General features: G+C 68.5%; 49 protein-coding genes and 2 pseudogenes (1 of these 51 cut by a window edge). 24 read left to right on the top strand and 27 right to left on the bottom strand.

The window, feature by feature from the left end; translation table 11 throughout:
* Together DIE17_RS00260 and DIE17_RS00255 are read left to right on the top strand one after the other, a co-directional pair.
* Nucleotides 1-375 carry the final stretch of a cytochrome-c peroxidase gene (locus DIE17_RS00260; RefSeq protein WP_124665779.1) on the top strand. The gene continues 930 nt to the left of window position 1, outside the view, so 375 of the gene's 1,305 nt are visible here — the last part of the coding sequence; its start codon lies off the left edge, out of view; it ends in the stop codon at nt 373-375.
* 97 nt (nt 376-472) lie between these two features.
* A complete protein-coding gene (locus DIE17_RS00255) occupies nt 473-748 on the top strand; it encodes a hypothetical protein (RefSeq protein WP_044842898.1) in 276 nt (91 codons plus the stop codon).
* Between the two features lie 144 nt (nt 749-892).
* Here DIE17_RS00255 and DIE17_RS00250 read toward each other — a convergent pair whose 3' ends face one another.
* The gene (locus tag DIE17_RS00250; RefSeq protein WP_185735347.1) at nt 893-2,377 is read right to left on the bottom strand and encodes a PLP-dependent aminotransferase family protein; all 1,485 of its coding nucleotides are present in this window, start codon (nt 2,375-2,377) and stop codon (nt 893-895) included.
* A gap of 203 nt (nt 2,378-2,580) precedes the next feature.
* Here DIE17_RS00250 and DIE17_RS00245 point away from each other — a divergent pair, with 203 nt between their 5' ends.
* A complete protein-coding gene (locus DIE17_RS00245) occupies nt 2,581-2,931 on the top strand; it encodes a hypothetical protein (RefSeq protein WP_124485012.1) in 351 nt (116 codons plus the stop codon).
* A 303-nt stretch (nt 2,932-3,234) separates the two neighbouring features.
* Here the strand turns inward: DIE17_RS00245 and DIE17_RS00240 are convergent, their stop codons facing one another.
* From DIE17_RS00240 to gtdA, 8 genes are all read right to left on the bottom strand, one after another.
* Nucleotides 3,235-3,657, bottom strand: coding sequence for a DUF6691 family protein (locus DIE17_RS00240; RefSeq protein WP_124485013.1), 423 nt, complete (start codon nt 3,655-3,657; stop codon nt 3,235-3,237).
* A gap of 1 nt (nt 3,658) precedes the next feature.
* On the bottom strand, nt 3,659-4,093 hold the full coding sequence (locus DIE17_RS00235; protein ID WP_124920490.1) for a YeeE/YedE family protein: 435 nt from the start codon (nt 4,091-4,093) through the stop codon (nt 3,659-3,661).
* On the bottom strand, nt 4,083-4,433 hold the full coding sequence (locus tag DIE17_RS00230; RefSeq protein WP_044842893.1) for an ArsR/SmtB family transcription factor: 351 nt from the start codon (nt 4,431-4,433) through the stop codon (nt 4,083-4,085). The genes DIE17_RS00235 and DIE17_RS00230 overlap by 11 nt, the downstream gene beginning before the upstream one ends.
* 124 nt (nt 4,434-4,557) lie before the next feature.
* On the bottom strand, nt 4,558-5,919 hold the full coding sequence (locus DIE17_RS00225) for an aromatic acid/H+ symport family MFS transporter (protein WP_124920489.1): 1,362 nt from the start codon (nt 5,917-5,919) through the stop codon (nt 4,558-4,560).
* A 76-nt stretch (nt 5,920-5,995) separates the two neighbouring features.
* The gene (locus DIE17_RS00220; RefSeq protein WP_124920488.1) at nt 5,996-7,204 is read right to left on the bottom strand and encodes a 3-hydroxybenzoate 6-monooxygenase; all 1,209 of its coding nucleotides are present in this window, start codon (nt 7,202-7,204) and stop codon (nt 5,996-5,998) included.
* 19 nt (nt 7,205-7,223) lie between these two features.
* Complete coding sequence (gene maiA, locus DIE17_RS00215; RefSeq protein WP_124920487.1) at nt 7,224-7,865, bottom strand: maleylacetoacetate isomerase; 642 nt, start codon at nt 7,863-7,865, stop codon at nt 7,224-7,226.
* Nucleotides 7,866-7,899: 34 nt separating this feature from the next.
* Nucleotides 7,900-8,598, bottom strand: coding sequence for a fumarylacetoacetate hydrolase family protein (locus DIE17_RS00210; RefSeq protein ID WP_124920486.1), 699 nt, complete (start codon nt 8,596-8,598; stop codon nt 7,900-7,902).
* 79 nt (nt 8,599-8,677) lie between these two features.
* Nucleotides 8,678-9,724, bottom strand: coding sequence for a gentisate 1,2-dioxygenase (gene gtdA / locus DIE17_RS00205; protein WP_044842888.1), 1,047 nt, complete (start codon nt 9,722-9,724; stop codon nt 8,678-8,680).
* 164 nt (nt 9,725-9,888) lie between these two features.
* Between gtdA and DIE17_RS00200 the strand changes: the two genes are divergently transcribed.
* Complete coding sequence (locus DIE17_RS00200; protein WP_044842887.1) at nt 9,889-10,833, top strand: LysR family transcriptional regulator; 945 nt, start codon at nt 9,889-9,891, stop codon at nt 10,831-10,833.
* A 45-nt stretch (nt 10,834-10,878) separates the two neighbouring features.
* Here DIE17_RS00200 and DIE17_RS00195 read toward each other — a convergent pair whose 3' ends face one another.
* The 4 genes from DIE17_RS00195 to DIE17_RS00180 form a co-directional block, all read right to left on the bottom strand.
* Entirely contained in the window at nt 10,879-12,168 is a 1,290-nt protein-coding gene (locus DIE17_RS00195) for an FAD/NAD(P)-binding oxidoreductase (RefSeq protein WP_124920485.1), read from the bottom strand.
* Entirely contained in the window at nt 12,165-12,398 is a 234-nt protein-coding gene (locus DIE17_RS00190; RefSeq protein ID WP_011658575.1) for a 2Fe-2S iron-sulfur cluster-binding protein, read from the bottom strand. Before DIE17_RS00190 ends, DIE17_RS00195 begins: the two co-directional genes overlap by 4 nt.
* A 109-nt stretch (nt 12,399-12,507) precedes the next feature.
* Complete coding sequence (locus DIE17_RS00185) at nt 12,508-13,635, bottom strand: FAD-binding oxidoreductase (protein ID WP_044842885.1); 1,128 nt, start codon at nt 13,633-13,635, stop codon at nt 12,508-12,510.
* Entirely contained in the window at nt 13,632-14,564 is a 933-nt protein-coding gene (locus DIE17_RS00180) for a 4-hydroxyproline epimerase (protein WP_124920618.1), read from the bottom strand. Before DIE17_RS00180 ends, DIE17_RS00185 begins: the two co-directional genes overlap by 4 nt.
* Nucleotides 14,565-15,176: 612 nt before the next feature.
* Between DIE17_RS00180 and DIE17_RS00175 the strand changes: the two genes are divergently transcribed.
* The 4 genes from DIE17_RS00175 (at nt 15,177) to ilvD (ending at nt 21,659) form a co-directional block, all read left to right on the top strand.
* Nucleotides 15,177-16,802: an APC family permease gene (locus DIE17_RS00175; RefSeq protein ID WP_044842883.1), complete on the top strand. Its 1,626-nt coding sequence runs from the start codon at nt 15,177-15,179 to the stop codon at nt 16,800-16,802.
* Nucleotides 16,803-16,873: 71 nt separating this feature from the next.
* On the top strand, nt 16,874-18,466 hold the full coding sequence (locus DIE17_RS00170; protein ID WP_124920484.1) for an aldehyde dehydrogenase (NADP(+)): 1,593 nt from the start codon (nt 16,874-16,876) through the stop codon (nt 18,464-18,466).
* Nucleotides 18,459-19,481 (top strand): Ldh family oxidoreductase, encoded by a 1,023-nt coding sequence (locus tag DIE17_RS00165; protein ID WP_044842881.1) that lies wholly within the window; start codon nt 18,459-18,461, stop codon nt 19,479-19,481. Before DIE17_RS00170 ends, DIE17_RS00165 begins: the two co-directional genes overlap by 8 nt.
* 318 nt (nt 19,482-19,799) lie before the next feature.
* Entirely contained in the window at nt 19,800-21,659 is a 1,860-nt protein-coding gene (gene ilvD / locus DIE17_RS00160) for a dihydroxy-acid dehydratase (protein WP_124920483.1), read from the top strand.
* A gap of 211 nt (nt 21,660-21,870) precedes the next feature.
* On the opposite strand, the gene DIE17_RS00155 is transcribed toward ilvD, so the two are convergent.
* Both DIE17_RS00155 and DIE17_RS00150 read right to left on the bottom strand, forming a co-directional pair.
* Nucleotides 21,871-22,671 (bottom strand): SH3 domain-containing protein, encoded by an 801-nt coding sequence (locus DIE17_RS00155; protein ID WP_124920482.1) that lies wholly within the window; start codon nt 22,669-22,671, stop codon nt 21,871-21,873.
* Nucleotides 22,672-22,704: 33 nt separating this feature from the next.
* The gene (locus DIE17_RS00150) at nt 22,705-23,139 is read right to left on the bottom strand and encodes a hypothetical protein (RefSeq protein ID WP_124891559.1); all 435 of its coding nucleotides are present in this window, start codon (nt 23,137-23,139) and stop codon (nt 22,705-22,707) included.
* Between the two features lie 308 nt (nt 23,140-23,447).
* Between DIE17_RS00150 and DIE17_RS00140 the strand changes: the two genes are divergently transcribed.
* Entirely contained in the window at nt 23,448-25,010 is a 1,563-nt protein-coding gene (locus DIE17_RS00140) for a sigma-70 family RNA polymerase sigma factor (RefSeq protein WP_124665768.1), read from the top strand.
* A 187-nt stretch (nt 25,011-25,197) separates the two neighbouring features.
* Nucleotides 25,198-26,076 carry a helix-hairpin-helix domain-containing protein gene (locus DIE17_RS00135; protein ID WP_124920481.1) on the top strand — a complete coding sequence of 293 codons (879 nt, stop codon included), beginning with the start codon at nt 25,198-25,200 and terminating at the stop codon, nt 26,074-26,076.
* 99 nt (nt 26,077-26,175) lie between these two features.
* Here DIE17_RS00135 and DIE17_RS00130 read toward each other — a convergent pair whose 3' ends face one another.
* Nucleotides 26,176-26,601 (bottom strand): helix-turn-helix domain-containing protein, encoded by a 426-nt coding sequence (locus tag DIE17_RS00130; protein WP_124920480.1) that lies wholly within the window; start codon nt 26,599-26,601, stop codon nt 26,176-26,178.
* Between the two features lie 127 nt (nt 26,602-26,728).
* Nucleotides 26,729-27,169, bottom strand: a complete 441-nt coding sequence (locus tag DIE17_RS00125; RefSeq protein WP_124920479.1) for a MarR family winged helix-turn-helix transcriptional regulator — start codon at nt 27,167-27,169, stop codon at nt 26,729-26,731.
* 134 nt (nt 27,170-27,303) lie between these two features.
* Here DIE17_RS00125 and DIE17_RS00120 point away from each other — a divergent pair, with 134 nt between their 5' ends.
* Entirely contained in the window at nt 27,304-28,836 is a 1,533-nt protein-coding gene (locus tag DIE17_RS00120; protein WP_124485030.1) for a DHA2 family efflux MFS transporter permease subunit, read from the top strand.
* A 39-nt stretch (nt 28,837-28,875) separates the two neighbouring features.
* Here the strand turns inward: DIE17_RS00120 and DIE17_RS00115 are convergent, their stop codons facing one another.
* Nucleotides 28,876-30,390 (bottom strand): acetyl-CoA hydrolase/transferase family protein, encoded by a 1,515-nt coding sequence (locus DIE17_RS00115; protein ID WP_124920478.1) that lies wholly within the window; start codon nt 30,388-30,390, stop codon nt 28,876-28,878.
* Nucleotides 30,391-31,032: 642 nt separating this feature from the next.
* On the opposite strand from DIE17_RS00115, the gene DIE17_RS00110 reads away from it, so the two are divergent.
* The 8 genes from DIE17_RS00110 (at nt 31,033) to DIE17_RS00075 (ending at nt 41,186) form a co-directional block, all read left to right on the top strand.
* Nucleotides 31,033-31,713 carry a CDP-alcohol phosphatidyltransferase family protein gene (locus DIE17_RS00110; protein ID WP_124485032.1) on the top strand — a complete coding sequence of 227 codons (681 nt, stop codon included), beginning with the start codon at nt 31,033-31,035 and terminating at the stop codon, nt 31,711-31,713.
* Nucleotides 31,710-32,519, top strand: coding sequence for a 2OG-Fe(II) oxygenase (locus DIE17_RS00105; RefSeq protein ID WP_044843987.1), 810 nt, complete (start codon nt 31,710-31,712; stop codon nt 32,517-32,519). The genes DIE17_RS00110 and DIE17_RS00105 overlap by 4 nt, the downstream gene beginning before the upstream one ends.
* Entirely contained in the window at nt 32,516-33,517 is a 1,002-nt protein-coding gene (locus DIE17_RS00100; RefSeq protein ID WP_044843986.1) for an HpnL family protein, read from the top strand. Before DIE17_RS00105 ends, DIE17_RS00100 begins: the two co-directional genes overlap by 4 nt.
* A gap of 36 nt (nt 33,518-33,553) precedes the next feature.
* Entirely contained in the window at nt 33,554-34,321 is a 768-nt protein-coding gene (locus DIE17_RS00095; protein ID WP_124920477.1) for an NTP transferase domain-containing protein, read from the top strand.
* Nucleotides 34,318-36,003 carry a phosphoenolpyruvate mutase gene (gene aepX, locus DIE17_RS00090; RefSeq protein WP_124920476.1) on the top strand — a complete coding sequence of 562 codons (1,686 nt, stop codon included), beginning with the start codon at nt 34,318-34,320 and terminating at the stop codon, nt 36,001-36,003. Before DIE17_RS00095 ends, aepX begins: the two co-directional genes overlap by 4 nt.
* Entirely contained in the window at nt 36,000-37,181 is a 1,182-nt protein-coding gene (aepY, locus tag DIE17_RS00085; protein ID WP_124485036.1) for a phosphonopyruvate decarboxylase, read from the top strand. Before aepX ends, aepY begins: the two co-directional genes overlap by 4 nt.
* Nucleotides 37,181-38,245, top strand: coding sequence for a 2-aminoethylphosphonate aminotransferase (locus DIE17_RS00080; protein WP_124920475.1), 1,065 nt, complete (start codon nt 37,181-37,183; stop codon nt 38,243-38,245). Before aepY ends, DIE17_RS00080 begins: the two co-directional genes overlap by 1 nt.
* Before the next feature lie 427 nt (nt 38,246-38,672).
* Nucleotides 38,673-41,186 carry an EAL domain-containing protein gene (locus DIE17_RS00075; protein ID WP_124920474.1) on the top strand — a complete coding sequence of 838 codons (2,514 nt, stop codon included), beginning with the start codon at nt 38,673-38,675 and terminating at the stop codon, nt 41,184-41,186.
* A gap of 39 nt (nt 41,187-41,225) precedes the next feature.
* Here DIE17_RS00075 and DIE17_RS00070 read toward each other — a convergent pair.
* Both DIE17_RS00070 and DIE17_RS00065 read right to left on the bottom strand, forming a co-directional pair.
* Nucleotides 41,226-41,423, bottom strand: a pseudogene (locus DIE17_RS00070) (ATP-dependent protease); the annotation flags it as partial.
* A 73-nt stretch (nt 41,424-41,496) separates the two neighbouring features.
* Nucleotides 41,497-42,639: an Acg family FMN-binding oxidoreductase gene (locus DIE17_RS00065; protein WP_260426172.1), complete on the bottom strand. Its 1,143-nt coding sequence runs from the start codon at nt 42,637-42,639 to the stop codon at nt 41,497-41,499.
* Between the two features lie 467 nt (nt 42,640-43,106).
* On the opposite strand from DIE17_RS00065, the gene DIE17_RS00060 reads away from it, so the two are divergent.
* The 4 genes and pseudogenes from DIE17_RS00060 to DIE17_RS37765 all read left to right on the top strand — a co-directional run.
* Nucleotides 43,107-43,559, top strand: coding sequence for a pyridoxamine 5'-phosphate oxidase family protein (locus DIE17_RS00060; RefSeq protein ID WP_124519684.1), 453 nt, complete (start codon nt 43,107-43,109; stop codon nt 43,557-43,559).
* A 96-nt stretch (nt 43,560-43,655) separates the two neighbouring features.
* Nucleotides 43,656-44,033, top strand: a complete 378-nt coding sequence (locus DIE17_RS00055; protein WP_124665758.1) for a hypothetical protein — start codon at nt 43,656-43,658, stop codon at nt 44,031-44,033.
* A 374-nt stretch (nt 44,034-44,407) separates the two neighbouring features.
* Nucleotides 44,408-45,352 (top strand): GIY-YIG nuclease family protein, encoded by a 945-nt coding sequence (locus DIE17_RS00050; protein WP_124519686.1) that lies wholly within the window; start codon nt 44,408-44,410, stop codon nt 45,350-45,352.
* Nucleotides 45,353-45,539: 187 nt separating this feature from the next.
* Nucleotides 45,540-45,674: pseudogene (locus DIE17_RS37765) on the top strand (multidrug ABC transporter ATPase); the annotation flags it as partial.
* A 28-nt stretch (nt 45,675-45,702) separates the two neighbouring features.
* Here DIE17_RS37765 and DIE17_RS00040 read toward each other — a convergent pair.
* Nucleotides 45,703-46,857: an acyltransferase gene (locus DIE17_RS00040; protein WP_124920473.1), complete on the bottom strand. Its 1,155-nt coding sequence runs from the start codon at nt 46,855-46,857 to the stop codon at nt 45,703-45,705.
* A gap of 351 nt (nt 46,858-47,208) precedes the next feature.
* On the opposite strand from DIE17_RS00040, the gene pip reads away from it, so the two are divergent.
* Nucleotides 47,209-48,141 carry a prolyl aminopeptidase gene (gene pip / locus DIE17_RS00035; RefSeq protein ID WP_124485045.1) on the top strand — a complete coding sequence of 311 codons (933 nt, stop codon included), beginning with the start codon at nt 47,209-47,211 and terminating at the stop codon, nt 48,139-48,141.
* A gap of 54 nt (nt 48,142-48,195) precedes the next feature.
* Here the strand turns inward: pip and DIE17_RS00030 are convergent, their stop codons facing one another.
* The 6 genes from DIE17_RS00030 to DIE17_RS00005 all read right to left on the bottom strand — a co-directional run.
* Nucleotides 48,196-48,468, bottom strand: coding sequence for a hypothetical protein (locus tag DIE17_RS00030; RefSeq protein ID WP_124485046.1), 273 nt, complete (start codon nt 48,466-48,468; stop codon nt 48,196-48,198).
* A 172-nt stretch (nt 48,469-48,640) separates the two neighbouring features.
* A complete protein-coding gene (locus tag DIE17_RS00025) occupies nt 48,641-49,717 on the bottom strand; it encodes a transglutaminase N-terminal domain-containing protein (RefSeq protein ID WP_124519689.1) in 1,077 nt (358 codons plus the stop codon).
* Nucleotides 49,711-52,317 carry a circularly permuted type 2 ATP-grasp protein gene (locus DIE17_RS00020; RefSeq protein ID WP_124485088.1) on the bottom strand — a complete coding sequence of 869 codons (2,607 nt, stop codon included), beginning with the start codon at nt 52,315-52,317 and terminating at the stop codon, nt 49,711-49,713. Before DIE17_RS00020 ends, DIE17_RS00025 begins: the two co-directional genes overlap by 7 nt.
* A gap of 212 nt (nt 52,318-52,529) precedes the next feature.
* A complete protein-coding gene (locus DIE17_RS00015) occupies nt 52,530-55,949 on the bottom strand; it encodes a DUF2126 domain-containing protein (RefSeq protein ID WP_124485048.1) in 3,420 nt (1,139 codons plus the stop codon).
* Between the two features lie 93 nt (nt 55,950-56,042).
* Nucleotides 56,043-57,017: a transglutaminase family protein gene (locus tag DIE17_RS00010; protein WP_124485049.1), complete on the bottom strand. Its 975-nt coding sequence runs from the start codon at nt 57,015-57,017 to the stop codon at nt 56,043-56,045.
* A gap of 8 nt (nt 57,018-57,025) precedes the next feature.
* Nucleotides 57,026-57,457, bottom strand: a 432-nt coding sequence (locus DIE17_RS00005; RefSeq protein ID WP_148092714.1) for an alpha-E domain-containing protein, incomplete at its 5' end; no start/stop codon positions are given.

Below are 57,457 nucleotides of genomic sequence, written 5' to 3'. Positions count from 1 at the left end.
TGGCCCGAGCCGACGCAATGGTGCGGCTACCTGCGCACGCCGGGACTGCGCAACGTCGCGGTCAAGCAGACGTTCATGCACAACGGCGTGTTCACGACGCTGCGCGACGCGGTCGCGTTCTACAACACGCGCTCGACCGACCCTGGCCGCTGGTATCACGGCGCCCGGACGTTCGACGACGTGCCGGCCGCCTATCGCGGCAACATCAACGTCAATTCGACTCCGATGAACCGCCGGCCCGGCACGCCGCCCGCGCTGACCGACGCGGAAATCGACGACATCGTCGCGTTCCTCGGCACGCTGACCGACGCACGCTACGCGAATCCCGTCCCGGCCGCCGCCCGGATCGCCCGCGCCGCCGCGCCGGCGCGTTGACCCTGGCCGAACGGCCAGGCGCGTGCGCATCCGCTTGCGGTCGCCGCAAACACTGGTTATATTTACAGTACTGTATTTATGAACAGTGAGGTGCGCGATGGAACATCTGGTCCGTATCGTCAACGACACCGATCGCCAAGTGCTGGCATGGCTGCGTGCGCAGGTCGGCGACGCCCGCGTCGAGCGTGCGGCGCGCCAGCTCGGGCATACGCGAAAGCCCTTTCCGTCGGCGGTATGCCGGTATCTGGGCATGAGCGCGCCGGCCACGCTGCGCCCGGCGGAGCGGCCGCGTGCCGCACGCGACTTCTCGGTCGGAGATCGCTATCTGTCGCTGATCCGTCAGCACCTCGCCGCGCATGCGGTCAGCCGATGAAATCGCCGAAATCGTATCGTCGGCGCGTCGCCGCGCGGCGGCCGGCCGCGGAGAATGCGGCGAGCCGGATCGGCCGGCCCGTGCTCTCGTCACGACCGCCGAGCCCGGTGGCCAACGCGCCAGCCCGGCCGACACCCGCCCTGCTCACGCAGCGGCCGCCGCGTCGCGTATCAACTGGCCGAGCGTTTCGATTGCCGCTTCATGTGCCGTGTCGAACACCCGCGTGCAGGCAAGCCGGATATACGCGTCAAAGCGGTCGGAATTCGAGAAGATCGCGCCTGGCGCGATCCTTACCCCGCGTGCGAGCGCGGCATCGAACAAGGCTTCGGAACGCACGCCGTCGGGCAGCGCGATCCACAGCAGCATGCCGCCGGGCGGCCGGTTCATCCGCGTGCCGGCGGGAAAATGGCGCGCGATCGCATCGATCGTCACATCGCGCTGCACGCGAAGCTGTTCGCGAAACCGGTGCAGGTGGCGGTCGAACGCACCCGAGCCGACGAATTCGGCCGCGACGGCCTGCAGCAACGCGGCGTTGTGCCGGCTTTGCGCGAACTTGAGCATCTTCACGCGCGCGTGCCAGCGGCCCGCGCTCATCCAGCCGAGCCGCATTCCGGGCGCCAGCACCTTGTTGAGCGACGGGCAATAGATCACCGTGCCGTCGCGGTCCCATGCCTTCACGGGTTTCACCGCGTGCGGCGCTTCCACGAGTTCGCGATACGGCTCGTCCTCGATCACGGCCACGCCGCGACGCGAGCACAGCGCGACCAGCGCAGCCTTGCGTTCGTCGGGCATCACGCTGCCGAGCGGGTTCTGCAGATTCGGCACGACGACCACGGCCCGAATATCCGGGTACGCGGTCAGCGCCACGTCGAGCGCTTCGATCGACAACCCGGTCGTCGGGCTGGCCGGAATCTCGAGTGCACGCAGGCCGAGGCTTTCGAGCAGCTGGATCAAGCCGAAAAAGGCCGGCGATTCGATCGCGATCGTGTCGCCGGGGCGTGCCACCGCGCGCAACGCGAGATTCACGGCATCGACGCCGCCGCTCGTCGACATCACGTCGTCCGGCGACACGGTCACGCCGTACGACAGCGCGCGTTTGGCCATCGTCTGCCGGAATTCGGCCGAGCCGCCAACCAGCCCCGCGTCGGTCAGCAGCGTCGGCTTGCGCCGTAGCAGCCGGATCGCCAGCGCCTGCAGGCGCTCGGCCGGGTACAGCGTCGCCAGCGCGGATGCGCCACCGAGATTCAGCGCGTCGGGCCTCGCGTTCGCACGATCGATCACGCGCGACACGCGTTCGTGCAGCCCCGCGAACGGCGGCTCGACGCTCAGCGGCTGCCCGTCGCTTTCCGGCAGCGTGTCGAGCGCGGCCGCCGCGCGCCGGCGCACGAAGTAGCCCGAGCGCGGCCTGGCTTCGCACCAGCCCGTATCCTCGAGCCGCCGGAAGGCCTGGGTCGCGGTAGACAGGCTCACGCCGTGCTGCGCCATGAACGCACGCACGGACGGCATCCGGTCGCCGGGCGACAGCGTGCCGGCCGCGATGATGCGGCGGTAATGCTCGGCGAGCCGTTCGTAAAGCGGCTCGCCGGCCATCGGCAAAGTCATGCGGGATGGATCGGTGATGGGCGTCATGCGGGTCATCCTGCCCGCGCGCCCGGGCGCACGCCAGATACAGATTCCGGGGAAACTCACCGATACAGCAACATGAAATCGTCGTCTGCACCGTAACAGATACCCGTCCCCTGAATCTGTCCTGTCCGCACGCGTTTCCTTAACCTGATTGCACGCTGTCGCCCTGCCATCGCCGGGCCGCGCAACCGGGAAAAGGACACGCCATGCGGACGCACGACATCCGGCTCGACGCCGGGCAAAGCCACTTTGCGTGGTTCGACAAGGGCAGCCGCGTCATCGTGCTCGACGGCGCGCTCGCGGTCACGTTACGTCACGGCGGGCTCGACTGGCTGCCCGATGCGCCGCAATACGTTCGCCGCGTGCTCGACGAAGGCGAATGCCTGACGATCGAGACGGCCGGTCACGTGGCATTGTCCGCCGGCGGCGCCGGGCCGGTTGCCGCGACCGTCGCGGCGCCCGTGGCCAGGCCCGGCGTATTCGCGGTGTGGCGTGCGTGGCTGCAGCGGGCGTCCGCGCGGCTGCTCGGCGAGCGGCATGTGCGCGAGCAGTCCTGACGCGACGGCTACAACACCGTCGCCGGTGTCGCCACGCGATCACCGTGTCGCTCCACCCGGCGACGAATTCGAACCCGGCCGCGCGACGCCTACACACCGTCGCCGTTGTCGCCGCATGATCACCGTGTCGCTCCCCGGCGACGAATTCGAGCCCGGCCGCGCGACGCCTACACACCGTCGCCGTTGTCGCCGCACGATCACCGTGTCGCTCCCCCGGCGACGAATTCGAGCCCGTCCGTCGCCCTCGCCGGGCCGGGCCGCTTCGGCCACGCCGACAACCTCGGCCGCAGCAGCCGCGCGTTGCTACCGCACCTTCCGCGCGCGCTCGATCCATTCGAACAATGCCATCCCGGCCAGCATCGCGCCGACGAACGCGATGCCCTTCACCGACCCGAGCCCGATCGACACGATCGCCGGCCCCGGGCAGAACCCGGCAAGCCCCCAGCCGATGCCGAACACGGCGCTGCCGGCGACGAGGCGCACGGTAATCGTCCGCACGGCCGGCCACTGGATCGGCAGGCCGAGCAACGACCGCGACCGGTGCTTCGCCCATGCGAACGCGAACACGGCGACGCCGATCGCGCCGGCCATCACGAATGCGAGCGACGGATCCCAGCGGCCGGCCAGGTCGAGAAAACCGAGCACCTTCTGCGGGTTGGCCATCCCCGACACGATGAGGCCGACGCCGAACATCAGCCCCGCCAGAAACGCGAATCCTGCCTGCATGTCAGCCCCCGAGCACGTGCCGTCGCACGAATACGGTCGCGAAGCCCGCGACCATGAAGACCGCCGTCGCGACGATCGAGCGCGTCGCGCCGCGCGACAGCCCGCAGACGCCGTGACCGCTCGTGCATCCGCCCGCATAGCGCGTGCCGATCCCGACCAGCAGGCCGGCCGCCAGCAACTCGCCCCAGCCTTCATCGACCTGCGGCGTCACGGCGGCACCGGCGACACGCATCAGCAGCGGCGCGGCGATCAGCCCGGCGACGAACGCGGCACGCCAGCCGCGCTCCGCCGCACCGGCCGTAAACAGGCTGCCGACGATACCGCTGATTCCGGCGATCCGCCCGTTGAACGCCATGAGCCACGCGGCCGCAAGCCCGATCAGCACGCCGCCGGCAAGCGACAGCCACGGCGTGAAATGAAGCGCATCAAGCTGCATCGCGCGTCCCCTTCGCGGCCGGGCCGCAGAACTGTTCGTACAGCACGCCCATCACCGCGATCGCAGCCGGGCTGTCGAGCGAGTAGTGGATGTTCTTGCCTTCGCGCCGCGTGCGGACGAGCGCGTTGTCCCGCAACACGCCGAGCTGCTGCGACAGCGTCGGCTGGCGAATATCCAGCCGCGCCTCGAGATCGCTCACGCAGCGTTCGCCCTGCGACAGTTCGCACAGCAGCAGCAAGCGATCGGGATTGGACAGCACCTTGAGCAGCGCGCACGCCGATTCGGCGGCGGCGCGCATCTGATCGGGCTCGGGCAGCCCGGTGGAAGGGTCGGCGTTCATGAGAGCGATCGCATTCGATTAACGAATCAATATTATATATATTTATAAATCGTTGATTCGTACTTTCGGTCGGCGCCATCGGAAGAAACAGGAAAGCGCCGCCTGCGACGCCCCCCTGCCTCCGCTACGCCTGCTCGCCGGCAAGCGCATCGGCTGCCGTCGCGCGCTTCTCGCCAGCCCGTACCGCGCCCAGCACCAGCACCGCGATCCCGGCGATCACGCACGGCACCGCGACGAATGCGAAGGCGATCGGCAACGGCAGCCCCATCGCGAGCATCGCCCCGCCCGCCATCGAACCGACGACCGACCCGCCGCGGCCGATTCCGTTCGCCCAGCTCACGCCCGTGGTCCGGCACTCGGTCGGGTAGAACGCGGCCGACAGCGCGTTCGCGCCGACCTGCGAGCCCGACACGCAGAAGCCCGCGGCGAACACGACCAGCGCGGCGCCCGCCGGCGACGCGGCCAGCACGCCGATCGCCGCGACGAACACGCCGGCCGCCGCATAGCTGCATGCCAACACGCGATGCGGATCGAAGCGGTCCATCAGCCCGCCGAGCACGATCGCGCCGAGCGTGCCGCCGACCTGGAACATCGCGGTCACGCGCGCGGCCGTCTGCAACGTCGCACCGGTCGTGCGCAACAGCGTCGGCAGCCAGCTCGACAACAGGTAGATGACGAGCAGGCTCATGAAGAACGTGAGCCACAGCAGCAGCGTGCCGCGCAGCAGGTCGGCGCCGAACAGGCGGCCGAGCGGCGAAGCGGCCGGCTTGCCGCGCGGTGCGATGAACGACGCGTGCGCGAGATGCGGGTCCGGTGCGATGCGTGCGAGCATCGCCGCGATCCGTTCACGCGCCGCGCCGGTGTTGACGAGGTAACGCACCGATTCGGGCAAGCGCCATGCGAGCACCAGCAGAAGCAGCAGCGGCGCGGCACCGCCGACGACGAGCACCGCGCGCCAGCCGTCGCGTTCGATCAGCGACGCGGCCGCGAGTCCGCCGAGCGCGGAGCCGATCGTGAAGCCGCAGAACATCGTCGTCACGAGCAGCGAGCGCCGCCGCGCGGGGCAATACTCGGACGTCAGCGTGATCGCGTTCGGCATCGCGCCGCCGAGCCCGAGGCCCGTCACGAAGCGCCACGCGATCAGTTCGGTCAGACCGCCCGCGCTCGCCGACGCCGCACTCGCGATGCCGAAACACGCGACACAGGCGAGCAGCAGGCGCTTGCGGCCGAACCGGTCGCCGAACGGCCCGAACACGAGCGCACCGGCCATCAGCCCGGCGAGCCCGGCGCCGAACACCGGCGCGAGCTGCGCGGGCGACAGGCCCCATTCCGCACGAATGACGGGGGCGATGAACCCGATCGATGCCGTGTCGAAACCGTCGATCGCGACGATCAGGAAGCACAACACGACGATCGCGGCCTGAAACGGCGCAACGCGATGCCGGTCGATCCATTCGCTGACGTCGATGGACAGCGTATCGGCCATGATGATGTCTCCTCCATGAAGGCGGTCGCGCGCGATGTCGTTGAAATGCGCGCCGCCGGATGCAAACCGAAAGGCGTCAGGCAACGGATTTCAGGCAGTTCTCCGCGCGCCAGCCGTGCAGCCAGTCGAGCGAATCGTAGAACTGCGCCTGCGTGCGTCCGACCCACAGCGCGTTGCGCACCTGCCGCTCGACGCCCTTCGCGTGATAGATCCGCCCCATCTCGCGCGCCGAATACAGCACGCGCGCGGTGCGCGGAATCCGCACGCGCTCGTACAGCGCAAACGCGGCCTCGAAGTCGCCGTCGGTCTGCGCGACGGCCGCGCCGAGCGTCACCGCATCCTCGAGCGCCTGGCACGCGCCCTGCGCGAGGTATTGCGTCATCGGATGGGCAGCGTCGCCGAGCACCGTCGCGCGGCCCGCGCTCCAGCGCTCGACCGGGTCGCGGTCGGCGGTCGCCCAGCGCTTCCACGACGTCGGCCGGTCGAGCATCTGCTTCGGCAGCGGATGGATGCCGTCGAAGTACGACAGCACTTCCTCCTTGCTGCCGTCGCGCACGCCCCAGGTTTCCTGCTCGCGGCTGTGGAACGTGACGACGAGGTTGTACTGCCGGCCGCCGCGCAGCGGATAGTGGACGAGATGGCAATGCGGGCCGGCCCAGACGACCGGCGCATTGATCTGCAGATCCTTCGGCATGTTGTCGACGTCGACGACCGCGCGATACACGACGTGCCCCGTCACGCGATGCGCGTCGCCGATCAACGCGTGACGGATCGCGGACTTCACGCCGTCGCAGCCGATCACCGCATCGGCGCGATAACGCTCGCCGTGCTGATCGATCACGGTCACGCCGTGGCCGTCCTGCTCGAACCCGCACACCTGCGTGCTGGTCCGGAACTCGATCAGCGGATGATCCTTGACCGCCTCGTAGATCGACAGGTGAATGTCCGCGCGATGGATCACCGCATACGGGTTACCGAAGCGCTCGCGATACGCGGCGCCCGTATCGATGCACGCGACTTCCCGCGCATCGACCGCATCCATCAGTTGCAGCCGGTCGGTAAACACCGCCCGGCCGCGCGCGGCCTCGCCGACGCCCAGCGCGTCGAGCGCGTTGAACGCGTTCGCGGCGAGCTGGATGCCCGCGCCGATCTCGCCGATTTGCGCGGCCTGCTCGAGCAGCTTCACGCGAATGCCCTGGCGCGCGAGCGCCAGCGCCGTCGCGAGCCCGCCGATGCCGCCGCCGATCACGAGTACGCGTCGGCCTGTGTTGTGTGTCTCGCCCATGTCTGTCTCCTGCTTCGTGTTACGCGATGTAGTCCGGTTGCCGCTGCGGCTGTGCTGCGTCGAATGCCGGCTCGCGCCGCGCGTGTTCATGAATCGCCAGGCTGCGTGGATACGCGCTCAGGTCGCAATCCATCCGCAGCGCGTTCGCGACCTGCGGCACGAGGCATACGTCGGCGAGCGTCGGCGCCTCGCCGAAACACCACGGGCCCGTGTCCGCGCGCACGAGCAGGCGCTCGACGCCGGCCATCCCTTCCGCGACCCAGTGCCGGTACCACGCGCTCTTCTGCTGCGGCGTGACCTGCAGTTCGCTGTCGAGGTAGCGCAGCACCCGCAGGTTGTTGACCGGGTGGATGTCGCATGCGATCAGCGTCGCGAGTTCCAGCACGCGTGCGCGCTGCCGCGGTTCGAGCGGAATCAGCCGCGGCGCCGGATGAATCCGGTCGAGGTAGTCGATGATCGCGAGCGACTGGCCGAGACGGAAATCGCCGTCGACGAGCGCCGGCACCGACGCCGACGGATTCACCTGCGCGACGTAGCCGGCCTCGCGGTGCTCGCCCGTGCGGATGTTCACGGGCAGCGTGTCGTACGACAGTCCTTTCAGCGCGAGCGCGATGCGCACCCGATAGGACGTCGAACTGTTGAAGAAGCTATGCAGTTGCACGATGTGACCTTTCGAGGAAAGCGAGGCGCGCGCGTCAGACCACGTGCACGGCCAGTTCGCCGAGCCGCTCGACGCCGACCTGCACCACGTCGCCCTTGACCACCGCGCCGACGCCTTCCGGCGTGCCGGTGAAGATCACGTCGCCCGGTTCGAGGCGGAAGAACTTCGACAGGTCGGCGACCGTTTCCGCGACCGACCAGATCAGGTGCGACACGTCGCTCTTCTGCTTCGTCGCGCCGTTGACCGTCAGCCACAGGCCGGCCTGCTCGAAATGACCGACTTCGCTCGCCGGATGCACGGGGCCGATCGGCGCGGAACGGTCGAACGCCTTGCCGATTTCCCACGGCCGGCCCATCTCGCGCATCTTCATCTGCAGGTCGCGGCGCGTCATGTCGAGACCGACCGCATAACCCCACACGTGCTCGAGCGCACGCTCGAGCGGAATGTCGGCGCCACCCTTGCCGATCACCGCAACGAGTTCGGCTTCGTAGTGATAGTTCTGCGTCTGCGACGGATACGCGAGATCGAGCGTTTCGCCGTAGGCGACCGGCACGACCGAATCGGCCGGCTTGCAGAAGAAGAACGGCGGTTCGCGATCAGGATCGAAGCCCATTTCGCGCGCATGCGCCGCGTAGTTGCGGCCGACGCAGTACACGCGGCGCACCGCGAAACGGGCGTCGCTGCCGGCGACGGGAAGCGCGACCGGCGCTTCGGGCGGGAAAACATAAGTCATGAACGGCTCCAGCGTAGGCATGAAGGAAGGAACGCGCGCCGCGTCGGCGACGCACGCAACGAAGCGGGGAAAACGGGCGTCAGTCGCGCGCTTCGCGCAGCAGGTTCAGCGCGGACAGCACCGGCCGGTCGGAATAGCTGAACAGCACGCTGTCGGACGACGCAGACAGCCGCACCGGCGCCCACGACGGCGCGACGAAGATGTCGTGCGGCTCGAACGCGAACGCGTCGCCGCCGATGTGCGCGGTGCCGCTGCCTTCGACGACGCAGTAGATCGTCGCGTCGGTGCTGCGATACGTGCGGCCGTCGAAGCCGGCCGGCAGGAACTGCATGAAGGTCGCGATCGTCGGCATCGGCCAGCCGCCCGTCGCGGGGTTCACGTAGCGCAGCTTCACGCCGTCCCACGCGTCGAGTTCGCCGTTGCGGTACAGCGCGTCGAGCGCGTCGCGGGTGCGCGCATACGGATAGCTGAACACCGGCGACGTCGGATCGCTCGCGCGATGCCGCACCGGCGCCATGTTGTGGCCGAAGCGCGCGAAGCTGTCGCCTTCCGCGCGGCTCACCGGCTGCTCGGCCGTCGGATGGTTTTCGGCGAAACCCGCGTCGAGGTTCGCGACGAGCGGAATGTCGAGCCCGTCGAGCCACACGACCGGCTCGCCGCCGTCTTCCACCGCCGGATTGCCGTGGTCGTGCCACGCCCAAGACGGCGTGATGATGAAGTCGCCCGGATGCATCGTCGTGCGCTCGCCGTTCACCGCGGTCCATGCGCCCTTGCCTTCGACGATGAAGCGCAGCGCCGACTGCGTATGGCGGTGGCTCGGCGCGATCTCGCCGGGCAGGATCAGCTGCAGGCCTGCGTACAGGGTCGGCGTCATGCTCGACTTGCCGGGCAGGCCCGGGTTCTCCAGCACCAGCACGCGGCGCACGGCTTCTTCCGCGCTGATCACGCTGCCGGCCTGCATCACCAGGTCCCGCACCCGCGCGTACTTCCAGATCGCGGCCTGCGCGGCCGGCTGCGGCGTCTTCGGCACGAGATTGTGCAGCGATTCCCACAACGGGGCGAGGCGCTGCTCGGCGATCCGGGCGTAGTAATCGGCGCGCGACGTATCCGGGTGTCGGCTGGTCATGATGTCTCCTTGGGGCGGCCGATCGCGGTCGGCGCTGTGTCGGGTCGGGGACCGCGTGCCGCAGTCCGTTAGCGCATTTATATTCGACGCAGACATACCCGGTAAAATGGTGAAATCATCTAATCCATATTGATTCGGATATATCTTCCGATACGGAGCGTGCGATGGACTGGACCCACCGGCTGCGCTTGCGGCACCTGCAGGTCCTGCTGAGCCTGGCCAGCACGGGCAACCTGAGCCAGTCGGCGGCTGCGCTCGCGACCACCCAGCCGGCGCTGTCGAAATGGCTGAAGGAACTCGAGGAGGATGTCGGCCTGCCGCTGTTCGAGCGGCATGCGCGCGGCTTGCGGCCGACGGCCTACGGCGACGCGCTGATCGAGCATGCGCGCCGCGTGGAGGCGCAGCTCGACGTCGCGCGCGACGACATGGCCGCGCTGCGCGAAGGCGGCAGCGGCCTGGTCACGATCGGCACGTCGGGCGTCGCGGCCGCCGATACGGTGCCGCTCGCGGTATCGCAGTTGCTGAAGCGGATGCCGCGCGCGCAGGTGCGGCTCGCGGAGAGCACGATGAACCAGCTGATGCCGCAGCTCGCGCGCGGCGAGCTGGACATCGTCGTCGGCCGTTCCGGGTCCGCGTCCGTCGATCCGCACCTGCACGCAGAAGCGCTGTACGTCGATCCGGTGGTGTTCGTCGCGCGGCCCGATCACCCGCTCGTCGGCGCGGCATCCGTCGGCTGGGACGAGGTGCTGGCCTGCTCGTGGATCGTCTGGCCGCCCGGCACCCCCGTGCACAACGCGCTACAGGTCGCGCTGACGGCCGCCGGGCGCGTGCAGCCGCCGCATTGCGTCGAATCGAATTCGTCGATCCTGAACCTCACGCTGCTGAACAATACCGACCTGCTCGGCGTCGCATCGCATCGTGCCGCGCGGCGCTTCGAGCAATTGAACGCGATCCGCATCCTGCCGATGCGGCTCGAGGGCCAGGGCGCGGTGTCGATCTACTGGCATCCGGACAGCGCGAAGCGCGCGGCCGTGGCCGCCGCGATCGAGTGCCTGCGTGCCTGTGCGGCGCCGCAGGTGGGCGGATGGGAGAAAGTGAAGGCGGAGTGAGCGACGCAGCGACCCGGCGCGAACCGGGCGCTGCGCCGTGGCGCATCAGCCGCCGTCGCAGGACGCGATGTCGTCCAGCATCAGCGTGCCGACTCGCGCGGGCACGAGCGGCGTGCGCGGCACCGGCGGCGTCCAGCCGAACAGCGCCTGCGCGGCCGCGCCGCACACGCGGCCCTGGCATGCGCCCATCCCGCAGCGCGTCTGCAGCTTCGCGGCCGTCCAGCCCGGCGCAGGCGCGGCCGCGTCCGCGACCGCGTCGAAGCGCACGTCCTCGCAACGGCACAGCAGCGTGTCGGGCCGCGCGAGCTTGCGGATCGGCTCGCGTATCGCGAAGCGCTCGCGCACCGCATCCGCGAACGCCTGCCAGTGCGCGCGCAGCGCAATCCGCTCGGCCAGCGGCGCCGTCTGCCCGGTGGCCGCGTAGCCGGCGATTTCGCCTTCGACCATCGCCAGTTCGCTGCCGCCGACACCCGTGCACTCGCCCGCCGCGAAACAGCCGTCGCGGCTCGTGCGCTGATGCGCGTCGACCACCACCGCGCCGTTTTCTATCCGGCAGCCGAGGTGGCTCGGCAGCACGGTGTTCGGCACGAGGCCGAAGCCGCACGCGAGCCTGTCGCAGTCGACCTCGAACTCTCGCTCGCCCTGCCGGATCCGCACGCGTTCGAGCCGCTTGTCGCCGAACGCCTCGACGACGTGGGCATTGGGCCGGTAGGCTGCCGTGACGAGCTTCGCCGCCTGCATGAGTTTCGACGGCCAGCGCCAAAGCCCCGCGCCGAAACCGGCCACGTCGCTCCACGCCGCCTGTTCGAGCACGTGCGACACCTGCGCGCCGGCCTGACGGGCCGTCGCCGCGCTCGCGAGCAGCAGCGGGCCGCTGCCGGCGATCACCGTGCGCTGCCCGCGCACGTCGAGGCCGTACTTGATCAGGGCCTGCAGGCCGCCCGCGCCGGTCACGCCCGGCAGCGTCCAGCCCGGGAACGGCAGCAGCAGCTCGCGCGCACCGCAACACACGATCAGCGTGTGGAATTCGAGCAGGAAGCCGCGCTCGTCGTCCTCGAGCAGCAGCGTGCCCGGCTGCGTTTCGGCCACGATGCGCGTGGCCGCGAGATGCGTGACGTTCGGCTGACGCAGCACGGCCAGCCGTTCCGCCGCGGCCGGCACCGGCGTCGCGGCCGCCGCCTGGCGCCAGATCTGCCCGCCCGCGCGCGGATTGTCGTCGACGATCGCGACCGTCGCACCGCTTCGTGCGGCGGCCCGCGCCGCCGACAGCCCGGCCGGGCCCGCGCCGACGATCGCGACGTCGACGCTCAGTCGTTCCTGTTTCGCCGTGCTCATCGCGTGCGCTCCACCCGCATCCCGTCGCGGCACAGCGTCTGGCAGGCCAGGCGGCGGCGGCCGTCGATCGTCATCCTGCACTCCTGGCAGATGCCCATACCGCAAAACGGCGCGCGCGCCGCACCCGTGCACGACACGCGCGTCGTGTCGTCACCGCTCGCCGCGACGGCGGCCGCGACGGTCGCGCCGTCGGCCACCGTCAGCGCGCGGCCGTCCAGATGAATGATCATGTGAGCCTCCGGCGGGCCGCCCCCGCGGGGGGCGCCTTGCATGGGACCGGGGCAAGCGCTGAAGCGCCAACTCCGGTCGATGGCGAACGAAGTGTGCGTGGGGGTCGTTTCATGTCAGCGCTCCAGCTACGGGGGACGTCGTCAGGAAACGCCCCGGCAAATACGGTTCGATGTCGATGGGCGGCCGCTCGCCGGTCATCAATGCGGCGACGAGCCGCGCACTGCCCGGCGCGGTCGTCACGCCCAGCCCTTCGTGCCCGACCGCGAGCCATACGCCCGGCCGCGCCGGATGTTCGCCGAGCAGCGGCAGGCCGTCGGGGCTCGCGGAACGGAAACCCGTCCATGCGCGAATCCCGTTCAGGTCGGCCAGGTCGGGCAAGTAGCCGACAGCGCGGCGCAGCATGCGCGCGAGGACCGGCGGCTCGATGCGCGCGTCCTCGGTATCGAACTGGCGCGACGAGCCGATCAGCAGCTGGCCGGTCGGTCGCGGCTGCACGTTGAACGCGACCGACGTGCCGTCGCTCGCGTGCGCGCTCGCCGCATAGCCGAGTTCGACGAGCTGGTGCGACACCCGGCCCGGGTAACGATCGGTGATCAGCAGATGGCCCTTCTTCGGGCGCAGCGGCAACTCGGGCAACAGCGTGCGCGCGGCGACGCCGTTCGCGACGACCACGCGTTCCGCGCGCAGCGTGTCGCCGCTCGCGAGCGTCACGCTCGGACCATCGACCGCCACCGCGCGCTCGCGCCGCAACGTGATGCCCGGCGCGCGCTGCAGCAGCCAGCTCGCGGCGACGGGCGCATAGAGAATCGCGTCGCCGGGGATCTTCAGCGCGCCGCCGAGGCCCGCGCGCAGCATCGGCTCGAGTTGCGCGAGCGTCGCCGCATCGATCAGTTCGCCCGCGACGCCATGTGCGGCGAGCGTCGCCTGCTTGGTGCGCGCGAGGTCCATCTCGCTGGAATCGGCCGCGAGCCACAGCGTGCCGCAGTTGCGGTACGCGCAGCCTTCCGGCATCTCGCCGGCGAGCGCGCGCCACAGCTCGATCGAGTAATGGCTCAGCGCGAGCTCCGCCGCGTTGTCGTCCATCGCGACGAGGTGCCCCATGCCGGCGCCGGTTGCGCCGCCGCTCGCGTCATCGACGACGAGCACGCGCAGCCCGCGCTGCGCGAGTTCGTGCGCACACGCCGCGCCGACGATGCCGGCGCCGATCACGACGACGTCGGTCCTGATTTCGCTCACGACACGATGCCCCAGCCGAACGGATCGTCTTCCTCGATCAGCAGCGTCGCTTCCGCGCTCAGGTGCGCGCTGCCGCGGATCGTCGGCACGATGCCGCCGTCGGCCTGCGCATAGCTCGCCTGGAACACGCTGCCGATCACGCTCGCCTGGCGCCACACGACGCCCGGCTCGAGCTTGCCGTCGGCCGCGAGGCACGCGAGCTTCGCGCTCGTGCCGGTGCCGCACGGCGAACGGTCGTACGCGTGGCCCGGGCACAGCACGAAGCTGCGGCTGTCGTGCTCGGGATCGTCAGCGAACAGTTCGATATGGTCGATCTCGCCGCCGTTCGCGCCGGTGATGCCCGCGCGCTCGAGCCCCGCGCGCACCGCGGACGAATAGGCGGTAAGCGCCGCAACGTTGTCGCCGGCCACGCGCTGGCCGTGATCGCTGATCAGGAAGAACCAGTTGCCGCCCCACGCGATGTCGCCCTTCACGGGGCCGTAGCCCGGCACGTCGACATCGACGGCCTTCTCGTGGCGATACGCGAGCACGTTGCGCACGCTGACCGACAGGTCGTCGTGCAGCGTCGCCTCGACGGTGCCGACCGGCGTTTCGATCCGGTGCACGCCCGGCTCGATGCGGCCCATGTGATGCAGCGTGCGCACGACGCCGATCGTGCCGTGCCCGCACATTCCGAGATAGCCGCTGTTGTTGAAGAAGATCACGCCGGCCGCCGCCTCCGGCGACACGGGCTCGCACAGCAGCGCGCCGACCAGCACGTCGCTGCCGCGCGGCTCGAGAATGCACGCGGTGCGATAGCGATCATGCTCGCGCGCGAGCACGTCGCGGCGCTCGGCCATCGTGCCGTTGCCGAGCGAGGGGAAACCGGACACGACGAGCCGCGTGGGTTCGCCGCCCGTGTGCGAATCGATGATCTGGATGCGCTTCATCATGAGCCGTCCGATGTGGGGAAAAGAGCATAGCTTCCTCCGTCGCGCGTCCGTCCGCTTGTGGCTTTTCGATAAGGACGGCGACGAAATCGGCATAGTGCGAAGCACCCTTCGCGGCCCTTCCGGCCACTATGCCGATTTCGTCATTTTGCTCCGCGATCCGGCTCAAGCGTGATGGGTGTTTGCACGGCGATACTGGTTGCACGTCGACACGCCTGTCGTCGACCGATACGAAGCAGGAGATTGCAGTGAGCCGAAACGCCATCCAGCGGACCGGAGTTTTCCCCGCCCTCAGCAACCGGTTCGCACCGGGCGCTTCCATCGCGTTCGACGCCGCGCGCCGCGCCGAACGGAACCGGGCGAACCGCTGACCGCGCTGACCGATTTCCCCCCGGCGGTGCAACGGCATCCCCCGTCGCATCGCGGCTTCCGGTCCGGCATGGCTCGCGCGGGCCGTTCGCTGCGGCGCCAACCCGCGCCGCGCATGAACGATCCCCGGCCCGCGCCGGTCGCTCGAACCGGTCGCACGCCGGCCGGCAGGTGTTGCGCCGCTGCTCCGTCGGAGCGCAGCGCAAGCCACACCTGCACCGATATTTCCCAGGAGACAAACCCATGCCAGGCCAAGGCAACACACACCCGTCCGTCCCGCTTTCCCGTTCCGTGCCCGCCGACGGCGGTCACGGCAAATTCAAGAAGCAGTTGTCGCTGACCGACCTGACGTTCATCGGCCTCGGCGCGATTTTCGGTTCGGGGTGGCTGTTCGCCGCGAGTCACGTGTCGACGATCGCCGGCCCGGCCGGCATCTTCTCGTGGCTGCTCGGCGGCTTCGCGGTGCTGCTGCTCGGCATCGTCTACTGCGAGCTCGGCGCCGCGCTGCCGCGCGCGGGCGGCGTGGTCCGCTACCCGGTGTTCTCGCACGGCCCGCTGCTCGGCTACCTGATGGGCTTCATCACGCTGATCGCGTTCTCGAGCCTGATCGCGATCGAAGTGGTCGCCGCACGCCAATATGCGGCCGCGTGGTTTCCCGGTCTCACCAAGGCCGGCTCGAGCGACCCGACCACGCTCGGCTGGCTCGTGCAGGCCGCGCTACTGTGCTTGTTCTTTTACCTGAACTATTCGAGCGTGAAGACGTTCGCGAAGGCGAACAACATCATCAGCATCTTCAAGTTCATCGTGCCGCTGTCGGTGATCGCGGTGCTGTTCACGTTCTTCAAGCCCGCCAACCTGACCATGCACGGCTTCGCGCCGTTCGGCATGCCGGGCATCGAGATGGCCGTGTCGGCCGGCGGCATCATCTTCGCGTACCTCGGCCTCACGCCGATCGTGTCGGTCGCGAGCGAAGTGCGCAATCCGCAGCGCACGATCCCGATCGCGCTGATCCTGTCGATCCTGCTGTCCACGCTGATCTACGTGCTGCTGCAGCTCGCCTTCATCGGCAGCATCCCGACCGACATGCTCGCCGCCGGCTGGCACGACGTGAGCAAGGCCTTCTCGCTGCCGTACCGCGACATCGCGCTCGCACTCGGCGTGGGCTGGCTCGCGGTGATGGTGGTGGCCGACGCGATGATCTCGCCGAGCGGCTGCGGCAACATCTACATGAACGCGACGCCGCGCGTCGTCTACGGCTGGGCGAAGACGGGCACGTTCTTCAAGGTGTTCACGCGTGTCGACGAAGCGTCGGGCATCCCGCGCGCGGGCCTGTGGCTCACGTTCGGCCTCGCGATCTTCTGGACCATGCCGTTCCCGTCGTGGGAAGCGCTGATCAACATCGTGTCGGCCGCGCTCGTGCTGAGCTACGCGGTCGCGCCCGTGTCGGTCGCCGCGCTGCGCCGCACCGCGCCCGGCCTGCCGCGGCCGTTCCGCGCGGTGGCGTTCGGCATCACCGGCCCCGCGTCGTTCGTGATCGCCGCGCTGATCGTCTACTGGTCGGGCTGGAGCACGGTGTCCTGGCTGCTCGGCCTGCAGATCGTGATGTTCGTGATCTATCTCGCGTGCCGCCGCTGGGTGCCGACCGCGCACCTGAGCATCGCCGAACAGGTGCGCTCGTCCGCGTGGCTGATCGCGTTCTACGCGGCCATGATCGTGCTGTCGTACTTCGGCGGCTTCGGCGGCACGGGCCAGCTCGCGCATCCGTACGACACGGTCGTCGTCGCGGCCGTCGCGCTCGTGATCTTCTACTGGGGCGCCAACACCGGCATCCGTTCCGACAAGCTGCAGCTCGAAGACGACGAAGACTGACGCACCCGCTTTCCCCTTTCCACTCCGGCCGGGCGCATCACGCCCGGCCCCGCATTTTCCGAGGAAGAACCATGCAACTCACAGGTCAGCTCCTGATCGGCCAGTCGGCCGTCGCCGGACAGAACGGCACCCTTCACGCGATCGCCGCCGCGACCGGCGAACCGCTCGAACCCGCGTTCGGCGGCGCGAGCCTGCACGACCTGGAGACGGCCTGCGCGCTCGCCGACGAAGCCTTCGACACGTATCGCGAAACGGGCCCCGAGCAACGCGCCGCGTTTCTCGACGCGATCGGCCGCAACATCATGGCGCTCGGCGACGACCTGATCGAGCGCTGCGTCACCGAAACGGGGCTGCCGCGCGCACGCATCGAAGGCGAACGCGGCCGCACGGTCGGCCAGCTCGCGCTGTTCGCGTCGCTCGTGCGCGACGGCGGCTACGTCGATGCGCGCATCGACCCGGCTCGTCCGGACCGCAAGCCGCTGCCGCGCGTCGACCTGCGCCTGCGCAACGTCGCGATCGGGCCGGTCGCCGTGTTCGGCGCGTCGAACTTCCCGCTCGCGTTCTCGGTCGCGGGCGGCGATACGGCATCGGCACTCGCGGCCGGCTGCCCGGTGATCGTCAAGGCGCACTCCGCGCACCCGGGCACGTCCGAGCTCGTCGGCCGTGCGATCCAGCAGGCCGTGCGCGAATGCGGGCTGCCGGCCGGCGTGTTCTCGCTGCTGTTCGATGCGTCGCGTGAAATCGGCCAGGCGCTCGTCGCCGATCCGCGCATCAAGGCCGTCGGCTTCACCGGCTCGCGCCGCGGCGGCGTCGCGCTGATGAACATCGCGGCCGCGCGCCACGAGCCGATTCCGGTCTATGCGGAAATGAGCTCGATCAATCCGGTGCTGCTGTTCCCGACCGCGCTCGACGCGCGCCACGACACGATCGCGCCGCAGTTCGTCGCGTCGCTTGCCCTCGGCGCCGGCCAGTTCTGCACGAACCCGGGCCTCGTGCTCGCGGTCGACGGCCCCGCGCTGCGCGCGTTCGAAGCCGCGGCAGCCACCGCCGTGCAGGCGACCGCCGCGCAGACGATGCTGACGCCGCACATCCACGCGAGCTATGCGCAAGGCGTGGCCACCCTGCGCGCGCACGACGCGGTCGAGTTGCTCGCGGAAGGCGTGGAAGGCGGCCGCTACCAGGCGCGCGCGGCGCTGTTCGCGACGTCGGCGGACGCGTTCATCGCCCACCCCGAACTGCGCGACGAAGTGTTCGGCCCCGCGTCGCTGATCGTGCGCTGCCCGGATGCCGACACGCTGCATCGCGTGCTGAAGTCGCTCGAAGGCCAGCTGACCATCGCCGCGCATCTCGCCGACGGCGACGCCGCGCTGTTCGCCGCGCTGCGCCCGACGCTCGAGCGCAAGGCCGGCCGCATTCTCGTCAACGGCTTCGGCACGGGCGTCGAGGTCGGTCATGCGATGGTGCACGGCGGCCCGTTCCCGGCCACGTCCGACACGCGCACGACATCGGTCGGCGCACGCGCGATCGAGCGGTTCCTGCGCCCCGTGTCGTACCAGGACGTGCCGGACGCGCTGCTGCCGGACGCCATCCGCAACGGCAACCCGCTGAACGTGCCGCAACGCATCGACGGCGTGCCCGCGCCGCGGGAAGCGCGCGATGTCTGAGCCGCTCGCCGAAGTCGTCCTGTCGCTCGACGAGGTGCACGCACTCGCGCTGCGGGTGCTGACGCACCACGGGATGTCCGCTGCGCACGCGCAGGCGATCGCCAGCGTGATCACGCAGGGCCAGCGCGACGAGTGCCACTCGCACGGCGTGTACCGGCTGCTCGTGTGCGTGCGCTCGCTGAAGAAAGGCAAGGTCGATCCGCAGGCGGTGCCGACGCTGCGCCGGCTGTCGTCGTCGATCGTCTCGGTCGACGCGCATCGCGGCTTCTCGCTGCTGAGCTTCGAGACCGGCCTGCCGGTGCTCGTCGAGATGGCGAAGCAGCACGGAATCGCCGCGATGACGATCAACCGCTGCTACCACTTCTCGGCGCTGTGGCCCGAGGTCGAGGCGATCGCCGCCGAGGGGCTGGCCGGCATCGCGATGAACCCGAGCCACAGCTGGGTCGCGCCGGAAGGCGGCCGCGAACCGGTGTTCGGCACCAACCCGATCGCATTCGCGTGGCCGCGCCCGGACGGCGTGCCGTTCGTGTTCGATTTCGCGACCAGCGCGATCGCGCGCGGCGACATCGAGCTGCATGCGAAACAGGGCAAGGCGATCCCGCCGCACTGGGCGATCGACGCCGATGGCCAGCCGACCACCGACCCGAAGGCCGCGCTGCAGGGTGCGATGCGCACCTTCGGCGGGCACAAGGGCTCGGCGCTCGCGGCGATGGTCGAACTGCTCGGCGGCGCGCTGATCGGCGACATGACGAGCCAGGAGTCGATGGATTTCGACGAAGGCGTCGGCGCGACGCCGTGCCACGGCGAACTCGTGATCGCGTTCGACCCGAAGGTGTTCCTCGGCGACGAGCTCGACGCAGGCCTCGCGCGCGGCGAGCGGATGTTCGCTTCGATCACCGGGCAAGGCGCGCGGCTGCCGTCGCAACGGCGCTTCGATGCCCGCGCGCGCAGCATCGCGCACGGCGTGCGGATTCCGCAGGCGCTGTACGACGAAATCCTGACGCTGCTCGACTGACGCGCGATCGGCGGGTACGGCGCACGGCTTCATCGTCGGCAGAACGGGCGATGAAGCCGCTGCCGGCTCCGCCGGCGATGGCCGGCGTCCGCCTTCGTGCCTGGTGCGCCCGGTTCGCCTTCACGCTCGGCACACCGAGGCGCTGTCCGGCCCACCACTCCACCCGCGCCCTCGCCCGCGGGCGCCGCACGCCCGGCGGCTGTGGGATAATCGTCGAGTTTGCCCAGGGCGCAGCTCAAGAGGTTGTTCGCACGGGCGCGCGAGAGGCCTTTATTCCCGTGCCTCCACCCTTTTCCGCGATATTTCTTCAGCCATACCATGCCCACATACCGTTCCAAAACTTCCACCGCCGGCCGCAACATGGCAGGTGCGCGCTCGCTGTGGCGCGCCACCGGCATGAAAGACGACGATTTCTCGAAGCCGATCATCGCGGTCGTCAACTCGTTCACGCAGTTCGTGCCCGGGCACGTGCACCTGAAGGATCTCGGCCAGCTCGTCGCGCGCGAGATCGAGGCCGCCGGCGGCGTCGCGAAGGAATTCAATACGATCGCGGTCGACGACGGCATCGCGATGGGCCATGACGGCATGCTCTACTCGCTGCCGAGCCGCGACATCATCGCCGACTCGGTCGAATACATGGTGAACGCGCACTGCGCGGACGCGATGGTCTGCATCTCGAACTGCGACAAGATCACGCCAGGGATGCTGATGGCCGCGATGCGCCTGAACATCCCGGTGATCTTCGTGTCGGGCGGCCCGATGGAAGCCGGCAAGACGCGACTCGCGAACCCGGTCACCAAGGCCATCGAACTGAAGAAGCTCGACCTCGTCGACGCGATGGTGATCGCGGCCGACCAGTCGTATTCGGATGCCGACGTCGCCGAAGTCGAACGTTCGGCGTGCCCGACCTGCGGTTCGTGCTCGGGCATGTTCACCGCGAACTCGATGAACTGCCTGACCGAAGCGCTCGGCCTGTCGCTGCCCGGCAACGGCACGGTCGTCGCGACGCACGCCGATCGCGAGCAGCTGTTCAAGCGCGCCGGCCGCCGCATCGTCGAGCTGACCCGCCAGCACTACGAGCAGGACGACCTGCGCGTGCTGCCGCGCTCCGTCGGCTTCAAGGCGTTCGAGAACGCGATGACGCTCGACATCGCGATGGGTGGTTCGACCAACACGATCCTGCACCTGCTGGCGATCGCGCAGGAAGCCGGCATCGACTTCACGATGAAGGACATCGATCGCCTGTCGCGCAGCGTGCCGCAGCTGTGCAAGGTCGCACCGAACACGAACAAGTACCACATCGAGGACGTGCACCGCGCCGGCGGCATCATGGCGATCCTCGGCGAGCTCGACCGCGCCGGCAAGCTGCACACCGACGTGCCGACCGTGCACGCGCCGACGCTGAAGGACGCGCTCGACCAGTGGGACATCGTCCGCACCGAAGACGATGCGGTCCGCACGTTCTACCTGGCCGGCCCGGCCGGGATCCCGACGCAGGTCGCGTTCAGCCAGGACACGCGCTGGCCGAGCCTCGACCTCGACCGCGCCGAAGGCTGCATCCGCTCGTACGAGCATGCGTTCTCGAAGGAAGGCGGCCTCGCCGTGCTGACCGGCAACATCGCGCTCGACGGCTGCGTGGTGAAGACGGCCGGCGTCGATGAAAGCATCCTCGTGTTCGAGGGCTCGGCCCACGTGACCGAGTCGCAGGACGAAGCGGTCGAGAACATCCTGAACGACAAGGTCAAGGCCGGCGACGTCGTGATCGTCCGCTACGAAGGCCCGAAGGGCGGCCCCGGCATGCAGGAAATGCTGTACCCGACGAGCTACATCAAGTCGAAGGGCCTCGGCAAGGCATGCGCGCTGCTGACCGACGGCCGCTTCTCGGGCGGCACGTCGGGCCTGTCGATCGGTCACTGCTCGCCGGAAGCGGCGGCGGGCGGCGCGATCGGCCTCGTGCGCGACGGCGACAAGATCCGCATCGACATCCCGAACCGCACGATCGACGTGCTCGTTTCGGACGAGGAGCTCGCACGGCGCCGCGAGGAGCAGAACGCGAAGGGCTGGAAACCGGCGCAACCGCGCCCGCGCAAGGTGTCCGCCGCGCTGAAGGCCTATGCGAAGCTGGTGATGTCGGCCGACAAGGGCGCCGTGCGCGACCTGTCGCTGCTCGACGACTGACGCGCGGCGGCGGGCCGCACGACGGGCCCGCCCGCGTCGATCGGGAGCCGCTCTCCGGAGCGGCATCGGACTGCTGACGAACCCCACGTTTTTCGGAGCGTGGGGTTTCGTTTTTCCAGGAACAGGCTTGCAGGGGCGCGATGAGCGAGCCGACCGATCCGTTTTTCGTCCGGCGCAGGCCAAGGGCCGCGCCCCCGCTGCCGTCGGCCGGTCAACGGCGAAACTCGTCGCTGCTGCCTCCACCCCCGCCACCGCCGTGGTTCCCGCCGCCGTTTCCGCCGCCCTGCGGCCGTGCGCCGCCGTAACCTCCACCACCCTGATGCGTCGGCGGCACCATCATCCGGGCCGCGCCACCGCTCGGTGCGGGCGGTGACGATTGCGGCGGGGGCGCCGGCTGACGGGCAGCCGCGCCAGGCATCGGCGCGGGTGCGGGTGCGGCCTGCGGCGCCGGCGCGCGGTTCGGGCCGTTCCAGCCGCCGCGCGTGGCCGACGGCCGTGCATCATGCCGCTCGGACGGCTCGCCGCCCGGCACGCGCTGAACCGGCCCGCCCGGCTGCGGGCGCCCGTAGGCCGGCGGCATCCCGCCGGGGCCGATGCGCGGCTCGGCACGATGCTCCCAGCGGTCGCGATCGTGAAACCACGGCCGGTGGCGGTAGTAGCGATCCCAGTACGCGCCGATCGCGAACCCGGTCACCGGCACGCCGATGATCGCGCCGTATTCGAGCAACGGCACGTAATTGCCCTGATACGGATAGTCGAGCTGCTCCGCGTCGATCCAGCCGCGCACGCCCGGCAGCGCGACGTCGCACCATGAGTAATCGCTCAGGCAGCCGAACACGTCCAGCGCGGTGCCGGGCGGGACCTGCGCGACGACCGGATAATCGGGCGCCGGCCCCGCATAGATTTCGGCCCCGGAATTCGTATAGGCGCTGCTTTGCGCGTCGGCGAGGCCCGGTATCGCGGCGAGACCGAACATGACGACGCACAGACTTCGGATGATCGTGTTGCTCATGTTGCTCTCCCGCGCGGTGCCGCCGCGCGTCGGTCAGTGTCGATGGCCCCCGCCCCAATGCCCGCCTCCCCAGTGGCCGCCGCCCCAGGGACGGCGCCAGTACCCGCCGCGGTAGCCGCCGCCCCAATGCCCCCAGAAGCCGAGGCCGATCGTGACGGGCGGCCCGTACCAGCCCGGGTAATACGCGGGATAGTAGGCCGGGTAAGGCACATAGACCGGCGCGGCATATACCGGAGCCGGCGCGTCGGCGTAATCGTCCGCCGGCGGCGGCACGGCCGGCACCGCGGGTGTCGACGGGGCAACCGGCCCGGCATTTGCCGGCGCTGCCGGGAGTTCGCGCTGCGAAACCGTGGCAGGCACGGGTGCGTAATACGGCGCATAGCCGTACGGGCTCGTGTAATAACAACCGCTCAGCGCGAGCATGGCCAGCGCCATGACGGCAGGCCTCGCGGCGGAAATCGGGTTCATTTCATGCTCCGCAGGAATCCGCGCGTCGCTGCGTGGCGCGCGCCTGACTCTAGCTTACGTCCCCCGCATATTTCTGCGGGTTTGATCCGTTACTTTTTGTTTCCACGGGTCGAATCCAGGTCGCAACCGGGCGGGCATGCCGCATGCTCGCGCGTCAGCCGCGCCGACGTTGAAGTTGACGCAAATGCCCTCAACTTGAATATCGAGTCAGGCTGGCCGGCGCGGACGGGCGTTCGCGGCCTCCGGGAGCCTGAAACCCGCGGACTTCGGCCCGCCCAGAGAGGAACGCGGCTCACGCCGCCATCGACATGACTACGCCACGCCCCACGCTTCGGGCGGACACGCCCCTCGATCCGATCATCCAGCTGCTGGCGCTTGCCGGCGAACAGGGTTATCTGACGCACGCCGACCTCGTCGACGCGCTGCCGCCGGAAAGCGACAGCCCCGACGCGCTGGACGTCGTGCGCGCCGCGCTGGCAGACATCGGCATCGCCGTGCTCGACGAGCCGGCCGCGCCGGTGCCGTTCGCGGGCGCGGCGCCGGTCGACGTCGATCGCGACGCGCTCGACGAGGGCCGTGCGCTGCTCGGCGATCTGGCCCGCGGCACGAGCGCATCGACCGATCCGCTCGCGCTCTACATGCGGCGCATCCATGCGGTGCCCCTGCTCAAGCGCGAGGACGAAATCGTGCTGGCTCGCGAAATCGAAACGGGCCGCCATCAGATCCTGCACGCGCTCGCCGGCTGTCCGGCGGCCGTCGAGGCGCTGCTCGCGCGCCACGGCGCGACGAGCGCAACCGGCGCGGCCGCCAACGAAGGCGATGACATCGGCGACGGCGAAGGCAACGCACCGGTGCCTGCACGCTACGACACACTGCAGGACGCGGTGACGGCCGTGCGCCGCGCATTGCACGCGCAGGGCTGCCGCTCGGCCGAATACCGCGACGCGCGCAACCGCCTGGCCGCGCTGCTCGGTTCGCTCGCGTGGGTGGCACCGGCCGTCGACGACGCAAGCCGCGTCGTGCGCGCACTGGCCGCCGCGCCGGTCGACGCCGCGACGGACGCCGCCGCGGGCACCGACGCCGCGTGCTTCGACACGGTCGCGCGGCGTGCGCTCGGCGCCGCGCTGAGCGACGGCCAGCAGAAGGTGCGCGACGGTACGCGCGCGATGCTCGAGGCGAACCTGCGGCTCGTGCTGTCGATCGCGCGCAAGTACATGAACCGCGGCGTCGACCTGCCCGACCTCGTGCAGGACGGCTGCCTCGGCCTGATGCGCGCGATCGAGAAGTTCGAATACCGGCGCGGCTTCAAGTTCTCGACCTACGCGACCTGGTGGATCCGGCAGGCGGTCGCGCGCGCGGTGGCCGATCGCGCGCGCACGATCCGCGTACCGGTGCACGTCGGCGACCAGTACCAGCGCGTGCATCGGCACGCACTGCGCTTCCGCCAGCGCACCGGCCGGCGCGCGACGCCGGCCGAACTCGCGGCCGAAACCGGGCTCGCCGAGGACAAGCTGCGCGCGGTGCTCGCGCTCCCTGCCGAGCCGGTGTCGCTCGACACGCCGCTGCCCGACGCGGACGCCGGCCTCGTCGACCTGATAGAGGACCAGGCATCGGCGAGCCCGTTCGAGCAGCTGGCCGACACGCGGATGCGCGAATGCGTGACGTCGCTGCTGCGCTCGGTCACGCCGGCCGAGGCCGACGTGCTGCGCCGCCGGTTCGGCCTCGGCGGCGCCGAGCCCGACACCTACGACGCGATCGCGCAGGACGCGGGCATGTCGCGCGAACGCGTGCGGCAGATCGAGAAGCGCGCGCTCGCCGCGCTGCGCACGGCCGCGGAGGCGGAAGGCGCGCAGACGTTCCTCGAAGCGTGACGCATCGCACGTTCGTGCCGCGACCCGGCACGAACGTGCGCGGCCCGCTTCCGCCTGTGCAACGTTTGCTATTGATGCACATCAAGTTTTGTTCGTCGCCGGCCCTGACAATGTGTTGAAATAAAAAAATGCGACCGGCGCGTTACCCGCCGTGTCCATTCCGTTTGCACATCCCCGGGCTCCGCACATGCAAACGACCATCGGCCAGACACACGAGGAAAACCGGCAAATCGCGGCCTGCCTGCGCGAAGCCGCGCAGTTGCTTGCCGAACAGGGGGCGAATCCTTATCGGGTTGCCGCCTACCGCGCGTCGGCCGACACGATCGCCTCGCTCGAATACGGCATCCGCACCCGCTTCGACGCGGGCGGCGTCGATTCGCTCGCCGCACTGCCGGAGATCGGCACGGGCGTCGCCCAGGCGATCGCCGAACTGCTGGTGACCGGACGCTGGCGCCTGCTCGACCGGCTGCGCGGCGACGCGGAGCGCGCGTCCGCATTCGAAGCCGTGCCAGGCATCGGCCACGCGCTCGCGCTGCGGATTCACGACCAGTTGCACATCGATACGCTCGAGGATCTCGAACGCGCGGCCCGCAGCGGCCAGCTCGAAGCGATCGCGGGCGTCGGCCCGCGTCGCGCGTCCGGCATCCGCGCTGCGCTCGACGACGTGCTGACCCGGCGCCGGCGCTGGCAAGGCCACGCGCGCAACGCCGATCTCGGCACGGAGCCGCCGGTCGAGCTGCTGCTGTATATCGACCGCCTGTACCGCAACAAGGCCGCCGCCGGCATCCTGCCCACGCTCGTGTCGCGTCGGCTGAACGCGGACCTGAGCGTTCAGCCGCCCGTGATGCACATGACGAAAGGCGGCTGGCATTTCACCGCGCTGTGCCCGTATCCCGTTCGCCCGCAGGAGTCCACCCGCACCGCCGACTGGGTCGCGCTCTACTTCTACGATGCGCTGCAATGCGAGTACCAGAGGACGGTCGTCACCGAAACGCTCGGCTCGCTCGTCGGCAAGCGCATCGTGCGCGGACGCGAGATGGAGTGTCGTGTGTATTACGCGGGATGATCCGCTCGGGGGCGTTGGCCGCCGCGGTACGGACGCCCGGACGCCCGGCCGCCCGCCCGCGCGCCCCGTCCGTTCCGGCAAACCGGACCGCTTGACCGCTTACGTGCCGTCCGTCTTCGTGCGGCGCACCGGATGACGATGCGCGGCGATGCGCAGCAGCTTGCGGAACGACGGACACTCGAGATGACTCGGCGCCGAGCACACGGCCGCATGGCGCAACGCATCGCGCACCGCGCCGAGACGGCGGATCGTACGGTCGAGCTCGTCGGCCTTGTCGTCGAGTTTCGCGCGGTCGATCGCGGGACGGCCGTCCGCGCCGAACATCGCAAGAATGTCGTCGAGCGAAAAGCCGGCCTCGCGGCCGAGCGCGATCAGCGCCAGGCGCTCGAGCACCGATTCGTCGTACTGGCGCCGCAGCCCGTGACGGCCGGTCGGCACGATCAATCCCTTTTCCTCGTAGTAGCGCAGCGTCGACGCGGGCAATCCCGAGCGGCGCGCGACATCGGCGATGTCCAGACGGCTCATGCTTGATCTCAAGTGAACTTGAGGTTGCAAGATAGCGGCCCGACTCCTCCGACACAAGCCCGGACCGCCCCGCCGTTGCCGCAGCCGCCCCGCCGTTGCCGGCCGATTCAACTGCGCCGCGCCCGCGTCATTCGCCGCCGCTGTCGATCAGGTTGTGACGCACGCGCCCGAGCAGGCGCACGAGCGTGTCGCGCTCGTCGCGCGTGAAGCCGCGCAGCCCGTCGTCGGTGACGGTGTCGCCCACTTCCAGCATCTGCGGAAAGATCTCGCGCGACTTGTCGGTCAGCCGGATCACGAACGCGCGGCGATCGTCGTCGTTCGCGATGCGTTCGATCCACCCGCAGCTTTCCATCCGGTCGAGCAGCCGCGTCAGTGAGATCGGCGTGATCTCGAGCCATTCCGCGAGCCGCGCCTGATTCATCTCACCCTTCCACGTCAGGTACGCGAGCACGCGGCTTTGCGCGCGAGTCAGCCCGAGGCGCTTCGCGCGCCGGTCGAACAGGCGTCCTTGCAGGCGGGCCACGTCGGAAATCAGGTAACCGATCCGGTTCTCGTAATTCTTGTCCATGCGGCGATTATAGGGGCAGGCCGCGAATGCCCCCCGGCCCGGATCAAGCGATGAGCACAAATATAATAAGCATGCTTATAATTCGAGCCGTACCGGATCGCCGCCCACGGCGACCGCCCCACGGAGACACCCGCTTGAATCCCGCCGCCGACGCCCCCGCCTCGCCGCCCGCCCTCAATCGGCCGATGCTGACCCTGTCGATCATGCTCGCGACGCTGATCCAGACACTCGACAGCACGATCGCGAACGTCGCGCTGCCGCACATGCAGGGCACGCTGTCCGCGTCGCAGGACGAAATCACCTGGGTACTGACTTCCTACATCGTCGCCGCGGCAATCGCGACGCCGCTGACCGGCTGGCTGTCCGACCGGCTCAGCATGAAACGGCTGCTGACGATCTCGATCGCGGGCTTCACGATCGCGTCCGCGCTGTGCGGGCTGTCCGAGTCGCTCGTGCAGATCGTCGGCGCACGGCTGCTGCAGGGCGTGTTCGGCGCCGCGCTGGTGCCGCTGTCGCAGTCGATCCTGCTCGACATCAACCCGCGCGAGAAACAGGGCCAGGCAATGGCGATCTGGGGGATGGGCGTGATGGTCGGCCCGATCCTCGGCCCGACGCTCGGCGGCTGGCTCACCGACAGCTACAACTGGCGCTGGGTGTTCTTCATCAACGTGCCGATCGGTGCGTTCGCACTGGCCGGCGTGCTGACCTTCCTGCCCGCGCGCGCACCGCGCCCGCACGTGAAATTCGACGCGTTCGGCTTCGCGACGCTAGCGCTCGCGATCGGCGCGTTCCAGGCGATGCTCGACCGCGGCGAACAGCTCGACTGGTTCGGTTCGTACGAGATCCGCATCGAGGCGCTCGTCGCGGCGCTGAGCTTCGCGTTCTTCCTCGTGCATACGGCGACCGTCGGCAAGGCATCGTTCTTCAAGTCGGAATTGCTGCGCGACCCGAACTTCGCGACCGGCACGCTGTTCATCTTCGTCGTCGGCGCGGTGCTGTACGCAACGCGCGCGCTGCTGCCGCCGATGCTGCAGAACCTGATGGGCTATCCGGTCGCGACGACGGGGCTCGTCACCGCGCCGAGCGGCGCGGGCACGATGATCGCGATGCTGTTCGTCGGACGATTGCTGAAATACGTGGACGCGCGGGCGCTGCTGCTCGCCGGGCTGGCGATTTCCGCGCTCGCGCTGTGGCAGATGATGCAGTACACGATCGTGCTGTCCGAGGCGGACATCGTGTGGCCCGGGGTGGTCCAGGGCTTCGGCCTGGGGCTCGTGTTCGTGCCGCTGAGCGCGCTGTCGTTCTCGACGCTGCAGCCCGAGCTGCGCGCGGACGGCACGGCCACCTACAGCCTGATGCGCAACATCGGCAGCAGTATCGGCATCTCGATCGTCCAGACGCTGATGACGCGCAACACGCAGGTCGCGCATGCCGACCTCGCGACCCACATCACGCCGTTCGACCCGGCCGTGCAGGCGATGGCCGGCAGCCACGTCGACATCGCGCTGCTCGACCGCACGATCAACCAGCAGGCCGCGATGATCGCCTACCTGAACGACTTCAAGCTGATGTTCGTCGCGACGCTGCTGATGATCCCGCTGTTGCTGCTGATCCGCCCGCCGCAGAAAACGGCGAGCGTCGACGTCGCGCACGCGGCGATGGATTGACGCAGTGCGGCGGGCACCTGCCCGCCGCGGGCCGCGACGTCAGGCCTTCATCGTCCCGGTGCGCACGTAGCGCTCGTGCCACGACAGCGCCTCGGCGAGCAGGTGCGGCGTGTGCTTGCCGAAGCTCTCGCGCGACGCGCGCTCGAAGTAGTCCTCGAGCATCGGCCGGTAGTCGGGATGCGCGCAGGTCGCGATGATCTTGCGCGCGCGCTGCTTCGGCGACAGGCCGCGCAGGTCGGCGAGCCCCTGCTCGGTGACGACCACCGCGACGTCGTGCTCCGTATGGTCGACGTGGCTCGCCATCGGCACGATCCGCGAGATCGCGCCGCCCTTCGCGGTACTCGCCGACATGAAGCACGACAGGTAGCCGTTGCGCGCGAAGTCGCCCGAACCGCCGATGCCGTTCTGGATCTTCGTGCCCATCACGTGCGTCGAGTTCACGTTGCCGTAGATGTCGGCCTCGATCATCCCGTTCATCGCGATGCAGCCGAGGCGGCGCACGAGTTCCGGATGGTTGCTGATCTCCTGCGGGCGCAGCAGGATCTTTTCGCGGAACGTCGCGATCTCGTCCGCGAAGCGCTGCACCGCGGCCGGGCTCAGCGACAACGCCGTGGCCGACGCGAAGCTCAACGTGCCGTCGTCGAGCAGGTCGAGCATGCCGTCCTGGATCACTTCGGTGTACGCGGTCAGGTTCGAGAAGCCGGCGGAGCTGAGTTCCGCGAGCACCGCGTTCGTGATGTTGCCGACGCCCGACTGCAGCGGCAGCAGGTTTTCCGGCAGGCGGCCGCGCTTCACTTCGTGGCGCAGGAAGTCGATCAGTTGCAGCGCGATCTGCTTCGACGTGGCGTCCGGCGCGGAGAATGCGTTGCTGCGGTCCGGCGCGTCGGTCTCGACGATCGCGACGATCTTCTCGGCCGGGCAGCGCAGGTACGGCTCGCCGATCCTGTCGTCGCTTTTCGTCAGCGGAATCGGCTTGCGGTGCGGCGGCAGCGCGGTGCCGTAATAGACGTCGTGCATCCCGTCGAGGCCGAGCGGCTGGCGCGCGTTGACTTCGAGGATCACGTGCTTCGCCTGCTCGAGCCACGTCTTGTTGTTGCCGATCGACGCGGACGGAATCAGCAGCCCGTCCTCGCGGATACCCGCGACTTCGACGATCGCGACGTCGAGCTCGCCGTACAGCCCGAACCATGCGTATTGCGCGACGTGGCTCAGGTGGACGTCCTGGTAGTCGACTTCGCCGTTGTTGATCTTGTCGCGCAGCGTCGGGTCGGACTGGTACGGCAGGCGCATCGAGATGCCGTTGGTGCGGGCGAGCGCGCCGTCGAGTTCCGGCGCGGTCGATGCGCCGGTCAGCACGTTGATCCGGAAGTCCTCGCCGCGCGCGTGGGCCGCGTCGATGTGGGCGGCGAGCGCGGCGGGCACGGCCTTCGGATAGCCGGAACCGGTGAAGCCGCTCATGGCGACGGTCATGCCGGGGCGGATCAGCGCGGCGGCTTCGTCGGCGGTGCGGACGAGCGAACGCAGGGCGGGAGCGAGGATGCGTGAAGAAGACATGGCTGTATATCTGACGCTTTTGGTCTGTCGTTGACGTCGCGGGGGGTGTCTCCTGGGCGACGCGAAGCCCTTGGGGCCGCGAGGGGCGGCCCGGCACCACGGGCACGGTCGGAGTATCGCAGAGGCCATCGCCGCGAAATGTCCGTTGAATGCAAAAGATACTTGCCGAATGCGCCGGGTATCGAACGGCCGTTCTGTGACAGGGCGCGGCCGCGCATCGAATGCACTCGAAAGGTACGCGAAAGCGAACCGCCAATTTGCCGCGCACGGATTGCAAGCTGCTGAACGGCAATCGATCGATATCTTTCCGGATTGATCGCGTAAACGCGGGGAATCCGCACGCGACGGCCGATCGGCGACCGCCGCGGCCGATTGTCGCCCGACGCGGCTTTTGCGGGCCTGATGCACATCAACGCGACGACCCGCGCGGAGCGCCGCCGCGCCCGCGCGCAAGGCCCGTCCGCCCTTGACAGCCGCGCGACGCGAACCACACTGAAGCTGGTAAGGCCCGCCTGTGCGATCGCCGTTTCGCGCATCCGGTTCGCAACCGGGCGATGTCCGGAATACGCGGTAACACTCCCGTATGTCAGGACATTGATCGAATAAAAAGCAACAAATTACAATTCCGTATATATTTCGCCGATGGACCAAAGAAAAACCGCCACACGTTCCGAACCGCCCCTGCCACGCACCTGGGATGCGCGGCTCGCGCGCTCGCTCGTACGCCCGCTGATCGACACGCCCGTCACCCCGAATCACCTCACTACCCTTCGTCTGCTGATCGGCCTCGCCGGTGCCTGGTGCCTCGCGCAAGGCGGCTTCGGCTGGATCAACGCGGGGGCATTCCTGATCGTGCTGTCGAACTTCGTCGACCACACCGACGGCGAACTCGCGCGCATCAGCGGCAAGTCCAGCAAGATCGGTCACTTTTACGACCTCGCGGCCGACGCGCTCGTGACGGTCGCGCTGTTCGTCAGCATGGGCCTCGGCATCGTCGCCCAGGGCGGCCAGATGGCCGCGTCGCCGGTGCTGCTCGGCGCGGTGGCCGGCGCGGCCGTCGCGCTGATCTTCTTCCTGCGCATGCGGATCGAATCGATCGCCGGCAAGGCCGGCACCAAGCAGGCGTTCGCCGGCGGCTTCGAGACGGAAGACGTGCTCTACCTGCTGCCGATCGTGACGCTCGTCGACGGCGTCCAGCCGTTCCTGCTCGCGGCATCGATCGGCGCCCCGCTGTTCGCCGCGTGGGTCGTGATCGACTGGTGGCGCATCGTCCGCCGCGGCAATCTCCCGCAGAACCCTACCGAAATCCAGGTTTCCAAATGACTCCTAGCACGCGCGACGACTCCGTGCTGAGCCCGGCACGCCCCGCGCCTGCGCGCGCGGCAGCGGCCGATCCCGATCGCACCGTGGCCGACTGCGTCGGCCGCCTCGACCTCGACCGCCTGCGCGGCGACTACACGCGCCAGGGCTCGTTCCTGTACCTCGACGCATTCCTGCCGGCCGACGCGCACGCGAAGCTCGCGGCCGCCGCCCGCGCGATGCAGGCCGGCCTGAACCGCAATTACCTGCCCGGCCACAAGCAGGGCGGCAGCGTGAGCCGGCACACGATCGACGAGCAGGCGCCGTACATCGCGGAGCTGTACCGCTCGAAGGCGCTGATCGGCTTCCTCGAGAAGGTCACCGGCGACAAGCTGATGCTGTCGCCGGACGACGATCCGCATGCGTACGCGCTGTACTACTACACGAAGCCGGGCGACCACATCGGCTGGCACTACGACACGTCGTACTACGACGGCCGTCGTTACACGCTGCTGATCGGCGTGATCGACGAGTCGTCGTGCCGGCTCGACTACGAACTGCATACGCGCAATCCCGACGTGCCCGACGAACCGGGTTCCGTGCAGATCGCCGACGGCGGCATCGTGCTGTTCGACGGCGACAAGCTGCGCCATCGCATCACGCCGCTCGGCCAGAACGAGACGCGCGTGTCGCTCACGTTCGAATACGTGACCAACCCCGGCATGCGGCCGTGGAAGCGCTTCATCTCGAACATGAAGGACGCGATCGCGTATTTCGGTTTCCGCCAGGTGTTCAAGCAGCTGGCTACGCGCCGGTCGAGCGGGTCATGACACGCGCCGGCCTGATCCTGCTGTCCCTCGGAACGGCACTGTTCGTCGCCCTGCTCGCGTGGCAGGGCGTCGGCGCGGTCGCGTCGACGTTCCTCGCGGCCGGCTGGGGCCTCGCGCTCGTCGCGGCATTCCACGTCGTCCCGCTCGTGATCGACGCGCTGGCGATCTCGGTGATGTTCCGCCGCGGCCAGCCGGGCGCCGAGCTCGGCAACGCGCTGCGCGCGCGCTGGGTCGGCGAATCGGTGAACAGCCTGCTGCCCGCCGGGCAGATCGGCGGCCCGGTGCTGATGGTGCGCCACCTCGCGCAGCGCGGCACGCGGATGGCCGACGCGGCCGCCGCGGTCACCGTCAGCACGACGATGCAGGCGCTCGCGCAGATGGCGTTCGCGCTGATCGGCATCGCCACGTTCAGCGTGTATGCGACGCACGAGTCGGTCGCTCACCTGCGCACGCCGGCGCTGATCGCCACCGGCGTGCTCGGCGCGCTGGCCGTCGCGTTCTACGCGGCGCAGCGGCGCGGGCTGTTCGGCCGCGGGTTGCGTCTCGCGTCGAAGCTGCTCGGCCCGCGCGACTGGTCGTCGCTCGCGACCCGCGCGGACGCGATCGACGACGCGGTCGGCGCGCTGTACCGCGATCGCGCGAAGGTCGCGAAGACTTTCGCATTGAGCCTCGCCGGCTGGATCGTCGGCACCGCCGAAGTGTGGCTCGCGCTGCACTTCCTCGGGCACCCGGTCAGCTGGCTCGACGCGCTGCTGCTCGAGAGCGTCGGCCAGGCGATTCGCGGTGCGGCGTTCGCGATCCCGGGCTCGCTCGGTGCACAGGAAGGCGGTTACCTGCTGCTCGCCCCGCTGGTCGGCCTGCCGCCCGACGCGGCGCTCGCGCTGTCGCTCGCGAAGCGCGCGCGCGAACTCGCGCTCGGCCTGCCCGGCCTGCTCTATCTGCATTTCAGTGAAAGAAACTGGCAGCGGCGCCGTGCGCCGCAGCCCATCGCCGACTGATCGTTCAGATCCGCCGGCTTTTTGGTTGGAGAACCCATGCGAGCCATCATTCTTGCGGCAGGCCTCGGCTTGCGCCTGCAACAACCGCCCGAGGCGCAATTCCCGAAGTGCCTGCTGCGCTTCGACGACGTGTCGCTGCTCGAGCGCCATCTGCGTGTGCTCGACGCCGCGGGCGTCGATGAAATCGTGCTCGGGCTCGGCTTTCAGCACGAGAAGGTCGAGCAGGAACTGAAGCGCCTCGGCCGCACCGCCGAGATCGTGATCAACGAGCGCTATGACCTCGGCAGCGTGCTGACCGTGCACACCATCGCCGATGCGATGACGCGCGGCGGCGACGTGCTGCTGATGGACGCCGACGTGCTGTACGACGAGAACATCCTGCACGCGCTGGTCGCCGATGCCGACAAGTCGGTCGACCGCCTGCTGATCGATCGCGACTTCGAGGCCGGCGACGAGCCCGTCAAGCTGTGCCTGAAGAACGGCGTGCCGGTCGAGCTGCGCAAGCAGCTCGCGGTCGACCTCGACTACGACACGATCGGCGAGTCGGTCGGCTTCTTCCGCTTCACCGAAGGCACCGCGCGCCGCCTCGCGAAAATCGTCGCGGACTACGTCGACAGCGGCCGCGCGAACATGCCGCACGAGGAAGCCGTGCGCGACCTGCTGCTCGAAGGCGGCCACGCGTTCGACGTCGCCGACGTCACGGGTTCGCCGTGGATCGAGATCGACTTCCCGAACGACGTCGCGCGCGCGACGCAAGAAATTCTCCCCCTGATTCAACGCACGACCGCCGGAGCCGCACGATGAACGCACGCGAACCCAACTTCTCCGAATCGCGCAGCGCACGCCTGCGCCGCATGCTCGTCAGCAGCGAACTCGAATTCCTGATGGAAGCGCACAACGGCCTGTCCGCGCGCATCGTCCGCGAAGCGGGCTTCAAGGGGATCTGGGCATCGGGCCTCGCGATCTCCGCGCAGTTCGGCGTGCGCGACAACAACGAGGCAAGCTGGACGCAGGTCGTCGACGTGCTCGAGTTCATGGCCGACGCGAGCGACCTGCCGATCCTGCTCGACGGCGACACCGGCTACGGCAACTTCAACAACGTGCGCCGCCTCGTGAAGAAGCTCGAGCAGCGCGGCATCGCCGGCGTCTGTATCGAGGACAAGCAGTTCCCGAAGACCAACAGCTTCATCGGCGGCGAGCGCCAGCCGCTCGCGGAAATCGACGAGTTCTGCGGCAAGATCAAGGCCGGCAAGGATTCGCAGACCGATCCCGACTTCTCGATCGTCGCGCGTGTCGAAGCGCTGATCGCAGGCTGGGGGATGGACGAGGCGCTGCGTCGCGCGAACGCGTACGCGGAAGCCGGCGCCGACGCAATCCTGATCCACAGCAAGCTGTCGCGCCCGGACGAGATCCTGCAGTTCGCGCGCGAATGGAGCGGCAAGGCGCCGCTCGTGATCGTACCGACCAAGTACTACAGCACGCCGACCGACGTGTTCCGCCAGGCCGGCATCAGCACCGTGATCTGGGCGAACCACCTGATCCGCGCGTCGGCATCCGCGATGCAGGCGACCGCGCGCGAGATCCACGAGAGCGAAACGCTGATCAACGTCGAGGACCGCGTTGCATCGGTCAACGAGATCTTCCGCCTGCAGGACGCCGACGAGTACTCGGCCGCCGAGCGCATCTACCTGTCGTCGTCGTCGCGCGCGTCGAACGCCGCGATCGTGCTCGCCGCGAGCCGCGGCAAGGGCCTCGAAGCCGTCACCGAAGACAAGCCGAAGGTCATGCTGCCGGTCGCCGGCAAGCCGTTGCTGCGCTGGCTCGTCGACGGCTTCAAGACGCACGGCGTGAACGACATCACCGTGGTCGGCGGCTATCGCGCCGACGCGATCGACACGTCGGGCATCAAGCTCGTGGTCAACGAACGCCATGCGCAGACGGGCGAACTCGCGTCGCTCGCATGTGCGGCCGAACGCCTGACCGGCGACACCGTGATCTCGTACGGCGACCTGCTGTTCCGCAGCTACATCGTGCGCGACCTCGCGGAGAGCGAGGCCGAGTTCAGCGTCGTCGTCGATTCGTCGCTCACGGAAACCAACCAGAGCGTGCGCGACTTCGCGCTGTGCTCGGCGGCGGACGACCGCGGCCTGTTCGGCCAGAAGACGTATCTGCAACGTGTGTCGAGCGACGTCGCCGCCGGCACGCCGCACGGCCGCTGGATCGGTCTCCTGAACGTGCGCGGCGCGGGCGTCGACCGCCTGAAGGCGATGCTCGCGACGCTGCAGGCACGCCCCGATTTCGACACGCTCGACATCCCGTCGCTGCTCAACGAGCTGATCGCCGCCGGCGAGAAGATCGAGGTCCAGTACGTGCACGGCCACTGGCGCGGCGTCAACGATCTGGAAGACTTCCGCCGCGCGGGCGACTTCGCGCACGGCCAGACGCCGCTGTCCGAGCCGGGCGCCGGCAACGGGGGCGCGCAATGATCGAAGCGGCCCAGTTCGTCGAGGCCGCGCGCGAACGCGGTTTCGACTGGTACGCGGGCGTGCCCTGCTCGTACCTGACGCCGTTCATCAACTACGTGCTGCAGGACCCGACGCTGCACTACGTGTCGGCCGCGAACGAAGGCGACGCGGTCGCGCTGATCGCGGGCGCCACGCTCGGCGGCAAGCGCGGGATCGCGATGATGCAGAACTCGGGGCTCGGCAACGCGGTGAGCCCGCTCACGTCGCTGACCTGGACGTTCCGGCTGCCGCAGCTGCTGATCGTCACGTGGCGCGGCCAGCCGGGTGTCGCCGACGAGCCGCAGCACGCGCTGATGGGGCCGATCACGCCGGCGATGCTCGACACGATGGAGATCCCGTGGGAGACGTTCCCGACCGACCCCGAACAGGTCGGCCCGGCGCTCGACCGCGCGATCGCGCACATGGACGCGACGGGCCGCCCGTACGCGCTCGTGATGCAGAAAGGCAGCGTCGCGCCTTATGAGCTGAAGGCGAACCCGGCGGCAGCGCCGCGCGCGCATGTCGCCGCGCAAGCGTCGTCGCGTGCCGCGTCGGCCGACGCGTGGCCGACGCGCCACGACGCGCTGCAGCGCGTGATCGCGCACACGCCGGTCGATTCGACCGTCGTGCTCGCGTCGACCGGCTTCTGCGGCCGCGAGCTCTATGCGATCGACGACCGCCCGAACCAGCTGTACATGGTCGGCTCGATGGGCTGCGTGACGCCGCTCGCGCTGGGTCTCGCGCTCGCGCGCCCCGACCTGCGCGTGGTGGCCGTCGACGGCGACGGCGCCGCGCTGATGCGCATGGGCGTGTTCGCGACGCTCGGCACCTACGGCCCCGCCAACCTCACGCACGTGCTGCTCGACAACGGCGCACACGAATCGACGGGCGGCCAGGCGACCGTGTCGCAGCATGTGTCGTTCGCGGGTGTCGCGGCCGCATGCGGCTATGCGTCGGCGGTCGAAGGCGACACGCTCGACGTGCTCGATGCAACGCTCGCCGCGCGGGCCGACGGTGCGCAGTTCGTGCGCGTGGCGATCCGCACGGGCGTGCCCGACGGCCTGCCCCGCCCGACCGTCACGCCGGTCGAGGTCAAGACCCGCCTGATGCGGCATATCGGCGCCGCACAGGCTGAAGCCCACGCCGAAGGAGCTCATTGATGCTGCTGCTGAATCCCGGCCCGGTCACGCTCACCGAACGCGTGCGCCGCAGCCTGCTGCAACCCGACCTGTGCCATCGCGAAAGCGAATTCTTCGATCTGCAGGATGAAGCGCGTGCGCGCCTCGTCGCCGCGTACGAGCTCGATCCGGCCGAATGGGCCGCCGTGCTGATGACCGGCTCGGGCACCGCCGCCGTCGAGAGCATGATCGCGGCGCTCGTGCCGCAGGACGGCAAGCTGCTCGTGATCGAGAACGGCGTGTACGGCGAGCGCATCACGCAGATCGCGACGCAGTACGGAATCGCGCATGAGGTGCTGAAGCACGAATGGATGCAGGCGCCCGATCTCGCGCAGATCGCCGCGCGTCTCGACGCGGGCGGTTATTCGCACGTCGCGGTGATTCATCACGAAACGACGACCGGCCGGCTGAACGACCTCGGCGCGATCGCCGACGTGTGCCGTGCGCGCGGCGTGAAGATGCTCGTCGACGGCGTCAGCAGCTTCGGCGCCGAAGCGATCGACTTCGCCGGCGGCGTGATCGACGCGGTCGCCGCGACCGCGAACAAGTGCCTGCACGGCGTGCCGGGCGCCGCGTTCGTGATCGTGCGCCGCAGCGCGCTCGCGAAGGCGGCGAGCCGCACGTATTACCTTGATCTCGGCCGGCTCGCGAAGCTGCAGGATCAGCGCAATACGCCGTTCACGCCGTCCGTGCACGCGTATTACGCGCTCGTCGAGGCGCTGCGCGAGTTCGACGAGGCCGGCGGCTGGCGGGCGCGCCATGCGCACTACAAGGCGCTCGCCGATCAGGCACAGGCCGGGCTCGCGGCGCGCGGGATGGCGCTCGTGCTGCCGGAAGGCGCGTCGTCGGTCGTGCTGCGTGCGTACCGGCTGCCGCAAGGCGTCACGTACGAGACGCTGCACGACGGGCTGAAGGCGCGCGGCTTCGTGATTTATGCGGGGCAAGGCGGGTTGTCGAAGGAACTGTTCCGGATCTCGACGATGGGCGCGATTCAAGCGGCTGATGTCGAGCGGTTGCTGGAGGGGTTTGCCGCGTTGACGCAATGAACGTTGCTCACCCCTTCATCCGTAAGAGGCCCGCAAGGGCCTTTTTTGTTGTTCGGGAAGTAGCGTGAGCATCGACGTGTCACCCCTGCCCGCAGCCGTTCGACTTGCCGCCACGCAGCTCGGATGCCGTCATGGCACTCAACTCTTGTCCGAACCTGTCGTTAACGCAGGATGGCCGCTCTTGAGACGGCGATGCTCCGGCGTTTGGGTGCGCTGGACATCGGATCGTCGAATGGGGTGCCGGGGGTCACGGCACCGCGCTCGCCGCCACGATGCCTCGAGCGAGGGGGCAATACCCCGCTTGCGAATTCGATGAGTACGCAACCATTCGAGGCGAGCGGAATCAGATCTTGCCGGCCGCCGCAGACGAGCCCGCAGGTTGCCGGATCACCATGCGCCGGCAAGGTTTTTTCGTGTTGGTTAGAAAATGTATCCGAACAGCTACGATGTTCCGATCGCGCGCCTGATCGCGCGTCAGATTCTATCTTGCGCACCCGCCACGCCGGTGCGGGAGGTCGCGCGACGCATGTTCGCCGAGCACTGCAGCTCGATCGTCGTGATGCAGGATGACCAGGTCGTCGGGATCTGGACCGAGCATGATGCACTGTCGGCCAGCGACAATCCGCGCGGGCTCGATCGGCCGGTCAGCGAGGTGATGAGCCATCCGGTGCTGACGCTCGAGGCCGATACACCGCTGGGTGAAGCTGCGATGAAGTTCACGCAGTCGGGCGTGCGGCACTTCGTGGTGGTCCGGGATGGCGCCGCGATCGGTGTGCTGACGCAGACCGACGTCGTCGTGAACCAGGGGCCGGAATTTTTCCTCCACCTGAAGCCGATCGAATCGATCTCCGTCCATCCGCCCGTCGTAGTGCCCGAGCATGCCGCGCTGCACGCAGTCATCGCGCAGATGCGCGCGCAACGGCTCGATGCGATCCTCGTCGGCTACGACGACGGCGAGCGCGGCATCCTGACCGAACGGGACGTCGTCCGGCTCCTGGCGGACGGCGGAACCCAAGGCGCGGTCGGCGCCTTCGCCAGCAAGCCGCTGCAGATGCTGTCCGCCCGGCAGAGTCTGTATGCCGCGCAGCGCTTCATGACCGAGCACAATATGCGACACGTCGGCATCCAGGACGAGGACGGCAGGCTCACCGGGCTGCTCTGTTTCGCGGACGTGCTGCAGAGCATCGAGCACGAATACGCGAACGAGCTGCGCAGCGCCCTGCGCGAGCGCGACGAAGCACTGGGTCTCGCCCGCTTCAACCTGCGCATGGCGGATCGGGTGTTCGAATCGGCGCTCGAAGGCATCATGGTGACCGACCGGCACGCGAAGATCGAGCGCGTCAACCGGGCCTTCACGCGCCTGACCGGGTACACCGAGGACGAAGTGATCGGGCGCAACCCAAGCATGCTGAGTTCAGGGCGCCAGACGCCCGAGTTCTACAAGCAGCTGTGGCATTCGCTAACGACCGATGGCCACTGGCAAGGCGAAATCTGGAATCGCCGCAAGACCGGCGAGCTGTTTCTCGAATATCTGACGATCACCAGCATTCGCGACAACGCAGGCGGGATCTCCCACTACGCGGCGATCTTTTCCGACATCACGCAGCGGCGCCAGGCGGAAGAGCGGCTGGGCTATCTCGCCACGCACGACGTGCTAACCAATCTCGCGAACCGGGCGCTGTTCGAGGAGCGGCTCGCGCACGCGATCGTCCAGGCGAAGCGGCTCGGTCGCAAGGTCGCGGTGATGTACCTCGATCTCGACCGCTTCAAGCTGGTCAACGATACGCTCGGCCACAACGCCGGCGACGAGGTGTTGAAGATCGTCGCGGGACGCATCGTCGCGGAAGTGCTCGCGAACGACACTGTGGCACGCATGGGCGGTGACGAATTCGCGCTCGTGCTGGAGGAGTTCGACGACGTCCGCGACGTCGGGCGCATTGCGCGCACGCTGCTCGACGAAGTGGCGCGGCCCATCGATATCGGTGGCCACGAGATCTTCGTGACACCGAGCATCGGCATCAGCATCTATCCTGACGACGGGATCGAGGCGGAGCACTTGATCCTGCTTGCGGACCAGGCGATGTACGGCGCGAAGAGTCGCGGCAGGAACGTGTTCCAGTTCTTCGAGAGCAAGATGACGTCGTCGGCGATCGAGCAGCTGGATATGCTCGGCGAATTGCACCGCGCGCTCGAGCAGAATGAATTCCGCCTGTTCTACCAGCCGCAATACGATCTGACCAGCGGCCGGATCGTCGGCGTGGAGGCGTTGCTGCGCTGGTTGCATCCACGCAGGGGGCTCGTACCGCCGGGCGACTTCATCGGGCTCGCGGAGCGGTCCGCGCTGATCGTCCCGATCGGCCGATGGGTGCTCCATGAAGCCTGCCGCCAGGCGTGCCGATGGCTCGACGCGGGCTTCGAGTTCGGGCGTGTGGCGGTGAACGTGTCGGCACGGCAATGCCTTACCGACCATTTCCTCAGCGACCTGACGACCATCCTCAGCGAAACCGCGTTGCCGACCGAATGCTTACAGCTCGAGTTGCTCGAAAGCATGGCGATGAACACCCGCGAGGAAATCGGCATCCTGCTGCGCGAACTGGCGATCCGGGGGATCAGCCTGGCGATCGACGATTTCGGTACGGGATATTCGTCGCTGGTGTATCTGAAGGATCTGCCCGTCGATACGCTGAAGATCGATCGGTCGTTCCTCACGGACTGCGGTTCGGGCAGCACGGACGATGCGATCGTGCGCGCGATCGTTGCAATGGGCCGCGCGCTCGGGCTCGATGTCGTGATGGAGGGCGTAGAGACGGAAAAACAACTGGCCTTCCTGCAGGAGATCGGTTGCCATCAGGGGCAAGGTTTCCTGTTCGCGCGGCCACAGCCCCCCGACCAGTTCGTCGGGATCTTGTCGCGCCACAGCGCGAAATTGCTGGTGGAGTGAGCCTTTCCGGCAGCGGGCACATGCGACTGCAAGCAATGATCAGAGATCTCCACGCACTTCGCCGGTTCCCAACCCGCTGCGCTGCCGGTTGACTTCCGCCCACAGCTCATCGCTGTCGTCATTGCGCAGCACGACCTTCCAGTCCGGTTGATTGTCGGTCACGTCGAAGTATTCCAGGATTTCCCGGCGAACCGCGTCGACGAACTGCGCGCATTCCGCTTTGGCCCGTGCAAAGGCCCCATGATTGGATTGAACAGCGGCAATTGGCCGACGCTCGCCTGACGTCAACAGCGCGTCAATACCGGCGGCGTCAAGCCAGCGCAGTCTCCACGGGACGGCGGGGCGAGAATGGCAGGGTCGGTCCATAGCCGAAGCGCATGACGATATCAGGCCGTCGCCGGCTGGTATCGCCGACGATGCCTGCCAGATGCGGACGAAGGCGAGCGACCTCGACGGGCTGATTGACGAAGGCGACCTTGATCCCAAGGTTTGTCGCTGTCAGCGCGAAGCGCTGACAGGCCTGGCCGACCCTGATCCAATGCGTCTTGTCTTCCCGATCGCCAACAAACACGGCAATGCCTGCCGACGAATCGATTTGGCGGGCATATTTGTCGTTCTCGGTTCGGGTGTCAAAGAACCGTTCGAACGCAAAGCGTCCAAGGGAGCTCGGCAGCACTGGATTCCCGCTTGCAGCGGAGAACAGGCCATCGCCCGACGACATGGCGCTGCGTGGGTTGAACCGGATCCATCGCTTCAGTTCGCTCATGAAAGCCGAATCCGCCATTTGAATGTCGTTGGCGGCTACCACCAGATCTCTGACCTTGTCGATCCCCATTCGGTCGGTGATGAGGGTCAAGTGAACGCCGGGCGTGGCAGCCGTCCGCTCGAGGAACGCGAGATCGGCGGCAGGAACGGCACGCCCGTCATATTCCGCGCGCGTCGATTGTCGTTTGGCAATTGCGGCAAAAAGCGAACTCGCCCTCATCGATCCGCGTACGAATGCATAACGTGCGCCGTCTCCGCCGGAAGCCATCTGAACCTCTCCAGGCCAGCCCGTTGCTGCAGCCGAGATGGCGAGGTTTTCCGCCGCGCATCCAAGGCTCACAAACAGATGATGGTCGTCCGGGTCGACAGCGGGTGTGCGGCGCGAGAGGTCCGGCAGAATGTCGATGAACCCGTCGCCGACATGAAACCGCCAAGGCTGCGTGTTGTGGCTGTTGGCGGCAAGTGTCGCATAGCGGATGAGGCCGCCAAGGCTCGGCGGCATTGTCAGAGCCGCACGCAGGCGCTTTGCATAGGCCTGATAGTCGGCCATCGATCCCACGGACGACATCCAGGCAGTCGCGCCGCCTGCCAGCATCAAGGCGCCGCCGGCGCCGACGAAGAAAGTTCGCCTGTCCATGCCAAATTCCCGTAAGTTGTCGCGGCTGCCGTGCCAGAGTGCGGCGCGCATGCAGTGACTTGACGCGCAATGTTGTTCACGTGCAGCGGCAATGGAAAATTCGCAACGCCCCTTTGGACTGCGATTCCGAGCCCCCAGCGCAGCCCCAAATCCTCCACAGCGAGACTTACTGAAAACCGCCACGGCGACACGCGACTCGGCACGCATCCAGACGCAAAGGCAATTCCCTTCATCGCTTGAATTCTCAACACCCGTATCTCCGCACCGGGCCGTTTTCGGCGCGCGTTGTCGACTATCTAGCCTGCCACGTCAACCTGTGTCAGGCAAATGCCGGCTCCGTTGATCTGAGTCAATTGCGGTCGGCGTGAATCGCGGCCTGCGCGGCAGGTCGTGCAGGCGGGCCGCTCACGCTTGCGCGCCGTGCGTCTCGAAGTCGATCATCTTCGGTATTTGATTTGCATCAAGCGCCGGATGACCCGGTGGGACAGGATAGGATTTCACGAACTGGAAGGTGATCCATGGACGAGCAGATCAAGGAAAAGATCCTGTCATTGCTGGATCAGCACCGAATCATGACGATCGCCACGCTAAGGCCGGACGGCTGGCCGCAGGCGACCACCGTCGGATACGTGAGCCAGGGACTGACGCTTTACTTCCTTTGCGGCCTGGAAAGCCAGAAGGCGGCCAATCTGGCCCGCGACGACCGGGTATCGCTCACGATCGACCACGACACATCGGATCTGATGGCGATTACCGGTTTGTCGATGGCGGCACGTGCACAACCGGTAACTGATCGTGCCGAAGCAGAGAAGGTCTTGCACATGCTTCCACTGAAGTATCCGGACATGCACGCGCTGCCAATGCCGATGCCGTCTCCTGACGAGGTCCGGATATTTCGCGTGATTCCGATAGTCATTTCGGTGCTCGATTATTCACAAGGCTTCGGGCACACCGATCTTTGCATTTGCTGATCTCCTTCCATATCAAAAACGCAAGACGCCGTGACGCGGTGCTCACATCGTAGCCCCCGATGGGCAACCTGCGCGGAAGCGGGCTGCCTTTATGCATTGATCGTTTTTGCGATCGGCTTCGCCTTCGGGGCGATGCGCGTCCTGCTGCTTGTGCGGCTGCTGGGAGAGACGGCAGCCGTATCGCTCGAAGCGCCGTTCATGCTGGCCGCGAGTTGGTACGTGTCGCACTGGAGCACGAAAAAACACGACCTCCTGACGGATACCAACGAGGCGTTGCTGATGGGCGCGATCGCCCTGGCCACATTGACGATTGCGGAGTTGTGCACCAACGGACTCCTGTTTGGAAGGACCGTGCTCGAGTACTTTGCCGGCTTTTGGTCTGTGCCCGGCGCGATCGGCCTCGCAAGCCAACTTTGCTTTGCAAGCTTTCCATTTCTGCAGGCGCGCGGTAATCGAATGGGCGCGAGCAGGTGAGCGCAATTGCAGGCGGCCAGGATCGCAACGCCGAAGCGCCCCCTCGGCAAAACCGTGTGACCTGCGATCGGATCCGCTGAACTGCCCTGCTCACGAAGGCTGGTCAGCCAGGAATATATGCAGTTGACGCGTACATGTCGGTGCCCGGAGTCGATGCGATACTCGGACGTTCGCGGTAGTCTACGTGCGAATGGCCGCTTCTGGCGGCGGATTCAACCGGTCGATGCTGACCGACGAGGCAACCAGTTGAATCGGCAACCAAGAGCAGCCGCCGATTTTGCGGTCTTTACGCGTTCTTGGAGGGACTAAAGTTTGCGGTGTCGGAGCGACGGTCGCTTGCCGTCATCGTCGGTATGCAGTTACAGTCGAGTCCCATGTTTGAAGACCTACTAGACCTTCTAAAGAACGCCGGTGTCGATCCAGCCGCACAGCAAATCACTCTGATGCGCCACAAGGATAAGCGGTATCCCCTCGTGAAATATATCGGCACGCGCGCACTGAATCTGTATCAGGCGATGCAGCCCAGAGAGATGCCCGTGGGAAGCCTGCTCGTAGCGTTTTACGGCAATCGGCCCGGCCATGCCCTGCTTCTGGGCGTCTGGCGTGTCGACGGTGTGCTGTCGCCCGGCGAGGCGATTCGTCGGGGACTACTTGAGGGAAGCTTTGAGCCGTTGCACGAGAACTGGGGCGGCTACTACCACGATTTGCGCGAACTCGATCTGCTTGCCGATCTGCGTTTGAAGCTCGAAATCGAGTGGACCGGAAAGGAAGTGGCCTGGCGGCGTGTCCTGCGACCGGAGAAAACCCAGCGAGTACGCCGGACAACCAACTCACCAATCGAGCAAATTGCGCACGAGGCAAAGCCAGGCTCCTGCAGTCAATTTCCTATGCGGATGGGCCGCCGGTACAGCGTCACCGCACAGCTCGAATCGGCGGTGCCGTTCCAGGGACTCACTGGTGTCTCACTCGTTATGGCGGAACTGCGGATCGCACTGCGTGACGCAGCCTGGCAACAGGGGTTGGCTGGCGTGTCCGGAATCTATCTGATCACGGACGAGCGCGGCGGCCAACACTATGTGGGTTCGGCCTCCGGCGCACAAGGGGTGCTACAGCGTTGGAGCAACTATGCGACCACAGGACACGGAGGCAACAAGCTGCTTGCGCAGTTGCTCGCCGCTACGCCTGGACGCGAACTGGATCTCCGGTTCACGCTGCTCGAAGTGTTGCCGGCAGATACATCCCGCCAGGAGGTGATCCGGCGCGAATCGTATTGGAAAGTCGCGCTGGGTTCGCGCACATTCGGTCTGAATCTGAACTGATGCAATCAGCCGGAAACAGCCTCTACGGAACGCTGACCGCAGCGAGACGTGCACCCAAATGGCGTACTACTCTCTAATTTCAGGCGGCAAGCCCCACTCCGCGATGTCGCCCCGGAAGCGTTGCTGACCTCTGACCGTCAGCTTCGGGTAGGAATGCAGCCGCGCCAACGGCATGTTTCCCTGATAGCGCGACGACGACAGCTACTCGGATACGGGCAAGCGAACCGCGCGCACGGTCGTCAAATACGACGGCAAATCGTACGGGATCGACATGTTCAGTACCTTTTGGTATTCGCCCGAGGCGCTGAAGCGTTTCAAGTGAGGCCGCAAGCGGGTCACGCCAGGCCCGCCTACTCCGCCACCTTCGGCCCGATCGGATCTGCCGGCGGCGCCGGCATCCGCAACGCGTCGCCACGCATGCGTCGCGCCTCGCGCGCCGTATAGCGATCCTTCAACCGCAGGAACGGCTTCTCGACGAGGAAGTAGCTGGCCATCGCGGCCAGCAGCGCCCACACGATGCCGAGCGGGAACGCGTGCGGAACCGCCAGATCCGGGTTCGCGAACGGCTGCTGCCACAGATACAGGCTGAACGAGATCGAGCCGACGAACACGATCGGCGCGGCCCGCAGCCACCGCGCGCACCAGAACTCGCTGCGGAAATTCAGCACGACGATCACGATCGCGATCAGCGCGGCCTCGAGCGTCACGCCGTAGGTCGCATTCCAGAAGCCGCCGAGCCGATGTTCGGCAAGCGGCATCCCGAACAGCACGATGAAGACGAGCGCCGTCACGATGCGCGTCTCGCCGCGCCACGAGCCGATCCATGCTTCGAGCCGTTCGCGTTCGAGCGCCGCGTAGCAGCCGATCAGGATCGGATCGACGCCCGTATGCAGCATCATCCCGAGTTGCCCGCGCAGCGCCGGCGCGACGAAATACGTGAGCGCGCGCGCGAGCGGCACGGCCAGGATCAGCGCGGCCAGCCAGCGCGTGCCGCGACGGCGGGCGCCAAACACGAACAGCAGCGGCCAGAACCAGTAGAACTGCTCCTCGAGCGCGAGCGACCAGAAATGGCCGAGATACCACGCGCCGTCCGGGTGCAGCACGTTGTCGCCGCTCAGCCCGAACCATGCCGAGTAATTCCACAGATGCAGCGCCGCATACAGCCACTGGCGGCGCCCGACGTCGAGCCAGCCGACGGCGGCGAGCACGCCGACGGTCGCAAGATACACGTAGCATGCCGGCCAGATCCGCAGCGCGCGGCGCACGTAGAACGACGTGAGCGCGATCCCGCCGGTGCGCGCGAACTCCGCGCGCAGCACGTTGGTGATCAGGAAGCCGCTGAGGACGAAGAAGATCAGCACGCCGAGCCGGCCGTCGGCGACCAGCCGCAGCGGCGCGAGCCAGCCGGTGTAGCCGCCCGGCAGCACGTGCTCGGCATGGCCGACGACGACCATCGTCACCGCGACGGCGCGCAACCCGGTCAACTGCGTGACGCGATGGTTCATCGGCTGGTTCCCGTTGGCACGTGGAGGGGCAATGCGACGGCAGGCGCCCGCGCGCGGCACGCCGATATGCCGCCGGGATTTTGTATGAAAAATATCCGAATGAAATTGCTCAAAAAATTCCGCCGAGCATGCCGGCCGCAATGCCGCGCCGTGCCACCGGCATCGCCATCGCACGCAGCGGCCGGAATGAATGGGCATAATGACAAGCCTTGCCCGGCGGCTGCCGGGCCGATGCCGATACAACGAATCTGCGGCGCCGCAATATCCGCGAGACCGGCGCTGCCGTATTTCGATCGCCCACCGGCCCGTGCCTCGTCCGCCGCCCTGCCGACCCTCACCCGGAGCCTGCCTGTGTACCCACCGATCGAACCCTACGCCCACGGCCACCTCGACACCGGCGACGGCCACCGCATCTACTGGGAGCGCTGCGGCAACCCGTCCGGCAAGCCCGCGGTGTTCCTGCACGGCGGCCCGGGCGCGGGCTGCAGCCCCGACCATCGCCGCCTGTTCGATCCCGAGCGCTACGACATCCTGCTGTTCGACCAGCGCGGCTGCGGGCGCTCCACACCGCACGCGAGCCTCGACAACAACACGACCTGGGACCTGGTAGCCGACATCGAGCGGTTGCGCGAGATGGTCGGCGCGCAACAGTGGCTCGTGTTCGGCGGCTCATGGGGCAGCGCGCTCGCCCTCGCGTACGCGCAGACGCATCCGCAACGCGTCGGCGCACTCGTCGTGCGCGGCATCTTCACGATGCGCCGCGCGGAGTTGCTGTGGTACTACCAGGAAGGCGCGTCGTGGCTGTTCCCGGACCTGTGGGAAGAATTCCTCGCGCCGATTCCGCAAGCCGAGCGCGATGACCTGATGGCCGCGTACCATCGCCGGCTGACGGGCGACGACGAAGCCGCGAAGCTCGAAGCCGCGCGCGCATGGAGCCTCTGGGAAGGCCGCACGATCACGCTGCTGCCGGACCCGGCGCTGGCCGCGCACTTCGCGGACGGCCACTACGCGCTCGCGTTCGCGCGGATCGAAAACCACTACTTCGTGAATCGCGGGTTCGTCGAGGAGGGCCAGTTGCTGCGCGACGCGCATCGCCTCGCCGGGATTCCGGGCGTGATCGTGCAAGGCCGCTACGATATCGCGACGCCCGCACGCACCGCGTGGGATCTCGCGAAGGCATGGCCCGACGCGAGGTTCGAGATCGTGCCGGATGCCGGACACGCATACAACGAACCGGGCATCCTGAAGGCGCTGCTCGCGGCGACGGACCGGTTCGCGGCGTAAGCGCAAGCAACGCAGCACATACCGCGCAATACCACGCGGCGCGCGCCGCCCCGCTCAGAGCGCCGCTTCGACGATCGTGCGGCCGCTGATCGCCCGCTCGACGAGTCGTTCATCGCCAACCTTGCGGATCGCATCGTCGAGCAACCCTTCCGGCTCCTCGGTCGCGACCTTCAGCAGGCCCGACAGGCCACGCGCGTCGAGCACCACGAGCGTTTCCATCGAATCCGCACGGCTCACGAGCACGCGGCGGAACGCCGGGCCCGCGCCGAAGCTCGCGCAAAGCTCGATCGTCTCGTTGCCGAGCGTGTAGTCGAAGTTCTTGATCATGTCTGCCGCCGTTGCAAGGGAATGGCGACGCGCGACGGCGCGGCGCCGTGACGTCGACGCACCCGTGCGTGCCGCCGGCGCCGGATCGGGTCCGATCCGTTCGCCGGCGACACCATGCTAGGCGGGCAGTATTAACGACGACTTAAACGTCCGGCGGCCGGCGCATCAGGCCTTAGAGCGCCTCATCGAGCGGCTCGACCGTCACACCGACCTTCAGCTCCTGATCCGCGCCGCCGCCGCGAATCACGCCGCGCAGCGGCGTCACGTCCGCGTAGTCGCGGCCGATCGACAGCATCACGTAGTCGTCGCCCGGCGCGCGGTCGTTGGTCGGGTCGAGCTGCAGCCAGCCGCCGTCTTCGGGCCACGCCGGGTCGTACACGTCGACCCATGCATGCGATGCGTCCGCACCGATCAGCCGCGGCTGCCCGGGCGGCGGCTGCGTCAACAGATACCCGCTCACGTAGCGCGCGGCGAGCCCGAGCGAGCGCAGCGCGCCGATCATCACGTGCGCGAAATCCTGGCAGACGCCCTTGCGCAATCGCAATGCATCGAGCGCCGTCGTCGTGATGTCGGTGCTGTTCGGCGTATACGCGAAGTCGGCGTGAATCCGCCGCATCAGGTCCCATGCGGCCTGCACGAGCGGCCGCTGCGGCGTGAAGCTGGCGGCCGCATACGCAGCCAGTTCGGGATCGCACGCCACGTGCGGCGACGCGAACACGAACTCGCTCGCCGCGTCGTACGGCTGCCCCGCGCGAAACCGCAGGCGGTCGCGCACGGCCTCCCATGCGGTTGCGTGCTCGGGGTCGGGATGCGCGATCGCGGGCGGCGGCGCGCCGCGTGCGCCCTGCGACCAGACGGGCGGGCTCACGCGCACCGTGCTGCGGCTGCGCACGAGCAGCGCATCGTGCGGCTGGTTCAGCGCGAACGATGCGCGCGCGTTGCCGAACGCGTCGATCTCGGTGCCGACCGTTTCCGGTCCGGGTTCGATGTCGAGCGCGAACGACAGCACCTGCTGGCGCGGCGTCGCGAGCGGCTGCAGCCGCGCCTGGTGCTGGGCCGATTCGACGCGCGCCGCGTAGCGATATTCGGTGTCGTGCGTGACGCGCAGGACACGACCGGCCGACGTCGTCGGCGTGGCCGACGTGGCCGATGCATTCGAGGCCGCGGGCACGACCGCCGCCGCTGTCTGCTTCGCGCTGCCGGGGGCTGCCGCGGGCGGCGTCTTCGCCGCGTGTTTCGGCGTCACCATAGCGTCCTGCCCGCCTCGCGAACGTGGCTGAAATACCGCTCGCCGATCCGGTTCGACAGATCCCACACGGCCTTCACGGTCGTGTCGAGCGCATCGAGCAGCGCGTCGTGCCGACCATCATCTCCGGTTTCACACAGTTCGTGCAGCGACCACGCGGGCACGTCCGGAATCGTCTCGGCCAGTTCGGACAGCGCATAGCCCTCGCTGCGCTCGACCTTCGTCAGCCGGCCGCGCAACGCCTGCACGACCCAGCCGAGCGAGCGCGGATTGTCGGTGTCGAGCACGACGAGCGACAGCAGCGGCGCGACGTCGAAGCCGCGCTGGAAGCGCGAGCGGAACGTGATCGTGCTGTCGAACAGCTCCAGCACGAGTTCGAAGCCGTCCTGCCGGTGCACCGCGCCTTCGTCGAACGCGAACTTCAGCACGCTGCACAGGAAGTCCAGCCGGTCGATCTGCCGCCCGATCGACAACAGCCGCCAGCCGTCGTCGCGCGTCATGTTGTCGGTCTGCGCGCCGGTGATCGCGCCGAGCAGCAGCCCGAGGCGCTCCAGCAACTGCAGCGCCTCGTTGCCGATCTGCTCCTCGGCTTCCGGATGATCGGCGCTGTCGGCGAACAGTTGCGTCGCGTCGTCGATCAGCCGCCACTGATCGCTCGACAGCCGTTCGCGGATCGCCGCAGCCGCGCCGCGCATCCCGAACAGGCAGGACGCGATGCCCGACGTGCGGTCCGCGCCGCGCGTCAGCGACGTCGCGAGCGCGTACTGGAACGCACGCGGCGCATCGACGGCGTTCGGCGCGTCGGGCGCGATCAGGCCGGTGTCGCGGCACAACGTGTCGATCAACTCGAGATGCGCGGGACTGTCGACGTCGTCCTCGCCGCGCAGCCGTTCGAGCGCGGCGCGCGCGAGACGCATCAGGTTGGTCGCGCGCTCGGTATAGCGGCCGAGCCAGAACAGGTTCTCCGCCGCGCGGCTCGCGATCGCGCGCGGACGCTCGACCAGATCGTCGGGGCCGAGACGCGTCTGCAGCAGCGTCGTCGAATCGACGATGCCTTCGGTCATCACCCACGTATCGACCGTGCTGCCGCCGCGCGGCATCGGCGCGTTGAACAGCGTATCGCGCGTGCCGACCCGCGATAGTCCGCCCGGCAGCAGCCGCCAGCGCTGCGCGCCGTCGGCGAGCGCGAACACGCGCAGCAGCAGCGGCTTCGGCACGATGCGCGCGCCACCGCTGCCGTCGGACGCGTCGTGCCCCGGCCAGGTCGGCGCCTGCGACAACGGCAGGTCGGCCTGCACCGTGTAATGCTCGGGCCGGGCCAGGATCCGCGCACGCCATTCGGCCAGCTGCGCCGGCGTGAGCCGCGCGCCGATCACCGGGTCGAACGCGCCGCCGGCCTGCACCTCGGGCGGATACGACGGCTTCACGATGCTGCGCGCAAGCTGCGGCAGCGCGTCGCCGCACGCGGCTGCCTCGCCGCACCACCACGAATGCACGGCCGGCAGCGTCAGCGTTTCGCCGAGCAGCGCTTCCGCGAGGCGCGGCATGAAGCCGAGCATGCCCGGCGACTCGAGGAAGCCCGAACCCGGCGCATTCGCGAGCAGCACGTTGCCCGCCCGCACGGCCTGCAGCAGGCCGGGCACGCCGAGCATCGAATCGGGACGCAGTTCGAGCGGATCGAGCCACGCGTCGTCGACGCGCCGCAGGATCCCGTGCACGGGTTCGAGCCCGCGCAGCGTCTTCAGGAAGACGCGGTTGTCGCGCGCGGTCAGGTCGCCGCCCTCGACGAGGGTGAGGCCGAGGTAGCGCGCGAGATACGCATGCTCGAAGTAGGTCGCGCTGTGCGGCCCGGGCGTCAGCAGCACGATCCGCGAATTCTTTCTGGCGGGACTGAGCGCCTGCATGCTCTGCAGCAGCGACCGGTACGCGGAAGCGAGCCGCTGCACGCGCAGCCCGCGGAAACCGCGCGGAAAGAGCCGCGACACGATCAGCCGGTTCTCGAGCAGATAGCCGAGGCCGGACGGTCCCTGCGTGTGCTGCGCGACGATCCGCCATTGGCCGTCGGGGCCGCGCGCGAGATCGAACGCGACGACGTGCAGCCACGTGTCGCCCGGCACGCGTGCGCCGCGCATCGCGCGCAGGTAGCCCGGGTGGCCGGTCACGAGCGCGGGCGGCAGCAGCCCGCGCTGCAGGATCGTCTGCGGTCCGTACAAATCGGCCATCGTCGCGTTCAGCAGCCGCACGCGCTGCAGCACGCCGCGCTCGATCGCGACCCAGTCCTCGGGCGTGACGATCAGCGGCAGCAGGTCGAGCGACCACGGGCCGGCCGCGCCGTCGCCCGCGCGTTGTTCGTGGAGCTGGTAGAACAGGCCGTTCTCGCGCATGCGGCGCTGCAGCGCGTCGGCGCGGCGGTCGAGGTCGGCCACGCCGTCGCTGCCGATCGACGTGAAGAAGCTGCGCCATGCGGGGGCGAGCAGCGGCGCGGTGAGGCCGGCGGCACTGCCGCGCAGTTCGTCGTAGCGGCCGGCCGCGGCCGGCGCCGCGAGCGCGGCGGCCAGTTCCGCGGCGTCCGGCTGCGCGCCGGTATCGAAAAGCGTGGGCATCGCGTCGGCGTCGGCGAGATCGTCGGGGTGAATGGGCGGCACGGTCGGTATCGTTCCGTCGTCAGGGGGCAGCGGTGCCCGCGCGCCGCCGCACCGTCGTCCGGGCACGGCAGACGCGGCGGGCGGCCGCAGTCTGCCCGCATCCTAGCACTCCTCCCGGCGCGCCGGGAGGTCGGAAACCGCGCATCGTCGTGCGTCCTTTCATCCGACGATCAGGGCCGTCGCAGGTCGAGCGTGAACGGGAATTCACGGCTCGGCGCGGCGGCCGCCACGTCCATCCGCCCCGGCGTGTGCCCCATCGCGACGAAACGCGCGAGCCGGCGGCTCTCGGCCTCGTACGCGTTGACCGGGAACGTCGCATAGTTGCGCCCGCCCGGGTGCGCGACGTGATACCGGCAGCCGCCCAGCGAGCGCTGCAGCCACGTATCGACGATGTCGAACGTGAGCGGCGCATGCACGCCGATGGTCGGATGCAGCGCCGACGGCGGCGCCCACGCCTTGTAGCGCACGCCCGCGACGTATTCGCCGACGGTGCCGGTCGGCTGTAGCGGCAACGCTCGGCCGTTGACGGTCACGACGTGGCGGTTGTCGTTCAGCCCGGTCACGCGCACTTCGAGCCGTTCGACCGACGAATCGACGTAGCGCACCGTGCCGCCGGGCGCGCCCTCCTCGCCCATCACGTGCCACGGCTCGAGCGCGCCGCGCAGCGACAGCTGCATCCCGTTCACCGCGATCTGGCCGAACAGCGGGAAGCGGAATTCGAAATGCGGCGCGAACCACGCGGAATCGAACGCGAAACCGGCGTCGCGCAGCTCGGCCAGCACGTCGTCGAAATCCATCTTCAGGAACGCGGGCAGCATGAAGCGATCGTGCAGCGCGGTGCCCCAGCGCGTGAGCGGCGTCGTATACGGCGCGGCCCAGAAGCGCGCGACCAGCGCGCGCAGCAGCAGTTGCTGCACGATGCTCATCCGCGCATGCGGCGGCATCTCGAACGCGCGCAGTTCGAGCAGGCCGAGCCGCCCGGTCGACGAATCCGGCGAATACAGCTTGTCGATGCAGAATTCGCTGCGGTGCGTGTTGCCGGTCACGTCGATCAGCAGGTTGCGCAGCACGCGGTCGACGAGCCACGGCGGCATGTCCTGCCCGTACAGCAGCTTGTTGCGCTGGATTTCCGCGAATGCGATGTCGAGCTCGTAGACCTGGTCGTTGCGCGCCTCGTCGACGCGCGGCGCCTGGCTCGTCGGACCGATGAACAGCCCCGAGAACAGGTACGACAGCGACGGATGGTTGTGCCAGTAGGCGATCAGGCTCGCGAGCAGGTCCGGGCGGCGCAGGAACGGGCTGTCGGCAGGCGTCGCGCCGCCGAGCACGAAGTGGTTGCCGCCGCCCGTGCCGACGTGCCGGCCGTCGACCATGAACTTCTCGCTGGACAGCCGCGACTGCCACGCGGCGTCGTACAGGAATTCGGTCTGGCCGACGAGTTCGTCGAAGCTCTTCGCCGGATGGATGTTCACCTCGATCACGCCGGGATCGGGCGTGACCTGCAGCAGCTTGAGCCGCGCATCGCGCGGCGGCGGATAGCCTTCGAGCACGAGCTTCACGCCGAGGGCCTGCGCGGTCAGCTCGATCGCCGCGAGCAGGTCGAGATAATCCTCGAGCGCGGCGAGCGGCGGCATGAACAGGTACAGGATGCCGTTGCGCACTTCTGCGCACATCGCGGTACGCGTGATCCACGCGGCCGATTCGAAGCGCTCGGGGTGGCGCTGCGGGTCCTGCGCGGCATGCGCGTGCCGGTCGCCGGCGGCGCTGCCGTCGCTGCGCAACTGCATGACCGTTTGCGCGGACGCTTCGCGATGCACGCCGGCCAGGTAACGCGGCGCGTCGGCCGCACCCGCATGACGCGCACGGAACGCGGCCGCGTCCGGCAGCGCGTCGCGCGGCGCGAACGGATCGCGTTCGACCAGGTACGGATAGTCGGCGCCGGCGACCCACGGCAGCGAATCGAGCGGCAGCCGATAGCCCATCGGCGAATCGCCGGGCACGAGGTACATCCGTTCGTCGCGGAAGAACCACGGGCCGGTCTGCCAGCGCGGGCCGTCGAGACCCGGCGCGTCGTCCGTGCGCTTGATCGGCAGCACGTAGCCGACCACGCTGTCGAGATGCTGGTCGAACACCTTGCGCAACCGCGCGCGCTCGAGCTCGTCGTCGAGGCGCGAGTCGAACGGATCGACGTTGACGGGCAGCCGGCGCTCGCGCCACAGGTAGTACCAGACATCCTCGTAGCCGGGCCGCACGAATTCGTCGGTCAGTCCGAGGCGCGCGGCCAGCGCGTCGATGAAGCGCTTCGCGTCCTCGGTCGTGCACGCGGACGGCTCGCGCTCGTCGGCGAACAGCGACGGGTCGTGCCACACGGGCTGGCCGTCGGCGCGCCAGAAGATCGACAGCGCCCAGCGCGGCAGCTGCTCGCCCGGATACCACTTGCCCTGCCCGAAATGCAGGAAGCCGCCTTCGCCGTATTCGGCGCGCAGCCGCTGCACGAGTTCGGTCGCATAGCCGCGCTTGGTCGGGCCGAGCGCATCGGTGTTCCATTCGGCGCCGTCGCGATCGTCGATCGACACGAAGGTCGGCTCGCCGCCCTGCGTCAGCCGCACGTCGCCGGCCGTCAGCGCGCCGTCGACCTGCGCGCCGAGCGTGCGCACGGCGTCCCATTGCTGCTCGGTATACGGCTTCGTCACGCGCGGCGATTCGTACACGCGCGTCACCACCATCTCGTGCTCGAACGACACTTCGCATTCGTCGATCAGCCCCTCCACCGGCGCGGCGCTGGTCGGCTGCGGCGTGCACGCGAGCGGGATGTGTCCTTCGCCGGCGAGCAGGCCCGAGGTCGGATCGAAACCGATCCAGCCCGCGCCCGGCAGGTAGACCTCGCACCACGCGTGCAGGTCGGTGAAGTCGACCGACGTGCCGCTCGGGCCGTCGAGCGCCTTCACGTCGGGCGTGAGCTGGATCAGGTAGCCGGACACGAAACGCGCGGCGATGCCGAGATGCCGGCACAGCTGCACGAGCAGCCACGCGCTGTCGCGGCACGACCCGGACGCGAGCTCGAGCGTCTGCTCGGGCGTCTGCACGCCCGGCTCCATCCGCACCAGATAGCCGATGTCGTGCTGCAGCTGCTGGTTCAGCGCGACGAGGAAGTTCACGGTGCCGGCCGGCGTGCGGTCGACGCCGTCGAGATACGCGCGGAACAGCGGCGCCGCGCTCGTCTGCGGATCGCAAGCGAGGTACGGCGCGAGTTCGGTCTTCAGCGCATCGTCATAGCTGAACGGGTATTGCTCCGCGCTGGCTTCCAGGAAGAAGTCGAACGGGTTGTACACCGACATCTCGGCAACCAGGTCGATCGTGATCTCGAAGTGTTCGGTGCGCTCCGGAAACACGAGCCGCGCGAGATAGTTCGAGAACGGGTCCTGCTGCCAGTTGATGAAGTGCTGCGCGGGCTCGACGGTCATCGAATACGCGACGATCGGCGTCCGGCAGTGCGGCGCGGGCCGCAGCCGCACGATCTGCGGCCCGAGGTTGACGGGCCGGTCGTAGCGGTAGCGGGTGGTGTGATGCAGCGCGACGTGAATGGGCATGGGAGAGCCGCTCGGTTCGGGTTGGACCGGCCGCGCGCGCCGCGTCGCCGTCGCTGCGGCGGCACGGCACGGCGGGTTCGGAGAAGGTATGCGTCAGACCAGTTCGGGCGACTGCACGACGCTGATCTCGATGCCGACGGCGCTCGCGCCAATCCCCGTCACCGGTTGCGCGTCGCGATAGTCGAGGCCCACGGCGATGCGCACGTAGCGCTCGTCCGGGCAGCGGTTCATGAACGGATCGAAGCCGACCCAGCCGAGCCCTTCGACGTACGCCTCGGCCCACGCGTGACCGGCCGGCTGCTGCATCAGCGCGACGGCCTGCGGCTGCGCGCCGAGTGCCGCCTGCGGCAAGCCCTGCGACTGTGCGGCATGCGATGCGCCGAGCACCTGCTGCATGCCGTCGCCCGTCTGCAGCGCGAGCGCTTCCTCGGCATCCTCGTCGCTCGCGCTCTGCTTCGCGTCGGCGATGCGCTGCATCGCGCTGTCGGCGAGCACGTAGCCCGAGATGTAGCGCGCGGGCACCTTCAGCGCGCGAGCGGCCGCGATGAACGCGTGCGCATGGTCGCGGCTGGTGCCCTCGCCGCTTTGCAGCGCGGTTTCGGCATCGACCGGCGCGTCGGCCAGGTTCGGCGCGTATGCGATGCGGTCGTGCACTTCCGTCATCAGCCAGTGCAGCGCATCGAGGCTGTGCGGCTCGATCGGCAGCGCCTGCGTGAGCTCGCGCACGGTGTCGCCGGCTTTCGTGAGCGCGGTCTCGCGCTCGAAGATCCACGGCGGCGCATAGCCCTCGGGGTGGCCGAGAATGCCCGCGCGGTCCTGCGTCTCGACGACGCCGGCCGCGACCACGACGACCTCGTTCTTCGCGCCGCGGTCGTGGCGCACGAGGTCGATCCGGTTGCCGAATCCGTCCGCATAGGAAAGCGTCGGCTCGACGCCGTCGATCGTGACCTGCCACGCGCGCACCGTCTGCCCGGGCCCCGATTGCGGGCGCAGCCGCAGCCGTTGCAGCGCATGGGTGGCTTGATCGTCGAACTGATAACGCGAGATGTGTCGGATGGCGAGTCGCATGGCAAGTCTCAGTCGAAGTTGTAGGCCTGGGCGATATCGATCCCCAGGCTGTTGTTGCGGCCGATGAAGTCGGTCAGGAACTCGTGCAGGCCGCTCTTGAAGATCCGCTCGACCGAGGTGTCGGACAGCATCTGCAGAATCTTCGTGGCCGTGTCGTGACACGGGTGTGTCACGCCGTAATCCTTCGCGAGCAGGTTCAGGCTCGACACCACGCGCCCGTAGCAATAGCGCAGCGAGCGCGGCATGCGGCCGTTCAGGATCAGGTAGTCGGCGATGTTCATCGGCTTGTACTGCACGTCGTACACCCAGCGATACGACCGGTGAGCGGCCACGCAGCGCAGGATCGTCTCCCACTGGTAGTTGTCGAGGATCGTGCCCACGTGCGACACCGACGGCAGCAGCAGGTGGTATTTCACGTCGAGGATCCGCGCGGTGTTGTC

This window comes from Burkholderia sp. Bp9099 (assembly GCF_003857805.1).
Lineage (GTDB): Bacteria > Pseudomonadota > Gammaproteobacteria > Burkholderiales > Burkholderiaceae > Burkholderia.
Note: the sequence above shows the minus strand (reverse complement) of the source record. Positions and strands in the feature narration are given on the sequence as shown.

Bases quoted from the DNA above. Each gene is read 5' to 3' on its own strand.
- DIE17_RS00255 (WP_044842898.1), top strand. From the start codon at position 473: ATGGAACATCTGGTCCGTATCGTCAACGACACCGATCGCCAAGTGCTG.
- DIE17_RS00250 (WP_185735347.1), bottom strand. From the start codon at position 2,377: ATGACGCCCATCACCGATCCATCCCGCATGACTTTGCCGATGGCCGGC.
- DIE17_RS00245 (WP_124485012.1), top strand. From the start codon at position 2,581: ATGCGGACGCACGACATCCGGCTCGACGCCGGGCAAAGCCACTTTGCG.
- DIE17_RS00240 (WP_124485013.1), bottom strand. From the start codon at position 3,657: ATGCAGGCAGGATTCGCGTTTCTGGCGGGGCTGATGTTCGGCGTCGGC.
- DIE17_RS00235 (WP_124920490.1), bottom strand. From the start codon at position 4,093: ATGCAGCTTGATGCGCTTCATTTCACGCCGTGGCTGTCGCTTGCCGGC.
- DIE17_RS00230 (WP_044842893.1), bottom strand. From the start codon at position 4,433: ATGAACGCCGACCCTTCCACCGGGCTGCCCGAGCCCGATCAGATGCGC.
- DIE17_RS00225 (WP_124920489.1), bottom strand. From the start codon at position 5,919: ATGGCCGATACGCTGTCCATCGACGTCAGCGAATGGATCGACCGGCAT.
- DIE17_RS00220 (WP_124920488.1), bottom strand. From the start codon at position 7,204: ATGGGCGAGACACACAACACAGGCCGACGCGTACTCGTGATCGGCGGC.
- DIE17_RS00210 (WP_124920486.1), bottom strand. From the start codon at position 8,598: ATGACTTATGTTTTCCCGCCCGAAGCGCCGGTCGCGCTTCCCGTCGCC.
- gtdA (WP_044842888.1), bottom strand. From the start codon at position 9,724: ATGACCAGCCGACACCCGGATACGTCGCGCGCCGATTACTACGCCCGG.
- DIE17_RS00200 (WP_044842887.1), top strand. From the start codon at position 9,889: ATGGACTGGACCCACCGGCTGCGCTTGCGGCACCTGCAGGTCCTGCTG.
- DIE17_RS00195 (WP_124920485.1), bottom strand. From the start codon at position 12,168: ATGAGCACGGCGAAACAGGAACGACTGAGCGTCGACGTCGCGATCGTC.
- DIE17_RS00190 (WP_011658575.1), bottom strand. From the start codon at position 12,398: ATGATCATTCATCTGGACGGCCGCGCGCTGACGGTGGCCGACGGCGCG.
- DIE17_RS00180 (WP_124920618.1), bottom strand. From the start codon at position 14,564: ATGAAGCGCATCCAGATCATCGATTCGCACACGGGCGGCGAACCCACG.
- DIE17_RS00175 (WP_044842883.1), top strand. From the start codon at position 15,177: ATGCCAGGCCAAGGCAACACACACCCGTCCGTCCCGCTTTCCCGTTCC.
- DIE17_RS00170 (WP_124920484.1), top strand. From the start codon at position 16,874: ATGCAACTCACAGGTCAGCTCCTGATCGGCCAGTCGGCCGTCGCCGGA.
- DIE17_RS00165 (WP_044842881.1), top strand. From the start codon at position 18,459: ATGTCTGAGCCGCTCGCCGAAGTCGTCCTGTCGCTCGACGAGGTGCAC.
- ilvD (WP_124920483.1), top strand. From the start codon at position 19,800: ATGCCCACATACCGTTCCAAAACTTCCACCGCCGGCCGCAACATGGCA.
- DIE17_RS00155 (WP_124920482.1), bottom strand. From the start codon at position 22,671: ATGAGCAACACGATCATCCGAAGTCTGTGCGTCGTCATGTTCGGTCTC.
- DIE17_RS00150 (WP_124891559.1), bottom strand. From the start codon at position 23,139: ATGAACCCGATTTCCGCCGCGAGGCCTGCCGTCATGGCGCTGGCCATG.
- DIE17_RS00140 (WP_124665768.1), top strand. From the start codon at position 23,448: ATGACTACGCCACGCCCCACGCTTCGGGCGGACACGCCCCTCGATCCG.
- DIE17_RS00135 (WP_124920481.1), top strand. From the start codon at position 25,198: ATGCAAACGACCATCGGCCAGACACACGAGGAAAACCGGCAAATCGCG.
- DIE17_RS00130 (WP_124920480.1), bottom strand. From the start codon at position 26,601: ATGAGCCGTCTGGACATCGCCGATGTCGCGCGCCGCTCGGGATTGCCC.
- DIE17_RS00125 (WP_124920479.1), bottom strand. From the start codon at position 27,169: ATGGACAAGAATTACGAGAACCGGATCGGTTACCTGATTTCCGACGTG.
- DIE17_RS00115 (WP_124920478.1), bottom strand. From the start codon at position 30,390: ATGTCTTCTTCACGCATCCTCGCTCCCGCCCTGCGTTCGCTCGTCCGC.
- DIE17_RS00110 (WP_124485032.1), top strand. From the start codon at position 31,033: ATGGACCAAAGAAAAACCGCCACACGTTCCGAACCGCCCCTGCCACGC.
- DIE17_RS00105 (WP_044843987.1), top strand. From the start codon at position 31,710: ATGACTCCTAGCACGCGCGACGACTCCGTGCTGAGCCCGGCACGCCCC.
- DIE17_RS00100 (WP_044843986.1), top strand. From the start codon at position 32,516: ATGACACGCGCCGGCCTGATCCTGCTGTCCCTCGGAACGGCACTGTTC.
- DIE17_RS00095 (WP_124920477.1), top strand. From the start codon at position 33,554: ATGCGAGCCATCATTCTTGCGGCAGGCCTCGGCTTGCGCCTGCAACAA.
- aepX (WP_124920476.1), top strand. From the start codon at position 34,318: ATGAACGCACGCGAACCCAACTTCTCCGAATCGCGCAGCGCACGCCTG.
- aepY (WP_124485036.1), top strand. From the start codon at position 36,000: ATGATCGAAGCGGCCCAGTTCGTCGAGGCCGCGCGCGAACGCGGTTTC.
- DIE17_RS00080 (WP_124920475.1), top strand. From the start codon at position 37,181: ATGCTGCTGCTGAATCCCGGCCCGGTCACGCTCACCGAACGCGTGCGC.
- DIE17_RS00075 (WP_124920474.1), top strand. From the start codon at position 38,673: ATGTATCCGAACAGCTACGATGTTCCGATCGCGCGCCTGATCGCGCGT.
- DIE17_RS00065 (WP_260426172.1), bottom strand. From the start codon at position 42,639: ATGCGCGCCGCACTCTGGCACGGCAGCCGCGACAACTTACGGGAATTT.
- DIE17_RS00060 (WP_124519684.1), top strand. From the start codon at position 43,107: ATGGACGAGCAGATCAAGGAAAAGATCCTGTCATTGCTGGATCAGCAC.
- DIE17_RS00050 (WP_124519686.1), top strand. From the start codon at position 44,408: ATGTTTGAAGACCTACTAGACCTTCTAAAGAACGCCGGTGTCGATCCA.
- DIE17_RS00040 (WP_124920473.1), bottom strand. From the start codon at position 46,857: ATGAACCATCGCGTCACGCAGTTGACCGGGTTGCGCGCCGTCGCGGTG.
- DIE17_RS00030 (WP_124485046.1), bottom strand. From the start codon at position 48,468: ATGATCAAGAACTTCGACTACACGCTCGGCAACGAGACGATCGAGCTT.
- DIE17_RS00025 (WP_124519689.1), bottom strand. From the start codon at position 49,717: ATGGTGACGCCGAAACACGCGGCGAAGACGCCGCCCGCGGCAGCCCCC.
- DIE17_RS00020 (WP_124485088.1), bottom strand. From the start codon at position 52,317: ATGCCCACGCTTTTCGATACCGGCGCGCAGCCGGACGCCGCGGAACTG.
- DIE17_RS00015 (WP_124485048.1), bottom strand. From the start codon at position 55,949: ATGCCCATTCACGTCGCGCTGCATCACACCACCCGCTACCGCTACGAC.
- DIE17_RS00010 (WP_124485049.1), bottom strand. From the start codon at position 57,017: ATGCGACTCGCCATCCGACACATCTCGCGTTATCAGTTCGACGATCAA.